The 44120-nt window shown below is 41.2% G+C and carries 30 protein-coding genes and 1 pseudogene (1 of these 31 only partly in view); 25 read left to right on the forward strand and 6 right to left on the reverse strand.

The window, feature by feature from the left end; translation table 11 throughout:
• Positions 1–1386: the 3' portion of an SLBB domain-containing protein gene (locus tag PL9631_RS13770; protein ID WP_083621154.1), read on the forward strand. 150 nt of this gene lie to the left of the window's left edge; only the last 1386 of its 1536 coding nucleotides appear in the window; its start codon lies off the left edge, out of view; it ends in the stop codon at positions 1384–1386.
• 8 nt (positions 1387–1394) lie between these two features.
• A complete protein-coding gene (locus PL9631_RS13775) occupies positions 1395–3659 on the forward strand; it encodes a polysaccharide biosynthesis tyrosine autokinase (protein ID WP_083621155.1) in 2265 nt (754 codons plus the stop codon).
• Positions 3660–3898: 239 nt separating this feature from the next.
• Here the strand turns inward: PL9631_RS13775 and PL9631_RS13780 are convergent, their stop codons facing one another.
• On the reverse strand, positions 3899–5458 hold the full coding sequence (locus PL9631_RS13780) for a DGQHR domain-containing protein (protein WP_083621156.1): 1560 nt from the start codon (positions 5456–5458) through the stop codon (positions 3899–3901).
• 157 nt (positions 5459–5615) lie between these two features.
• On the opposite strand from PL9631_RS13780, the gene PL9631_RS13785 reads away from it, so the two are divergent.
• From PL9631_RS13785 to PL9631_RS13805, 5 genes are all read left to right on the forward strand, one after another.
• Positions 5616–6842, forward strand: coding sequence for a DNA sulfur modification protein DndB (locus tag PL9631_RS13785; RefSeq protein WP_083621158.1), 1227 nt, complete (start codon positions 5616–5618; stop codon positions 6840–6842).
• A 30-nt stretch (positions 6843–6872) separates the two neighbouring features.
• Positions 6873–8450, forward strand: coding sequence for a DNA phosphorothioation system sulfurtransferase DndC (dndC, locus tag PL9631_RS13790; RefSeq protein ID WP_083621160.1), 1578 nt, complete (start codon positions 6873–6875; stop codon positions 8448–8450).
• 147 nt (positions 8451–8597) lie between these two features.
• Positions 8598–10583 (forward strand): DNA sulfur modification protein DndD, encoded by a 1986-nt coding sequence (gene dndD, locus PL9631_RS13795; protein ID WP_083621162.1) that lies wholly within the window; start codon positions 8598–8600, stop codon positions 10581–10583.
• 430 nt (positions 10584–11013) lie between these two features.
• The gene (gene dndE / locus PL9631_RS13800) at positions 11014–11415 is read left to right on the forward strand and encodes a DNA sulfur modification protein DndE (RefSeq protein ID WP_083621164.1); all 402 of its coding nucleotides are present in this window, start codon (positions 11014–11016) and stop codon (positions 11413–11415) included.
• 104 nt (positions 11416–11519) lie between these two features.
• A complete protein-coding gene (locus PL9631_RS13805; protein WP_231516726.1) occupies positions 11520–12044 on the forward strand; it encodes a late competence development ComFB family protein in 525 nt (174 codons plus the stop codon).
• Here PL9631_RS13805 and ftsZ read toward each other — a convergent pair.
• Complete coding sequence (ftsZ, locus tag PL9631_RS13810; RefSeq protein WP_083621165.1) at positions 12041–13318, reverse strand: cell division protein FtsZ; 1278 nt, start codon at positions 13316–13318, stop codon at positions 12041–12043. The two genes, PL9631_RS13805 and ftsZ, sit on opposite strands and share 4 nt — an antisense overlap.
• Before the next feature lie 162 nt (positions 13319–13480).
• Complete coding sequence (locus PL9631_RS13815) at positions 13481–14335, reverse strand: cell division protein FtsQ/DivIB (RefSeq protein ID WP_407947586.1); 855 nt, start codon at positions 14333–14335, stop codon at positions 13481–13483.
• 300 nt (positions 14336–14635) lie between these two features.
• Between PL9631_RS13815 and PL9631_RS13820 the strand changes: the two genes are divergently transcribed.
• Positions 14636–15910, forward strand: coding sequence for an ATP-binding protein (locus PL9631_RS13820; RefSeq protein ID WP_083621169.1), 1275 nt, complete (start codon positions 14636–14638; stop codon positions 15908–15910).
• 469 nt (positions 15911–16379) lie between these two features.
• Positions 16380–21644, forward strand: a complete 5265-nt coding sequence (locus PL9631_RS13825) for an NACHT and WD repeat domain-containing protein (RefSeq protein WP_083621170.1) — start codon at positions 16380–16382, stop codon at positions 21642–21644.
• A gap of 51 nt (positions 21645–21695) precedes the next feature.
• Here the strand turns inward: PL9631_RS13825 and PL9631_RS13830 are convergent, their stop codons facing one another.
• Entirely contained in the window at positions 21696–22400 is a 705-nt protein-coding gene (locus tag PL9631_RS13830) for a GDSL-type esterase/lipase family protein (RefSeq protein WP_083621172.1), read from the reverse strand.
• A 597-nt stretch (positions 22401–22997) separates the two neighbouring features.
• Between PL9631_RS13830 and PL9631_RS13835 the strand changes: the two genes are divergently transcribed.
• The 7 genes and pseudogenes from PL9631_RS13835 (at position 22998) to gloA (ending at position 30253) form a co-directional block, all read left to right on the forward strand.
• Complete coding sequence (locus PL9631_RS13835) at positions 22998–24314, forward strand: homoserine dehydrogenase (RefSeq protein WP_083621175.1); 1317 nt, start codon at positions 22998–23000, stop codon at positions 24312–24314.
• A 234-nt stretch (positions 24315–24548) separates the two neighbouring features.
• The gene (locus tag PL9631_RS13840; protein ID WP_156090567.1) at positions 24549–25910 is read left to right on the forward strand and encodes a folate/biopterin family MFS transporter; all 1362 of its coding nucleotides are present in this window, start codon (positions 24549–24551) and stop codon (positions 25908–25910) included.
• A gap of 10 nt (positions 25911–25920) precedes the next feature.
• Positions 25921–26751 (forward strand): annotated as a pseudogene (locus PL9631_RS13845) (carotenoid oxygenase family protein); the annotation flags it as partial.
• A gap of 47 nt (positions 26752–26798) precedes the next feature.
• On the forward strand, positions 26799–27776 hold the full coding sequence (locus PL9631_RS13850; protein WP_331281266.1) for a carotenoid oxygenase family protein: 978 nt from the start codon (positions 26799–26801) through the stop codon (positions 27774–27776).
• Positions 27777–27881: 105 nt separating this feature from the next.
• Positions 27882–28910 (forward strand): glycosyltransferase, encoded by a 1029-nt coding sequence (locus PL9631_RS13855; protein WP_083621180.1) that lies wholly within the window; start codon positions 27882–27884, stop codon positions 28908–28910.
• Positions 28911–28914: 4 nt separating this feature from the next.
• Positions 28915–29703, forward strand: coding sequence for an ABC transporter permease (locus tag PL9631_RS13860; RefSeq protein WP_083621182.1), 789 nt, complete (start codon positions 28915–28917; stop codon positions 29701–29703).
• Positions 29704–29818: 115 nt separating this feature from the next.
• Entirely contained in the window at positions 29819–30253 is a 435-nt protein-coding gene (gene gloA / locus PL9631_RS13865; RefSeq protein WP_083621184.1) for a lactoylglutathione lyase, read from the forward strand.
• A gap of 85 nt (positions 30254–30338) precedes the next feature.
• On the opposite strand, the gene cspE (PL9631_RS13870) is transcribed toward gloA, so the two are convergent.
• Complete coding sequence (cspE, locus tag PL9631_RS13870; RefSeq protein ID WP_083621186.1) at positions 30339–30548, reverse strand: transcription antiterminator/RNA stability regulator CspE; 210 nt, start codon at positions 30546–30548, stop codon at positions 30339–30341.
• 101 nt (positions 30549–30649) lie between these two features.
• Positions 30650–30859: a transcription antiterminator/RNA stability regulator CspE gene (cspE, locus tag PL9631_RS13875; RefSeq protein WP_083621188.1), complete on the reverse strand. Its 210-nt coding sequence runs from the start codon at positions 30857–30859 to the stop codon at positions 30650–30652.
• 609 nt (positions 30860–31468) lie between these two features.
• Here cspE (PL9631_RS13875) and PL9631_RS13880 point away from each other — a divergent pair.
• The 9 genes from PL9631_RS13880 to htpG all read left to right on the forward strand — a co-directional run bounded on the left by PL9631_RS13880 (position 31469) and on the right by htpG (position 43921).
• Positions 31469–33376: a multicopper oxidase family protein gene (locus PL9631_RS13880; RefSeq protein ID WP_197046370.1), complete on the forward strand. Its 1908-nt coding sequence runs from the start codon at positions 31469–31471 to the stop codon at positions 33374–33376.
• A 213-nt stretch (positions 33377–33589) separates the two neighbouring features.
• The gene (clpB, locus tag PL9631_RS13885; protein WP_083621191.1) at positions 33590–36439 is read left to right on the forward strand and encodes an ATP-dependent chaperone ClpB; all 2850 of its coding nucleotides are present in this window, start codon (positions 33590–33592) and stop codon (positions 36437–36439) included.
• A 94-nt stretch (positions 36440–36533) separates the two neighbouring features.
• Positions 36534–37487, forward strand: coding sequence for a hormogonium polysaccharide biosynthesis glycosyltransferase HpsE (hpsE, locus tag PL9631_RS13890; protein ID WP_083621193.1), 954 nt, complete (start codon positions 36534–36536; stop codon positions 37485–37487).
• Complete coding sequence (gene hpsE, locus PL9631_RS13895) at positions 37484–38416, forward strand: hormogonium polysaccharide biosynthesis glycosyltransferase HpsE (protein ID WP_083621216.1); 933 nt, start codon at positions 37484–37486, stop codon at positions 38414–38416. Before hpsE (PL9631_RS13890) ends, hpsE (PL9631_RS13895) begins: the two co-directional genes overlap by 4 nt.
• A 14-nt stretch (positions 38417–38430) precedes the next feature.
• Positions 38431–39381 carry a glycosyltransferase gene (locus PL9631_RS13900; protein WP_083621194.1) on the forward strand — a complete coding sequence of 317 codons (951 nt, stop codon included), beginning with the start codon at positions 38431–38433 and terminating at the stop codon, positions 39379–39381.
• 30 nt (positions 39382–39411) lie between these two features.
• Positions 39412–40251, forward strand: coding sequence for a sulfotransferase family protein (locus PL9631_RS13905; protein WP_083621196.1), 840 nt, complete (start codon positions 39412–39414; stop codon positions 40249–40251).
• Between the two features lie 26 nt (positions 40252–40277).
• Complete coding sequence (locus PL9631_RS13910) at positions 40278–40892, forward strand: LbetaH domain-containing protein (protein ID WP_083621218.1); 615 nt, start codon at positions 40278–40280, stop codon at positions 40890–40892.
• A gap of 32 nt (positions 40893–40924) precedes the next feature.
• Positions 40925–41821, forward strand: a complete 897-nt coding sequence (locus tag PL9631_RS13915) for a sialate O-acetylesterase (RefSeq protein WP_083621197.1) — start codon at positions 40925–40927, stop codon at positions 41819–41821.
• A gap of 120 nt (positions 41822–41941) precedes the next feature.
• Positions 41942–43921, forward strand: a complete 1980-nt coding sequence (gene htpG, locus PL9631_RS13920) for a molecular chaperone HtpG (RefSeq protein ID WP_083621199.1) — start codon at positions 41942–41944, stop codon at positions 43919–43921.
• Positions 43922–44120 lie beyond the last annotated feature (199 nt).

Here is a 44120-nt window from a genome sequence, read left to right on the forward strand (position 1 = left end):
AGTGATACGGGTTATACCCTGGGCCCTGGAGATTTGCTCCAACTCGATATTTTTAATGTTCCTGAATATAGTGGTAATAATGGTCATCATCAAGTCTCTATTGATGGTTCTGTGAATTTGCCTTTAATTGGTAATATTTCAGTTCAAGGAATGACGGTAGACCAAGTAACGGTATTGATTCAACAGCGCTATGGAGAATATTTGCAACGGCCGATTTTAGCTCTTAAATTAATCGCCGCCCGTCCTCTACAAGTGGCGGTGACGGGAGAAGTGCAACGTCCGGGGTCTTATATTGTTTCCCCGTCAGCGAGTATGACAACCAATAACCCCTTGATGGGAACCCCAGAAATCCCGGGTGCAGGGGGGCGTTTACCCACAATTACCAGGGTATTACAAATGGCGGGGGGAATTACTCCGAGCGCGGATATGCGACAGGTGAAAATTCGGCGCGCGGGTGGAACTGGGGGGGAAAGAATAATGAGTTTGGATTTGTGGGAACTCTTGCAAACCGGGGATTTACGCCAGGATATTACCCTGCGTGACGGCGATACAATTTATATTCCCACCGCTACCGAACACAATGCGGCGGAATCTTCTCAATTAATTACCGCTAATTTTGCCAGTAATAATAATCAACCGATTAATGTGGCGGTGGTGGGTGCGGTGAATCGCCCTGGAACCCATACCCTCGTCTCCGAAGCAATTCCCCGACTTCCCGCCGAACCGGGTCAACCCACGGAGGGTTTAGGGGCGACGAGTGGGGGACTGTTTACGGTGACGAAGGCGCTGAAAATGGCGGGGGGAATTACTCCGGGCGCGGATATCCGTAATATTCAGGTGCGACGTCTGACCCGCACGGGAACCGAACAACAGATTACAGTGGATTTATGGAAACTGCTACAAGAAGGAGATTTAAGCCAGGATGCGATGTTACAACAGGGGGATACTATTGTAGTCCCAACGGCGACGACGGCCGAAACCGAACAAAATGCCGAGGTGGTGGCGGCGAGTTTTTCTCCCGATACCCTGAAAATTAGTCTGGTGGGTGAGGTGGTGTCCCCGGGGGCGAAAAGTTTGACTCCCAATACTTCTTTGAATCAAGCATTGGTGGAAGCGGGGGGATTTAATGAATCTCGGGCTAATAAGAAACAAGTGGAATTAATCCGCATCCATCCCAATGGAACGGTTTCTCGGCGTCAGATTCCGATTAATTTATCGGCGGAGGTGAACGAAGAAACTAACCCAACCCTGAGAAATAATGATGTGATTGTGGTTGGTCGTTCCGGGGGGGCCGCTTTCCGAGAGGGTTTAGGAACTGTGTTAAATTCGTTAAGTCCGATTAACAATTTTTTAGGACTTTTTCGCTTTGTGAATATTTTAAACTAAAAAAAACTATGAAAAACCGAAAATTATCTCAACTCTCTGTTATTAAAAATCAAAGGAAACCCTTACAGTCGCCGGGAGAAACGTTATATTATGATGCTGATTTATACCCCGGATACAATTTAGAAGAAAAAGCGGATTTTTTTAAGATTTTATGGAAACGAGCGCTCGCTGTTTTAGGGGTGACAACCGCCGTCACCGCCGGGGTATATCTCTGGACAATTAATCAAACTCCTGAATATAAAGGGTCATTTCAAATTTTAGTCGAAACTACTCCCGCAAACGATAGTTTACCCTCGGAGTTAGACGCAAATTCAGAAAAAAAATCAGACCTTGATTATTATTCCCAACTGGAAATTTTACAAAGTCCCAAATTAATGTCGGGAATTCTCAAAGGGATTCAAACTCGCTATCCTGAAGTGACTTATGATTCTTTATTTAATAAAAAAACTGGACAAACTTTTTGGGAAAAGGATACCCTTTCTATTAAACCTTTAAAACAGACTCGGATTTTTGAAGTGAGTTATCAAGACTATGAACCGCAAAAAGTTCAATTTGTTTTAGAAAAAATAGCTGAAGGTTACTTGAAATATAGTCTTCCTGAAGATGTACAGTCTCAAGCGCGAGAAGAACAATTAAAATTAATACAGGAACAAGTTGCAACTTTAGAAAAAAGAATCCCGCCGATTAAACAAGGAATTGAGAAACTTCAACAACAATATAATTTTATTGATCCTAAACTGCAAACCGAGTATTTATTTAAACAAAAAAGTGAATTACAATCTCAAAAATTAGAAACCCAATCTCAACTTCTACAACAGCAATCTCAATATCAAGCCTTACAAAAACAGTTGGGACTAAAACCCGAACAGGCTTTATTAGCATCTGCTTTAACTCAATCACCGAACTATCAAGGGTTACTGCAAGAGTTATTAAAATTAGAAACAGAGATAGCAATTGAATCCGCCCGTTTTAAAGGGACAGCACCGCAAATTCAGGCCTTATTAGATCAGCGATCGCAAATAATTCCCTTATTAGAAAAAGAAGCTAAAAATGTATTAGGATCAAATAGCAATCAAGTTGATCCTAATATTATCCGGTTTCAAGATTCGATCCGAATGGGAATGATTCAGCAGTTAGTTTTAGTGGCGAATAATATTGAAATGCTGAAGGTGAGAACTGAAGTTTTAGAAAAAGCTACTCAAGAATTTAATCGATATTCCCAAGTGTTTCCAGGGGTTTTGGGTCGCTATAACGATTTACAACAACAGTTAAAAACAACAACAACTCAACTAACAGAATCAACGAATAAATTTCAAGAAATGAAACTGCAAGTTGTTCCTAAAGTCAAGTCAGAACCTTGGGAATTAATTGCCCCTCCTCGGATTCCAAGTAATATTAATGGAGAATTAGTTACCGTTTCTCCTAATGTTCCTTTAAATCTCGCCCTGGGGGGATTAGCGGGATTATTCTTAGGGGTAATTACGGCTCAAATCCTAGAACGATTGAACAATGTTTATCGCACCACCCACGAAGTTACTGACAGTATTTCCTTACCTTTATTGGGAGTAATTCCCGCCAGTAATGAAGCCTTAATTCTTCCGGGTTCGGTTGCACCCCCAATTGATATTTCCGATCTCACCTACCCCGCTTGTAGTCCATTCCAAGAGGCATTCCGAGCCTTAAATACTAATTTACGTCTATTAAACCCGGAAGGTTCTGTGCGGTCTTGTGTGATTACTTCCGCCACTCCATCCGATGGCAAATCAACTATTGCCATGAATTTAGCCCAAGGAGCCGCGGCCATGGGTCAACGGGTTTTATTAGTGGATGCTGACCTGCGTTGTCCCCGGATTCATACTTTATTAGAAATCACGAATCAATTGGGATTAACTAATATTTTAACTCAAAAATTAGAGTTTAAAACTGTGATTAAACAGGTCGCTTCTGAGGCGAATTTATCGGTGTTAACCGCCGGAGAATTTTATCCCGACCCGACTCGGTTATTATCCTCAAAACCGATGCAGGAGTTAATGAAACAATTGCAGGAATCCTTTGATTTAATTATCTATGATACCGCCCCAATTTTAGGGTTAGCTGATGCGAATTTATTAGCACCCCATACCGATGGGTTAATGATGGTTGTGGGGTTAGGAAAAACTGACCGAGAAGCCTTTAGTTTAGCCCTGCGGGAAATTAGCACCGCCGGGGTTCCCGTCTTAGGAATGGTGGCAAATGGGGATAAACAGGAAACCCATTATTATCGGGATTATTAACAGGGGGTTTGGGTTAGGCTGAATTGGGACTTACGGAAAGAAACCGGGTTTGTGACCTCCCGTGCGTAAGTCCTGAACAGGTTATGGGCTTTAAAGTTGATTAAAAAATCAAGAGTAGTGGTGTGTTACCCCCTACAAGTATTGTCTCCTAGGTGGAGGGTTTTGTCAACCCCCTTTCCAGAAAAGTCGAAATTTTTGGGGCTGGGAAATATTATTATCACCACAAAGACACAGAGGGGTTATAAGATTTCGGGTAAACCGACCTCTTTGGGTTTAACGAATTTACCGTCAAAGCTGACGGCTTTATTTTCAAATGTCCTAGCATCGGCTAGGGCTTTGCGTAACTCGGCGCATTCCATGGGTTGCTGCATTCCTCCTAATAAATAGATGAGTAACTTGGCGGCTAGGTCTTTTCCGGCGACTCTGACCCGGCGTTTATTCGGGTCATATAATATTCCATACCAGAGGGAGTCGGGATATTCCATGCCGCTAAACCCCCCAGACCCATCAAAAGTTTGTAATTTCTCGAAAATCTCTGCTAGGGGTTGTTGTTGATAAAAGACTAATACCCCCAGGGCGGCGGCTACGGCTACTTGTCCCACGGGGCGAAATAATATATTTCCTTCCCCTGGGGGTTTCTCAAAACTAAACCTTCGCAGGTCGGGGGTTTCCCAACGGTCTTCTAAGCGTTGATAGCTGGGTAAGGTTGCCAGGGCATCAAAAAGTTGTTGTAATTCCTGAATACCTGTTTCTAACTCTTGGGTTGTGGGGCGTCGGGGGACTAACCCGGGTTTGGCGGCTTTCCAGTGGGGAAATTTGGGGGTTAAGTAGCGTTGACCCATATCTGTTAGGGCTTGCAGGGTGGTTAATACGGTTGACTTGGAGGCGACGGTGGCACTATCCCAATTAATTCTAGGGTTGCGTCCGGGTTTATCGGCAAATAGAGGATGGGAAACAACAACCTGGCGAGTAACGATAGAAAACCCATCATCTTCGTCTAATAGGGCTAACTGTCCTTTACTGAGTTTAACGGCCATTAAGTTAACGTGGACAAAAATAGACCTAACCCTTTGTCTAGCTTGGGCGCGGGTTTCTCCTTTCACAACGGCGGGAATAAATTCTACGCCGATGGTTTCTTGGGATAGTTGTTGTAACTGTTGGGGGGTGATACCGATTTTTTGGGTTAACTCCTTAACGGTAATAGCATCGCCGATGGGTTTTTTCTGTTTGCTGTAGGGTTGCAAGTGTCCTGTCCGTAGGAGTTGCATTAACCCTTGTATCCCCATCAGGCGATGTTGTCCATCGAGGGCAAAGATGGAGACATCCTCGGACATTTGCAGGAGTCCGAGTTTTCCCTGAGTATCGAGGGGTAAAAAGTCAATGGCGGACTGGGTGGCTTGGCCCTGTTTATCCCATTGGGGGGCTTGGGGGTTATCGACCCAGGAGGGACTGAGGACGACTAACACCGCCGGGAATTTATGGTCTTTGTGGTTGGTCAGGTATTGGGTAAGGGTGGCCTGTCGTGACCAGTCCAGGGGACGTTGCAGGATGTCGTCCACGGTTTCGGTGTCTCTTTCGACGTTGCCTGTGGGGTCTAAATGGGGTTGAAATAGGGGCAGTTGGGAGGCGAAACCGACTTTGGCGGCTATCCATTCTAGGGTGACGGAGGTGATAAAGGTTTCGGTTTGGGCCATATAGGTTTTTTGAACCAGTAAGCTATCTGCTTTTTGTAGATAGGGTTTCAGCAGTTGTGCAATTGCTTTTTGGGATTCGGAATTGAGTTGGGTTTCAGTATCCATTAGAGGTATGTTGCCAAATGAGTCAATAAATGCTATATTACCTAGAAATGGTTTTTAAAAATTTAAGTAAGGTTTTTAAAAACTTATTCCTAGTCCTACTTTACCGGAATAGAGGGGTTTAGGGAATATCTGTAATTTCTGAAAAGAGGAAATAGTCATGACTGAAGAACAGCCACAGAAGCGTTCAAGTGCCGAAATTGTTATGCTTCCAACTCAACAGGATGCTCTAACTCAATCATCAGCTGATTCTGCCACTTGTGGTGCAAGAGTATTTCAATGTCATGTTTATGAACAAGGACAGAGAGTTCATTTAGCTTTTTGTCTCTCTTTTAAGCAACTTCTTGAAATGGCAAAATTTCAAACAGCAGACAAGAAAAAAAATAGATCTAATGCTGAAGATATCACAAATCGCCCTTTAGTTCCAAACCATGTTAATGAAATTGCTAAATACTTACTAGAAACTGATAATTATATTTTACCTTCATTTATTTTTAATTGTAAAACGCCGATCAAAGTTTTTGCGTTTGGTTCAGGGGTAATGCAGTTTGGTTATGCTGTTTTACCAAGCAATGTTGAACTTTATGTTACAGATGGTCAACATCGGATTAAAGCAATTGAAAAAGCAGTTCAAGAAAGACCTGAATTATTGAACGATAGTGCAACGGTATTAGTTGTTCAAGAAGATGATATTGATCAAATTCATCAAGATTTTGCTGATTGTGCTAAAAACAAGCCAATTTCACCTGCATTGCTCACCACATTTGATGTTAGTGATGCTTTATCAAAACTTACCCGTGACATTTCCAAAGATTTAGTCATTTTTGCAGGACGTATCGATAAAATATCTCGAACTGTGAATGAAAAAGATTCAGATTATCTGTTCACGATGAATCAGTTACGACTGGGAATAGCAGAATTTTTGTTTGGTTCATCTCAGAAAAAGACAATTGAATCTTGTAAAAATCAAAACCGACATCAGCTAAAATTATTGTTAGAAAAAGCTCGATATTTCTATACTGAATTTGCTACACATAATGATGGATGGACTTTACTTCTTAAACCTAAATCTGAAGGATTAAACCTTGATTTATCTAAATTACGAAAAGAAAGAATAGATTTTTATAGCGTGGGATTACAATTAATTAGTCGAGTTGGTCATTTGATTTTATTTGAAAACGATTTTACTGAGGAGCAGCGTAATTTGTTAATTAAAACATTAGCTAATTTAGATTATAAAAGGACTACATCTATGTGGATAAATAATTTGCTTATGGATGATGGTAATGGAAAAATGACAATCATCAATAACCAAGCAGCAGTCAATAAAGCATTTAGAATTGCTGTGTCTGAGGTTGAAAATCAAACAGGTCTATTGTTAAAGTAAGCCTAAAATTTTATTTATGGGATGTAAAAAATGACTACAATTCAGGAAATTCTTTTATTAAAACGTACTGTCAATGAGTTTATAGAAGATTTACAAAAATCTACTCAAGAAATCCAAGATTTATACTGCTTGGATCAAATACCTTGGATTATTGGTGTATCTTGGGGAAAAGATAGTACAGCAACATTACAACTAATTTGGAATGCTATCTCAAAACTGCCTATAGAAAAGCGTCAAAAAACAATTTATGTAATTACAACAGATACTTTAGTTGAGAATCCTATTGTTTCTACTTGGGTGCGTAAATGTATTACTCAACTAAAAAAAGCTATTCAAGAGCAAAATATGCCAATGGAAGCTCATTTATTACATCCAGAAGTTTCACATACTTATTGGGTTGGTTTAATTGGTAAAGGTTATCCCGCACCTCGTCTTAAATTTCGATGGTGTACTTCTCGATTAAAAATTGATCCATCTAATCGCTTTATTCGTGATGTTGTAAGAACTAATGGGGAAAGTATTATAGTTCTAGGAACTCGCAAAAGTGAAAGCGTTAGTCGTGGCAAGAGGATGAGAGAACTTGAAGGTCAGCGAGTCCGTGAACGCCTCAGTCCTAATGTTAGTTTGCTCAATTCTTTAGTTTATACGCCGATTGAAGATTGGCGTACTGATGAAGTTTGGATGTATTTAATGCAGTGGGAAAACCCTTGGGGGGGTAATAATCAAGAATTATTCGTTTTATATCGAGGTGCAACCGCAGATAATGAATGTCCCTTAGTTGTGGATACCTCAACCCCTAGCTGTGGTGATTCTAGGTTTGGATGTTGGGTTTGTACTTTGGTTGATAGTGATAAATCATTAACCGCAATGATACAAAATGATCAAGAAAAAGAATGGTTACAACCTCTGATTGATATTCGTTTAGAATTAGATATCCAAAATGATCGAGAGAAACGAGATTTTAGACGACTTGTTGGAAAAGTTCAACTATTTGAACGTAATATTGATGGAGAAATATCCGTCGAACCCATTCCGGGGCCCTATACCAAAAAATGGCGAGAACATTGGTTAAGACGGGTATTAGAAGCGCAACAACAAATTAGACAAACAGCGCCCGAAGAATATCGAGATACAACCTTAATTACCATAGGAGAACTGAGCGAAATCAGGAGAATATGGTTAGAAGAAAAACACGAATTTGATGATAGTGTACCTAAAATCTATCAGGAAGTTATGGGAGAAACCTTTGAAGACCCCCGTTTGGGTGCAGGAAATACCGTCCTCGGTGTAGATGAATGGGAATTATTAGAAGAACTCAGTCAAGGAGATACAATGTATATGGAATTAATGGCAAAACTGATTGATACAGAACGTCAATATAAAACCATGGCAAGACGAAATGGCATTTATGATGATTTAGAAAAGTGTTTAGAAACCAGTTCTCGACCTCAAGAACAAGCTATTAATAACGCTCATTATGAACGCAATTTAAAAGAAGCCGCCAAAACCGGAAATGTTGAACAAGTCAAGCACGCCATAGAAGACAAAAACCCCGAACCTCCACAACAGTTAAGTTGGGGAAGTTTGAAATTTCAAAACCCTACCTAACCCTCGTTCCCAGGCTCCCGCCTGGGAATGACTGATGCAGGCTCCCGCCTGCTATTATTGGAGGCGGAGCCTCCTTAAGAGCATTTCTAGGTAGAACCTAGAAACGAGATAAACGGGATAAAAATTAACCTTTAAACTTTTAATTTTATGATTTTCTTAGAATTAACTTTAGAAAACTTTGGCCCCTATCGAGGCAAACAAGTAATTGATTTACGCCCTAAAATTAATGATAATGTGATTAGTCCCATTGTCTTATTTGGAGGTATGAATGGGGGCGGAAAAACTACCTTAATGGATGCAATGCGGCTCGCCCTTTATGGACAACGCGCCCAATGTTCTACCCGGGGAAGTTTAAGTTATCCTGAATTTCTCAAACAAGCGGTTAATAAACAAACCCTAGCCCATGAAGAAACCAGTGTAGAATTATTATTTGAACATATTGTTAAAAATATGCAAGTCGAGTTTCGGGTTAAACGTCGCTGGACAAAAAACCCGAAAAATGGTAAGGATATTTTAGGCATATTAATTGATGACTGGCCGGACTCCGCTTGGGTAGAAACCTGGGATGAGCGCATCGAAGATTTTTTCCCTATTGGAATTTCTAACTTGTTTTTATTTGATGGGGAACAGGTCAAGGAATTAGCCGATTTAGACAGTCCTCCTAATGTTGTGGTACAAGCTATTCAATCTTTATTAGGATTAGAATTATCTGAACGTTTAGCCGTAGATTTAGATATTTTAGCTAACCGTAAACGCCGACAGTTAGCTGACTCAAAAGATTTAGCTTATTTAGAAGAAATTGAAACTAAATTAAATCAGTACAAATCGGAAAAAGAGGCGGCGGAAATAGCGGTAGAAGAATTAAAAATTAAGGCCGGAATTGCCAAGAAAAAGTTAAATCAAGCTAAGGAAAAGTTTAAACTCGAAGGGGGTAAAATAGCCGGAGAACGGAGTCAACTAGAGAAAAAGTTAGAGGAGGAGAAAGAAAAAGCCCAACAACAACGGCAACGTCTTGGTGAGTTAGCCGGGGAAGGTTTACCCTTAAGTTTAATTCAACCTTTATTAATTCAAGCGCGAAAGCAAGGAAAACAGGAGTTAAACTGGGAAAAAGCCAAGGTAGCCCAGGATTTTATTAAAGATCGAGATCAGCGATTATTCGAATATTTAGAAGAACTTAATATTGCTAAAAAGCAGTTAGAAAGTGTTAAAATCTATCTGGAAACCGATTATCAAAATTTGACCGAAAATCATCATAATCAAGAAAAGATATTTTTAGAAATTGATGAAAAAGTTTTCAGTCAATTAGGAACGTTTTTAGACCATCAACTTCCCAGTCAAATCCAACAATCTCAGGACGTTTTAGAGGCGTTAAGAGTAATTGAAGATACCCTATCTAGTCTGGATAAACAATTGGCTATTGCAGCCCCTCCAGAGGTCTATGAACAACTGTTAGAAACGGTATCCCAAGCCCAAACCGAATACACTAAAATTGAAACTGCGATCGAAGTAGCAGAACAGCACGCTAAAAAATGTTTAACTGAATATGAAAAGGTTAAAAAAGAGCTAGAAAAATATAGTCAAAATACCATTGATCGAAAAAATGCCAATCATATTATTGAGACTATTAGTAAAGTTCAGAACTCTTTAAAAATATTTAAAGAGAAATTAACCCTGAAAAAATTGAATAAACTAGAAGTAGAAGTGACTGAATGTTTCCGCTATTTATTGCACAAATCAGACTTAGTACATCGAGTGGTAATTGCTACGGAAGACTTTAGTTTATCCCTGTACGATCCCCAGGGACAACCTGTAGAGAAACATCGCCTATCTGCGGGAGAAAAACAACTATTAGCGATCGCCTTTTTATGGGGTTTAGCTCGGGTTTCAGGACTCAATTTACCCATCGCCATTGACACCCCCCTGGGTCGTTTAGACTCCTCCCACCGTCAAAACCTAATTGAACGGTATTTTCCCGCAGCTAGTCATCAAGTTATTTTACTCTCAACGGATACAGAAATTGCCCAAAAGGAAGTTAATAGTTTACGAGAACAAGATGCGATCGCCCGTGAATACCTACTCAAATATGATCCCAAACAACGCCAAACCAGGATAGAACTAGGTTATTTCTTTTAACAACAACTTCCATATTTCTTTGTGTCTTCGTGTCTTTGTGGTTAAACTCCAGCGCCAAAAAATATTAATCTTGAAAAAAAATTCATTTTTTGCCTAGGGGGTTGACAAAACCCGCCGTCTGGGGGACAATGCTTGTAGGGGTTTACACGCCCATACGCTTGAATAATTAATCAACACGCTACAAAAGTTGAGTCACTCCCCTAACTCGGTGTGTGGTGAAAACAAGAATATTTGTTAACCCAAACTTAACAAAAGTCTATTTTTCATCAAGATTTTGTAAAGAAGTCTCAACACCAGGGAACACTTTCTCATGTTCCAGGTATAAAATGCTTAGTATATAAATCTAAAATCCGTAGATTCCCATATAAAACCCATATAAAAACGGAATAGGCAATGACAACTCCCACACTGATCACTGATCACTGAACCAATGGAACCCCCCGTAGAACGAATCCGCCTATCCCAAACGGCGAAGGAGCAACTAACCAAACTCAAACGAATTACCAAAATAGAAAACTGGAATATTCTGTGCCGTTGGGCTTTGTGTCGTTCCCTAGCCGAGTCAACCATTCCTTCCCCGGTGCCCATCCCCGCCGATAGCAACGTGGAAATGACATGGCAAGTCTTTGGGGGAGAGATGGGTGATTTATTCACCCTTGCCCTAAAGCAACGTTGCCATAATGACCATTTAGGAATCGACCCAGAAACCCTTGCCACCCAGTTTCGCCTGCACCTGCACCGAGGAATTAGTTACCTAGCAGGTGATCAGAATCTCAAACAGATTGAAGATTTCATCGCCCTCACCCCCGCCCAAAACCCTGTTAACCCATAAACGAAACGGCAGAGCACAGCACGATCATGCTCTCTCCTCAACTTTCTAGGGGAACTCGCCGCGCCGAACAAAATTGTTAAACTAGAAACGAGAGGATAATCTCCGTGATCATACTGAATAAAGAATCTGGAACGGTGAATGCCATGACTATAGATTCTAACCGCAGATATCATAATGTGATGGAAGACTTAGTTGCTGAGGAAGTCAAGCGTCAATTAGCAACCCTGTCTCCTCGACTCTGCCAATACATCAAACGAGTTGAAGTCGAAACCTATGCCCTCAACCGTTTACCGCCGCTTTATGCTTCCTGTCAAGAAGGTTGGATGCAGCAACTCAAAAGGGGAAGGGAAGAATTCCATGCCCCAATTAAAACCGCAGTTCGACAGGCGATCGCAGCCGTTCAACGGGACTTGCTACGACATTCCACCCCATTGTCCCCAGAAGAATCAACCCCAGTGAAGGAGGAGAGTCCCAAACCAGAGGCTGCCCAAATCTTACCCCGTCATGCCGCTGAATCCCCCGTACCACCTCCCCCTGGGCTCGATCGGAAAGTTGTCCACCGTAATCGGGCTTTTGCCGATAATTACTCGCGCAAAGAAGCCTCAATTCGAGATGGCTGGCACGGTTAACGCTTGGGAGGATTGCGACGTCGCAGGAAGTCAGGAATATCTAACCCAGGTTGCCCCGGGCTGGCAGGGGTTGGGGGTTGGTTTGGGCTTGAAGGTGCCGGAATCACGGGAATATTCCCCTGGGGTACGCTGGTCGTCCGGGTAACGGGGATAGCACTTTTGTTTTCTCCTGAGAACCCGGTGGCAATTACCGTGATTTTCACTTCTCCCTGCATCCGTTCATCAATTACCGCCCCAAAAATAATATTGGCATTGGGATCAACCACTTCATAGATGGTTTCGGCTGCTGCATTCACCTCATGTAAGGTTAAATCCGTGCCTCCGGTAATATTAAATACAACCCCCTTGGCTCCATCAATAGAAGATTCCAATAAAGGAGAGGCGATCGCAGCCACAGCAGCCTCCCGAGCCCGGGATTTCCCGGATGCAATCCCAATCCCTAATAGGGCAGACCCGGCATCGGCCATCACTGCCCGAACGTCGGCAAAATCCACGTTTACTAACCCCGGAATCGTAATAATATCCGAAATCCCCTGCACCCCTTGGCGCAAGACATCATCGGCATAACGAAAGGCTTCCTGCACGGGGGTTTGTTCGGCAATCACCTCTAATAATTTATTATTCGGAATCACAATTAAGGTGTCAACCCTCGATTGTAATGCCGCGATTCCCTCATCGGCTTGGGAAATTCGCCGTCTGCCTTCAAAGTGAAAGGGACGAGTCACCACCCCAATAGTTAAAGCTCCCAGTTCCTTCGCCACCTCCGCCACCACAGGAGCCCCACCGGTTCCAGTTCCGCCTCCGAGTCCGGCGGTAATAAAGACTAAATCAGCCCCTTCCAAGGCTTTTTGAATTTCTTCTCGGGATTCTTCAGCCGCTTTTTGACCGATGGCGGGATTTCCACCCGCCCCTAGTCCCTTGGTTAGTTTCTGACCAACTTGTAGACGTTTTTGGGCTTTGGAAAGGGTTAAGGCTTGGGCATCGGTATTCATTGACCAAAACTCGATCCCGGCGACCTGGCTGTCAATCATGCGGTTAACAGCGTTACCGCCACTACCACCCACACCAATCACTTTGATCTTTGCAGCATTGCTCGGAATAATATCACCACTCCAAGAATCTTCACGGGGCATATCTTTAGAATCGTTATTAGGGTTAACTATTAGTTCTTTTCTACGGAATGGATTCGCCGAATCTTCTGTCAACCAGGGATTCGCTTTTTCGACCGCATCAGAATTGCCTTGGGTAGACCCCAGATTATTCTTAACTGTCATTTTAATTTTAAATTAGGGTTAATAGGGTAGCACATGGTTACTGATTACTGATTACTGCAATAGTCAACGTCCCCAACACTTTTAAACACAAACACTATAGGGTAAGTTGGACTAGAAACCAAGTCCTTGAGGAGAGTTATTCCTTCCCAGGTAAACGATCGATTAGTTAGACGGAGATTCCTCCGGGGATAATCGGCTTTTATCGGTGCTTTCCGGTGGAATTTGGAGCAGGGGTTGCTGGGGATTTTTCAGATCAAAATACATCATTTGAGTCCGATCCAATTGGGGGGGAATATTTCTCATCCGATCAATCACCTGTAACTGTTCCGGGAATTTGGACGTATAGGGCCCCAGATGCACCGTGCCAATTTCCGTCTCCAGAATCAGATTATTCGGATCTTCCCAATTAATTTGGGAGATTTTCACCGGACTGCGACCAATGGCTTGATACACTTGGGGCCAGTAGGAACGATACTGATTAAAGTTCCCGATCACCTTCAGGGTAGGAAGTTGTTGGGATTGTTCTAATTCCCGATAGTTTTCCAATGGCATCCAGTCCCCGGTGGCATCTAACCATCCGATGGCATCATTTTCTCCTCTAAGCGCCGGGGCCCCGGCGGGATGGGCGATCGCCACGGGTTTTCGCTCTTGAATATTAACCGTTAAACTGGGGGGGAATAACTGACGGGTGACATGGGCGGAGGCAATTTGACCCCGGGATTCCAGACCCGATGCTAAAACCTGGGGTTGAATTTTCCACAGAGATTGAGGATAGGACAAGGGCAGTAGGGAACGAACCATTTGATCGGACAATAGCTGATTGCCTTCGACTTTGACTTGTTCGGGTTGGCGAATCAACCAGAGGGGTTGGTTAATCAGCCAAAACATCCCCCCAGTCAAGCTACCCAGCGCCAGGGTTTGCCATAACATTTGAACTAACTTTAGGCGACGTTGACGTCGTAACTGCTGGCGTTGACGTCGTAATTGATGGGTTGAAAGAGATTTAATCTGGGTCAGATTGCCCATGGGTAGCTTTGTTTCACCTCACCACTGGTCACCGCCAACAATTTAGCATATTCTGTATCGACCTATTTCTAATTGCTTGGGTGATTTTGCCCTACCTATCCGGTGATTCCCCCCCATCCGGTGATTCCCCCCCATCCGGTGATTCCCCCCATCCTGAAACATGACTCCGGTAGCTAAACTAATATTTTCAGAGTCACCCGTTAAATTGATACAGAGGTTAAGAGTTTAATTGTGATCGAGCTTGACTTAAGCAGATTTTATAAAGCCTGTAACCCCAGTAAGACCATTGATATGGCTAACCCCGAAGATCGAAAGTATTACATCGATTTTTCCTCCGTCCGGGGTAATGATATCATTCGAGAATTGAGTCGCACCATTACTTTGCTATCCCATGATGAACCCACCTGTCAATTATTTAGTGGTCATATAGGTTGTGGGAAATCAACGGAATTATTTCGTCTCAAGGATTTATTAGAACGTCAGGGATATCACGTTGTTTACTTTGAATCCTCCCAAAACCTGGATATGGCGGATGTGGATATTAGTGATGTTTTATTAATGATTGCTCGTCAGGTGAGTGAAAGTTTAGAAGCGGATCAAATTCGTCTCAAACCCGGATATTTTTCTAACTTATTTACCGAAATTTCCGAGTTGATGCAAACGCCCATTCAACTCTCTGCCGAAGCCGAATTATCCGTCGGTATCGCTAGAATCACAGCCAAAACCAAGGATTCTCCCAAACTCCGTTCCCAATTAAGACAATATTTAGAACCTCGTACCAGCAGTATTTTAGATGCCATTAATGATGAAATATTAGCTCGGGCAAATACGGCGTTACAGGCCAAGGGGAAAAAAGGAATTGTCGTGATTGTCGATAACTTAGATCGAATTGATAACTCTCCTAAACCCTGGGGAAGAACTCAACCGGAATATCTATTTGTCGATCGCGGTGAACAACTCAAACGCCTCAATTGTCATGTAGTTTTTACTATTCCCTTAACCCTAATGTTTTCTAATGACTATGATCGGCTCTCCAGTCGATTTGGAGTCAAACCCAAAGTTTTACCTATGGTTCCAGTTTGCCTGCGGGATGGTACAGAAAACCCCTCGGGGATGATGAAATTACAACAAATGGTATTAGCCCGAGCCTTTCCTGATATCCCCCCGGAAGATCGTTTTGAGTTAATATCCACTTTATTTGATAGTCCCGAAACCTTGGAGCGTTTATGTTTAATTAGTGGGGGTCATATTCGACGTTTATTAATGTTGATGTACAGTTGTTTACAACAGGAAGATCCCCCATTTACCCGGGCTTGTTTGGAGCAGGTGATTCAAGAATATCGAGATGATCTTTTAGGTGCAATTACTCAAGAAGAATGGGAATTATTATTACGAGTGGTAAAAACTCAAAAAGTCACCGGGGAAGATGAATGTCAAACCCTACTTCGTAGTATGTTTGTTTTTGAATATCGGGATCAAGAGGGTCGTTGGTTTGGAATTAATCCCGCTTTGACCCAAAGCAGTCAATACAAATTATTGGTCAATTCTATGACAAAAATAGCTTAACTTATGTTCACGGTTTACGACATAATTCAGCTATAACAATCCTGAATAAGTTCTGATAAATTATAGGACTAAAACCCTTACGGTAGGAGCAATTTGTCAATTGACCCTACCGTAAATCAAATTGGATTGCTATAGGTTGATGACTACTTGAGGTTTTTTGTGATCTTAGGTTAATTTATCATCAGAAACAAGCTACATTTGAGGTTGATTTTGGTAAACAAATATACAATATAGTTTTTTTGTTTATATTCTTTTAATTTTTCACTGAATCAGTTATCTTTATATAAAAGATAAGGAAGTTTACAGGACTTAAAAACCCTCCACTCTTTTTAATAGCACTCAAATTTGTTCTAGGATTACACACCCCATGTCCCCAATTTGAAAGCGGGACTTTCAAAGCACAAATATTAATAACAGTGTTTCTGATTTTCCTAATTCAATCCAATTATCATCAGCGTGAGATTTTACCATGGATAAACTTATTGATCCCCAAATTGTAGCCTCGGTCAATGAACGCAGTTTGAACCGATTATTGCGGGCTGTTTCCCTATCCCAAGGCCAATTTTCTCTCGTTTTAGTTAGATGCAATTCCAGTCAACTCAGACAAAAAGTTCTACAGGCCGTACAGCTTGATTCGGAAATTAAAATTGAGCCTCTGGTTTTGTCTCCCTCTACCCAAACCCTCTATACCGATGTATCAGAAAAATTTGATAAAAACTCTCCTGATGCCCTCATGATTTTAGGGTTAGAAACCGTGGAAAATTTGGATATTCTCCTGAGTTCGACCAATCAAGTCCGAGATGAATTTAGAAAACAATTTAATTTTCCGATTATTTTATGGATTACCGATGATATTGCCACCGCCTTAATTCGTTTAGCCCCGGACTTTAAAAGTTGGGCCGCCGCCACGATTAAATTTGAATTAACCACAACCGAATTATTAGATTACTTAAAATTACAGGCTAATACCCTATTTACCCTAGCAGAATTAAAGATCAAAGCCTGGGAACCCAAAACCCAAAAGGTGTTTAAATCGACCGTATCCCGTCGTTTTCCCTCGGATTTTGGCATCGGTTCTAACCGCAGGCGAGAATTAGAACTCCATTGGCAAGATTTACAAAATCGAGGCTATGAATTAGATCCCGCCTTAGAAGCCTGTCGTCAGTTTATTCTGGGTCAAGATGACGATGCCAATGACTGCATCGAAATTGCCCGCCAACACTATCAACAAAGTTTAGCCCTGCTCCAAGACGAGGCGGGTTTACGAGGTTATGGCACCGCCGGGGAAATCCCCGGTCAAATCTCCGATATCGAACCATCCTTGGCGGTGATAGTTGCCCCCACTTCCCGCCCCCTGGTGTTTTGTTTAAGAGAACGTCAGGGAATTGTGTTATTTCATATTGCTTTAACCTATTATATTCAAGCCACTCGAAATCCCAACTTAGTTCAGGTTTTATTAGCAGAAGCTAAACGCTATTTTGAGCAAAGTCAGCAAATTTTTAAACAAGCTGGACGTCCTGATTTACTCGCTGGAGTAATTTCCCATTTTGGTGAAGTATTGCAACGTTTACAATTATGGGAAATGTTACAAGAATTAGCCCTGGGGGGCATAAAAATGCACTTGGTTTATGGAACCTCCAGTCAATTAGCTCAAGATTATGTGTTTATGGCGGAGGTAGCTTTAAAAAGATCGGAATGGCATCGGGCATTAGTATTAGCAAAATTGGCTTTAGCGATTTTACCTTCGGTGAAACCCACGGTGAGTCAAGGACAGTGTTTATTATTATTAGCCCGTTGTTATCAACATCAGGGAGAATGGCAACCCGCCAAACAGAAATTAGAATTAGCCCTAGGTCAAATTGAACCCCAATATAATCCTCAGTTGTATTTAGATATTTTGGGGGAATTACGCAATATTGACTATCAGCAAGGTCAGTATCGTCAAGCCTTTAGAATTAAGAAAAAACAACGGGAAATTGAACATCAATATGGGTTCCGAGCCTTTATTGGAGCAGCCCAACTTCAACCCCCAAAACAAGCGATTAATCCCTCTAGTACCCAAGGAGAAAATATCGTGGCAATTGCCGAAGAAATGATGGCATCCTGTCGCCAACACGACATTCAGAATTTGCTCCATCGCTTGAGTCGGGATGATCACAAATTAATTATTATTCATGGTCGTTCGGGAGTGGGAAAAAGTTCTTTAGTGAATGCGGGTTTAGTTCCAGCTTTAAGAAATACGGCAATTAGTGCCCGGGATTGTTTGCCCGTGGTGATTCAAGGATATATGGATTGGACTCGGGAATTAGAAAGGAGTTTAGCCAGTGCCTTATTAAATTGTGATTCCTTTAAATATCCCGATGAGTCGATTAAAAAACTCTGGTATACAGTAATTGCCCAATCCTCTATTCAAAATTGGAATAATCGAAATCCCAATCAAAGCGAGCCGGATGTCCCCGCGGCTTTTATTCTGAATCCGGCTTCTTTTGTGTTGAAACAACTCACCGAAAATGCAGAAAGAAATTTACTCACGGTTTTGATTTTTGACCAATTTGAAGAATTCTTTTTTGTTTCTAATTGTCATCAAGAAAAGCGCAAAATATTTTATAATTTTCTCAAAATTTGCTTAGATTTACCCTTTGTAAAAATAGTTTTTTCTCTGAGGGAAGATTATCTGCATCATCTTTTAGAATGTGATCAATTACTCAATTTAGATGCCATTAATAATAATATTCTCGATAAAAAAAATCGCTATCATTTGCGTGATTTTACTTTGGCAGAATCTAAAATAGTAATTGAACGGTTAACCCAGGGGGCTAAATTACAATTAGAACCAAGTTTAATTGATACTTTAGTTACGGATTTAGCCGATGAACGTGACCGAATCCGCCCGATTGAATTACAAGTTGTTGGTGATCAAATTCAAGAACAGGGAATTACCACATTAAGGGCTTATAAAAAATTAGGAACTAATCCTAAAAACGAATTAATTAAACATTCCATTGAACAGGTTGTCAAAGATTGTGGCAACCAAAATGAAGATGCCACTTGGGAAGTTTTATTTGCCCTAACGGATGAAAAATTTACCCGTCCGATTAAGACTAAAGCAGAATTAATTGCTGTGGCGATTAAAGCGGGGGGAGTTGGGGGCACTTCGACAGGCTCAGTGGCCGCAGGGGGAGGAAATAGAGGGGAACGGGAGGAGGAGGTGGCGTTTATTGATGTGATTTTGGAATCAGGGTTGCTGTTACGAAGACGGGAAGAACCCGAAGATCGATATCAACTCCTCCATGATTATTTAGTGTTACCAATTCGACAACGTTATGGACTGCAAGAACAACAGCGTCAGCAGGATATTCAGCAACGGTTACACAAAGCCCAATCTGAACAATCGAAGGCGGAAGCAGCCTTAAAAAAAATGAGTCGGGAGCAACTGTTACAGCGCAATCAACAGTTACAACAATTGTTAGGAGTATCGATCCTGGTTGTCATGTTATTGGGTTTTACAACAAAACTTGCCACCTATCAACAAAGACGGGCTGACGGGCAAAAGCAAATCGCCGATTTAGCCACCTTAACGGCATCTTCCGATGCCCTATTTTTCTCCCAATATAAATTCGATGCCCTCCTCGAAGGTTTAAGGGCGGCTCGACAATTTCAACGGTTAAAAGCCATGACCCAAGATCCGTCGGAATTCAAAACCATGGAAACTCGAATTGCGGCTACCTTGCAACAGGCGGTATATGGGACAACTGAACGCAACCGTTTAGAAGGACATCAAGATGTAGTTTGGGATGCTGCCTTTAGTCCCGACGGCAATTATATAGCTTCCGGGAGTGTGGACAAAACCGTGAAATTGTGGAAACCCGACGGCCAAATTCTGCAAACCTTCGTCGGTCATCGGGGAAATGTCACCAGTGTGAGTTTTAGTCCCGATAGTCAGATGATTGCTTCATCTTCTCAAGATGGGACGATTAAACTTTGGCCTGTAAATTCCAGTCTAGCCTGGAAAGAGTCAGTCACCCCCGTCACACTCCAAGGACATCGCCGGGGTGTTTCCTCGGTGACTTTTTCACCCGATGGCCGTTTGATCGCTTCGGTATCTGAGGATCGTCAATTAAAATTATGGAGCCGAGAGGGGACTTTGTTGCAAACAGTCTATCGGGCCTCCGCCCCTTTAACCTGGGTAGCCTTTAGTCCCAATGGTCGGGTTTTGGCGATCGCATCGGCTGATGGGACGGTCAAACTACTAAAATTAGATGGAACCGTTCTCCAAACTTTAGATCACACCGCTAATCATCATCAAACGGTATATAAGGTAATTTTTTCTCCTAACGGTGAACGAATTGCGACGGTGGGACAGGATCAAACCTTGAAATTGTGGACATATCGAGGCAAATTATTAAAAACCTTAAAAGGCGATCAGTCTAAAATCTATGGGGTAAATTTTTCTCCCGATAGTCAACTATTGGCAACTTCTACGGACAACAAAAATATCTATTTATGGACGGTGGAGGGAACTCTATTAAAGCACTGGCAAGGACACGGGGATAAGGTAAGCAGTGTGCAATTTTCCCCCGATGGCAAGACTTTAGTATCCTCAAGCTATGACAAAACAGTAAAACTCTGGAGTTGCGATCTGATTCCCCTCAAAACCTTGACGGGGCATCGGCATCAGGTCTTAGGCGTGAATTTTAGCCCGAATGGTGAGATGTTTGCTTCAGCGAGTCGGGACACAATGGTGAAACTTTGGAGCCGTACAGGAGCACTATTGACGACCTTAACGGGGCATCAAGATCGGGTGACATCCGTGAGTTTTAGTCCCGATGGGGAACTTTTGGCGACTACTGGTTATGACCGAACCGTGAAATTGTGGAAACTGAGTCCTCACCAGGAAAGCTCAGAAAAAATCCAGGGGGGTTTGTTTAAATTGCCCTATGGGATGATTCCTTGGAATCTGCCGAATCCCAAACAGTCTTTACCTTTGATCAAAAAACGGATTTTGGTGGAATCGATTCCACTGGTTCACAGTTGGATCGGTCATGATGATAAGATTCTCAATTTCACCTTTAGTCCAAATGGAGAAAAAATTGCTACGGCGAGTAAGGATAAAACGGTAAAATTATGGAGTCGAAACGGCCAATTATTGCATACTTTAATCGGCCATAGTTTACGGGTTAATAGTGTTACCTTTAGCCCGAATGGGGAAGTGATTGCCACTGCCAGTGATGATGGGACAATTAAACTTTGGGATGCTCAAGGACAGTTGTTCAAGACAATTATGGCGGATCAGGGTTATGTTTTGAGTATTAATTTTAGTCCCGATGGTCAATTGATTGCTTCTGCTGGCTATGATAATACGGTTAAACTTTGGGATAGTCAGGGAAACTATCTGAAAACGCTGTTAAAGGGATCAAGTGATAGTGTCACCAGTGTGGTGTTTAGTCCTGACAGTAAGTTAATTGCTTCGGCGAGTTACGATGGTAAGGTGAAGTTGTGGAGTCCTGATGATGGTACCTTACTGAAAACTTTGGCGGGACATCGGGATAGTGTGATGGCTATTAGTTTTAGTCCTGATGGTCGGGTTTTAGTTTCAGCCAGCCAGGATGATACGTTAATTATGTGGAATCTTGATTTAGATAATTTGACCGATCGTGCTTGTGATTGGGTTCATGATTATCTACGAACTAATCCCAAAGTCCAAACCAGCGATCGCGATCTTTGTAATCAGTAATCAGTGATCAGTGATCAGTTATTAATTCCTACAGTGATAATTTATAACTGATTACTGATAAGTGTTTACCGATTCCCAGTGGAGGATATCATGTAAAAGGGCTTGATATCCTCGCACATTGGGATGAAGACCATCTTGGCTCAGGTGTAGCCGTAACCAACTCTCCCCTCGTTTTAACCAAAGATCAAAGATATCCAGATAGGGAATTTGACGTTGTTCACAGGCTAACTTTGTAGCTTCTTTGTAACGATATTGGTCAGTGTGATTATAATAAAAACAGTTGAGAAATGGCATTTTGCTTTCATCGACGGGCACCATTCCGATAAATACGACGGGACAGACATTCACCGCTTGATCTAATAAGTGTGTCACCTGGGTTTTCCACCGTTCAAATTCCGTAAAACTCCGTCCGTTAGGGCGTCCTAAACGGGGAGAATCATTTAGACCGACGGAAAGAATGATTAATTCCGGTCGGCGATTGAGTGAGTGTCCGCGATGACTCCATTCTTTTTCCAGTCGTTGGGAAACCTGAGCCACACCGTTTCCTCGCATTCCTAAATTATAAAGGGCATGACCTCTATTTCCCGGGGACATCCACTGACGACGTAAACGTTCTACCCACCCACCACCAACCGGATCGCCGAAACCAAAAATTAGACTATCTCCGAGGGCGACAATTCTCATGGGAGAAGCGCAAGCAAAATTAGGCTGCCAACCATGGGATAAATATTGCTGAGAATCGCTAAGGATTTGCATAGGATAGTTATTGATCAGGTCACATTTAAGCCGAGGTCTTAAAATCCACAACTATAAAATTCCAGGTTTTTGATCAGACTTGGCTGAATATCCCGTCTCTACAGTTATTGATTTTATCTTGACTTTAGTGTAGCCTTGGTTGATTTTTTTAAACCGTTACCTATGAACTTTTAATCTATACCATCCTTAGCTAAGTACCTAAACAATAAGAATGGGGGTAGATTAATCGGCTATTCTACTTGAAATTATCTAAAAATTGGTGTACAATTTTGAAATAGTGTGAAAAAAAGAACACAAAATGGCACAACACCTAAAAAGTTGGGAATCCCCCCGCTCCCCAGGGAGAAATAGGAAGGGTAAAGGCGGTTCCGCCAGGGCGCGACAACTGAAAAAACAACGGCAAACCCTGAGAAATAAACTCAATCAGCAAAGCAACGGGAAGGATCAATCGGATTCCTTCCCGATTTTTTTTGACTCAATTGTGTCCGCGCCTGACCGCAGGTATGGCCAGCAGACCTGAGCCTGTCAAATTCATGGAGATTGTCAACCTCTGATGTAAAAATAGGTGTAGCCTTGCGTTAGGGATGGTTTGAAATCGTGGTGTTTAAAATTGGTTTATTAGGACTGGGAACAGTTGGAACCGGAGTTGTGGAAATTCTATCCAACCCGGAGGGTCGTCATCCGTTGTTATCGGAGTTAAGTTTGCATCGGGTGGGGGTGCGATCGCTATCTAAACCCCGGAGTGTCAACATTCCAGAACATATGCTGACAACGGATTTAGAAGCCATTGTGATTGATCCAGCCATTGATATTGTGGTGGAATTAATCGGGGGTTTGGAGCCCGCGCGATCGCTGATTCTCCAAGCAATTGAAAATGGTAAACATATTGTCACCGCCAATAAAGCGGTGATTTCCCGTTATGGGACGGAAATTTTTGATGCGGCGAACAAAAAAGGCGTTTATGTAATGTTAGAAGCCGCCGTCGGGGGCGGAATTCCGGTGATTCAAGCCTTAAAACAATCCTTGGGTGCGAATCGAATTCAGACAGTCACCGGAATTATTAATGGGACGACCAACTATATTTTGACCCGGATGAAAAATGAAGGGGCAGACTTTGCGGAAGTCCTAACCGATGCTCAACAGTTAGGCTATGCAGAAGCTGACCCCACGGCCGATATTGATGGCTTAGATGCGGGGGATAAAATTGCGATTCTGGCATCCTTAGCTTTTGGGGGCAAAATTAAGTTAGAACAGGTTTACTGTGAAGGAATTAGAAAGGTAACGGCGACGGATATCACCTATGCAGAAAAATTGGGATTTGTGATTAAGTTATTAGCGATCGCCGCCCGTAGTCCCCTGGCAACTCCTGAACAGGATTTATTATCAGTTCGAGTTCATCCCACCTTAGTGCCGTTATCCCATCCTTTAGCCAGTATTAATGATGTTTATAATGCGATTTTAGTTGAAGGAGAACCAATTGGACAGGTGATGTTTTTTGGTCGGGGGGCCGGGTCAGGGCCTACGGCAAGTGCTGTAGTTTCTGATAGTTTAAATATTGTGGCGGTGCTGCAAATGCAAGAAGCAGAAGTTATTAATCCAATTATTACCCATGAAATGATGAGTTGTACCCATCAACATTACTGCAAAATTGCGCCAATGACGGATTTAGTCACCCGTTTTTATGTGCGGTTTCTCACAAAAGATTCTCCTGGGGTAATTGGTAAATTAGGAACTTGTTTTGGTCAGCATCATGTCAGTATAGAGTCGATTGTCCAAACGGGATTTCATGAAAATTTAGCGGAAATTGTTGTAGTTACCCATGATGTGATTGAAGGGAATTTTAATCAAGCTTTAAGTGAAATTAAAAGTTTAGATGAAATTGACAGTATTCCCAGCATTTTAAGGGTACTGTAAATTAGTCATCAGTAAACAGTTATCAGTTATCAGTGTAAGAATTATCAGTTATCACTGTAAAATTTATCGGTTATCAGTTGACAGTAAAGAGTTCATGGTTAATATTCCTGGGCTAAAAACAGTTAACGGTTAACTGTTAACTGATGACTGATGACTGATGACTGATTAGGAGTGTAGATCCGTAGGTTATGATAGATATATTCATATTTCTTAATCTTTGTTTACAAAATCCTGATGACTGCAACAAGCATCGCCAAAACCAAGCAATTCTTTAAGAAAACCATATTTTTCGATAACGAGCCAACCCCAGAACTGATCGCCATCTTGCTGGTGTACTTTGTCCAGGGAATTTTAGGACTGGCCCGTTTGGGGGTGAGTTTTTTCCTCAAGGATGAACTCGGAATGAGTCCGGCGGAAGTGTCGGTATTACTAGGAATTGTAGCGATTCCCTGGATTATAAAACCCCTATTTGGCTTTATTTCCGACGGTCTGCCGATTTTCGGTTATCGCCGTCGTCCCTATTTAATCCTATCGGGACTGTTAGGAACATTATCCTGGATTGCCCTAGCCACAATGGTTCACACCCCTTTAGCGGCTACGGGTGCGATCGCTTTGAGTTCCCTTTCCGTGGCCATTGCCGATGTGATTGTCGATTCCTTAGTGGTTGAAAGAGCCCGTCACGAATCGATTCATAATATTGGTTCTCTGCAATCCGCTTCCTGGGGAGCTTCGGCCATAGGGGGATTAATTACCGCCTATTTAGGGGGGTTTTTATTAGAGAAATTTCCCCCGCAAACCATATTTTTAATTACAGCAACTTTTCCCTTAATTACAACAGTTGTAGCGGGATTAATTACAGAAGAATTTCAGGGTCAAGCTTCTAATTGGCAAACGGTTAAATCTCAAATTAAAAATCTGCGTCAAGCCATCACCCAAAAATCAATCTGGTTACCTACGGCTTTTATTTTTGTTTGGCAAGCCACACCCACGGCTGATTCTGCATTTTTCTTTTTTACCACCAATGAATTAGGATTTCAACCGGAATTTCTAGGGCGAGTTCGTTTAGTTACCAGTATTGCTTCCCTACTAGGAATTTGGCTGTTTCAAAGATTTTTTAAGTCTGTACCCTTTCGGACAATCTTTTTTTGGTCAACCATTATTTCCACCCTCTTAGGGATGACAATGTTACTATTAGTCACCCATACGAACCGTACCCTAGGAATTGATGATCATTGGTTTAGTTTAGGGGATAGTTTAATCCTAACCGTGATGGGACAAATTGCCTATATGCCCGTTTTAATATTAGCTGCTCGCCTCTGTCCTCCCGGGGTAGAAGCCACATTATTTGCCCTATTAATGTCAATTTCTAATTTAGCAGGTTTAATTTCCTATCAATTAGGCGGTGTCCTCACCTATTATTTAGGAATTACGGAAACCAATTTTGACCAATTATGGTTACTGGTAATGATTACTAACCTAAGTACCCTATTACCTATTCCCCTAATTCATTGGTTGCCTAATAGTAATGCAGAAATCGAACCGCCAATGGTCAGCATAGAACCCTCAGAACTTGATCAATTAACCGTCAATCCTTAGTTAAGAGACAATGAAAAATACAATTTCTCATCCAGCAAATTCCAAAAAAAATCTATCCTATAGTCCTAAAGATTGGGCAAAAGGATATCTTTCTCAACCGAATGAATACGACTATTGGATTGAAGATATTGAAGGAGAAATTCCGACGGAACTAGAAGGAACTCTCTATCGAAATGGCCCCGGTTTATTAGATATTAATGGGCAACCCTTTCGTCATCCCTTTGATGGTGATGGCATGATTTCTGCAATTCGATTTACTAAAGGTAAAGCTCATTATTGCAATCGATTTGTCAGAACTCCAGAATATTTAGAAGAACAAAAAGCCGGGAAAATTCTCTATCGGGGGGTGTTTGGAACCCAAAAACCCGGGGGATGGTTAGCAAATTTTCTGGATTTAAAAATCAAAAATATTGCTAATACCAGCGTCATTTATTGGGCGGGAAAACTATTAGCATTATGGGAAGCCGCCCGACCCTATCATCTGGATGCGAATACCTTAGAAACTATTGGAATTGATGACTTAGATGGGATTTTAGAACCCAGTGATGCTTTTTCAGCCCATCCTCGAATTGATCCGAATTGTGAGTGGAATGGCGGCGAACCCTGTTTAGTCAATTTTTCGATTAAACCCATGTTGTCAACTACTATTACAATTTATGAAATTTCTCATCAAGGAAAATTACTGAGAAAACAGGTTCATTCTGTTCCGGGATTTGCTTTTATTCACGATTTTGCTATTACTCCTAATTATTGTATTTTCTTTCAAAATCCCGTCCAGTTTAATCCCATTCCCTATTTATTAGGATTGTCAGGGGCGGGAGAATGTATTAACTTTCAACCCGAAAANGACCCTATCATCTGGATGCGAATACCTTAGAAACTATTGGAATTGATGACTTAGATGGGATTTTAGAACCCAGTGATGCTTTTTCAGCCCATCCTCGAATTGATCCGAATTGTGAGTGGAATGGCGGCGAACCCTGTTTAGTCAATTTTTCGATTAAACCCATGTTGTCAACTACTATTACAATTTATGAAATTTCTCATCAAGGAAAATTACTGAGAAAACAGGTTCATTCTGTTCCGGGATTTGCTTTTATTCACGATTTTGCTATTACTCCTAATTATTGTATTTTCTTTCAAAATCCCGTCCAGTTTAATCCCATTCCCTATTTATTAGGATTGTCAGGGGCGGGAGAATGTATTAACTTTCAACCCGAAAAACCGACTAAGATTATTGTCATTCCCAGGGGTGAAAAGGGCAAAATCCAATATTTTGAAATGCCCCTAGGATTTGTCTTTCATCATGCCAATGCCTATGAACAGGAGGATACTCTATTTGTGGATTCTATTTGTTATGAATCCTTACCCCAAGTTCGCCCCAATGAAGATTATCGAGAGACGGATTTTAGTGCATTAGACCCCGGGCAATTATGGCGTTTTTCCTTGGGTTTAACTACGGGAAAAGTAGAACGTCAAAAGATTGAATCTCGCTGTTGTGAATTTCCGGCATTACATCCGAATTATGTCGGTAGACCCTATCGTTATTTATATTTAGGAGCCGCCCACGATGCCGAAGGAAATGCACCCTTACAGGCTATTTTAAAACTAGATCTAAATACAAATCAACGTCAATTATGGAGTGCAGCACCCGCAGGATTTGTCAGTGAGCCTATATTTGTACCGCGTAAAAATGCGATCACCGAAGATGATGGATGGGTGTTAACAGTGGTGTATAATTCTGAAAATCATCGTTCCGAGATTGTAATTTTGGATAGTCGTGATTTGAGCAAAGGTGCGATCGCTCGATTATACTTAAAACATCATATTCCCTACGGTTTACATGGAACCTTTGTGCCCTGTTGAAGTTTAAACTCTGATCACCCTCACCACAAAAGTTAAGAAGGTCGATCCCCTAAATATGTTAGGGTGAGGGTATAACATGAGCAGACTCTTTACCGAGGCAGTCCGATGAAGTTTAGCATCGTGATTACAACCTATAACCGCATAGCTTTACTGAAACGGGCGATTGATTCTGCGTTGAAACAAACCATTCCCTGTGAAGTTGTGATTGCTGATGATTATTCCTCCGATGAAACAGAAAACTATGTTCGCAATTTATCGGCTTCCTTAGTTGAACAGGGAGATTATCGTTTAGTTTATCATCGTAACTCTCGGAATTTAGGACATTCTGCTACGATGAATGCGGGAGTGAGGGCAGCTTCTGGAGACTGGATTAAACCTATAGATGATGATGATTATTTGGCGTTAAATTGCATTGAGGAAATGAACAAAGCCATTGAAATATATCAAAGTAAAGCCTATCAAAATTCATCGTCTCAGGCAGTTATTTGTTCCTGTCAGGCGAGTCAAGTAGACCCCAATGGTGAGGAATTAAATCGCACCCGCTTAACTGGCCCGGGCAGGGCTTATTATATTCCCCAGGAAGATATTCACTATGGAATGTTATTAGAACAAGTGCCCTTTGGAACTCCGGTTCAAGTTGCCTATTCCAAAGAAGCGTTTCTCAAATCGGGGGGCTGGGATTCGAGTTTGGATATTAATTGTGATGATATTGATTCTTGGATTAAAATTGCTCAATTTGGAGATGCAATTTTTCTTAATCAGTGTTTAGCTTTTAGAACTATTTGGCCGGGAGCTTGTAATCAAAAATTATCCCTAAAAAAACGACTCGATACTAATATTTTAATTAAGGAAAAAATCTATCAATTAGTGAATCAAAAATATCAAATTCAACTTCCGAGGCTCGAACATATTCGTGATTATCTAAGACTGCATTGGAGTCTTGTAGCTCTAAAAAGGGCTAAAATTAAAAATGCCGTTTATTTTTCTTCAAAATCTTTATTTTCTCCTCAAGGTTGGAGATTATTAATATCTTCTATTTTAAATCGAAGACAACAATGGTCAAAATTAAAACAGCTATTAAAAGTAGATAAAACCTCAGAACTTGCCGTTAAAAAAATTATTTTAATTGAATAATAGCATGAGAAAAATTTTAAAAATTACCCAAACTTTTCTAACAACTTACTATGCCTACATGGTTGAATATCGAGCCGAATTATTCTTGTGGGCATTGTCTGGCACCTTACCTTTTATTTTAATGGGAATTTGGATTAAAGCCTCCCAAACGGGTAATCTTGAACTGAGTTCTATTGAATTTGCTCGATATTTTTTAGCTACTTTTATTGTTAGACAAGCTAACGTAGTTTGGGTGATTTGGGAGTTTGAAAAAGAAGTAATTCAAGGAAAACTTTCTCCTAGATTATTACAACCTATTGATCCTGTTTGGCATCATTTTCTTAGCCATGTTGCCGAAAGATTTGCCCGTCTTCCCTTTATTATTGGGCTAATTATTTTATTCTTTGCCCTCTATCCTGAATCTTTTTGGATACCCAGTTTAGGACAAACTTTATTATTTTTATTTGTATTAATTCTAGCTTTTTTATTGCGGTTTATTATGCAATATACCTTTGCTCTATTTGCATTCTGGACTGAAAGAGCCAGTGCCATTGAACAAATTTGGTATTTACCCTATCTATTTTTATCGGGAATTATTGCCCCTTTAACCGTCTTTCCTCCCTTGATTCGGGAAATAACATTATGGACTCCCTTTCCCTATCTAATTTATTTTCCGGCTTCTATTATTGTGGGATTTCCGGTTGATATATTTCGCGGTTTATTGATAATGTTCTTTTGGGGAATTCTATTTTTAATCATTAACCGTTGGCTGTGGAAACGGGGGTTAAAACAATATTCAGGAATGGGTGCTTAGTAGTGAGTCCTTTAGGACTCTCTTAGGACTCTGTTTCTAGGAGAAAGCCTTAAAGGGCTTACTACGTTAATATAAATAAAGCTATCTTAAATCAATTCTTAGGAATACATCAACAATGAGACTACTTCACACAATGTTACGAGTGGGAAACCTAGACCGCTCCTTACAATTTTACTGCGATATTTTAGGGATGAAATTGCTGCGTCAAAAAGACTATCCCGGGGGTGAATTTACCTTAGCATTTGTCGGTTATGGGGATGAATCCGAGCAGAGCGTGATTGAGTTAACCTATAACTGGGGGGTAGACCAGTATGAAATCGGTACAGGTTATGGTCATATTGCCCTGGGTGTGGATGATATTTACGGGACTTGCGAACAGATTAGAGCCGCCGGCGGTAAAATTACCCGTGAACCTGGCCCGATGAAGCATGGAAATACCGTGATTGCCTTTGTGGAAGATCCCGATGGTTATAAGATTGAATTAATTCAGTTAGGAACTCAAGGCTCAAATTCGGAAAAAGAAACAGTTGTTACTGCTGTAGGTTCTTAATTTTAACCAATTCTAGCAGTGCGATCGCGCTCTAAAATGGGCGATCGCACCCAGAAATGATCGAAGCAAAAAACGCAATCGAGTCTTATAGGGAAGTTACATTCCCAGCCTGTAAGCCTTTGGGGCCCTGGCTAATCTCAAATTCCACACGCTGACCTTCAGTTAGAATTCTAAAGCCATCGTTTTGAATAGCCGTGTGATGTACAAAGATGTCTTGAGAGCCATCGTCTGGTGTAATGAAACCAAAGCCTTTTGCCTCATTAAACCATTTGACCACACCGGAAGTTTTAGACATATTTTGACCTCTAGGGAATAGCGATTAAGATAACCCTGCGATCGCCAATTTCATAGAGGGATCGCACTAGGGAATTATCTAAGGAAAGACCATGTCAGGTCTTAGATGGCAGTCACATTTACTGCCGAGGGGCCTTTTTGACCCTGTTCGATGTCGAATTCCACACGCTGGCCTTCAGCTAGAGTTTTAAAGCCACTGCCTGCAATAGCCGAGTGGTGTACAAAAATATCCTTAGATCCATCCACGGGGGTGATGAAACCAAAGCCTTTTGACTCGTTGAACCATTTTACCTGACCTGTAATTTTAGCCATGTTTTAACCTCTAGGGAAATAAAATTAACTTCAAACCATTATTCTATAAGAATTTGATTGAAATTTTTGGATATATCTCTTAGTTTAGCTTACTTAAGGATCAAATTCCGACAAATAAAAAACGTTTGACTGATCAAATCATCCGATCCAATTTTCTCCTATGTTGTTCATGAAGATCCCCTACCCCTAATTGATTTTCAGTATTGGCACAATTTTTTGCTGGAGCTTCTGCGATCCGTTCTAAAGTCTTATTGGCGACTCTGCTTAAATTCGGAGGATTATATTAATGATTATTTTTACTTTTTATTGATATCCAATAGTTAACCTTCTTTTGCGACTACAGGGGGAGTAAAGATGCTTGTGGAAAATTTCTGCCAATTTGGCAGCATAGTCCGATTGTAATGGTTTTCAATGATTGTAGGTAACTAGATTTATTTACGTCTACCTACTTCTGGTGATGCACTTCAGATGGGAATCCGCGTTCTATATCCTGAAGGTTCTCTCGGCTTTTTCCTCAGTTATAAAAAAATGTCGACCGCAGGGTGATAGCTAATGACAATTAATTCTTCCGACAATCTTCTCTCCAACACTCCAGGGGCTCCTGTTCCCATGGCACCGCCCCCACCCCCAGGAGGGCCAACTTTACTCGATCCTCTGACGGTTCCCAAATTCACTAATCCCTTGCCGAACTTGCTCGCTCCGGGATTATTTATTGATGCCAGCAATGGCGGAACTCCAGACATTTCCATGAAAGAGGGAACCCATAACTTTGGCTTAGGAACAGGAATCCCCTCAGCGACAACCTGGGGTTATCATGGTTCCTTGGCTTCCACTGGGGATACTGCCAATCTTAATTACCTTGGCCCTACCATTGTGGCGGAGAAGGATCAACCTATCACCGTCAACTGGAAGACTGAACTGCCCCAGAAACATCTGCTGCCCGTTGATCCCACAGTCCATTGGGCTTTTACAGACACTACTAATACCATCAGCACTAACGGTGTTCCCGTAGTAACTCACCTGCATGGTGGACATAGTGAATCGCAATATGACGGTCTTCCCGATGCCTGGTTTACGTCTACCAGAATAGGGGGGCCGCTTGCTATCAACAACGGGAATAATTTTCAACCCTATACCTACAACAACGACCAGGAAGCAGCTACCCTCTGGTATCATGACCACGCCCTTGGCATCACCCGCTTAAATGTCTATGCGGGTTTAGCAGGTTTCTACATCCTGCGGGATAATTATGACACTGGCATTCCTGATAATCCCAAAACCACTGCCATCGAAAACCCACTTCCAGGCAATTACGTCAATTCCGATTACACAGGAGATACCAACCTAGACCCCAATGTTTACTATGAATATCCCCTAGTTATTCAAGACAAGATATTCCAGGCCGATGGTCAGCTATTTTACCCATCTTCTAATGCGGATTTAACGGCAGCAGGCTTAAAACCCATGCTCCCGGCGACAGCACCTAATCCCAGCATTATCCCAGAGTTTGCTTCGGGTAATGTGATTCTGGTTAATGGCCAGGCGTGGCCGGTGATGGATGTGGAGCCTCGTAAATACCGCTTCCGCCTGCTGAATGGCTCCGACTCGCGGTTCTACAACTTTAAACTGCCGGGGAATTTGAAGTTTACCCAAATTGGAACCGATGACGGTCTACTCAATGCTCCCGTGCAACTGAATAACCTGCAACTCGCCCCTGGCCAAAGGGCTGATATCGTGATCGACTTTGCCGGATCTCAGGGAAAACAGCTAATTCTGGATAATGATGCGGGTGGAAAGGGTTCCCGACCCATTCCCAACAATCCGCAAACGACGGGTCAGATTATGGCCTTCAAGGTGGGTAATAAGGTAACAGTTCCTGACGTCCCCTTGCCCGCGACTTTACGGGGAGGTACGGGCCAACCTGCCGCGATCGCCCTACCTAAATCGGTTTCACCGATTGACTCCGATGACCTGGCGTTTCATAACGTCACTGGTGTGACTGATCCCCTCACCGGACTGCCAGTTGCCAAGCAAGTCGGACTCTTTGAGGCTCCGCTCGCTAATACCATTGATCCCTATGGTCGGATCACGCCCATGCTGGGAACGGTTAAAGATGGTGCTCTGATGTGGGAAGAACCGATTACCGAGAAAATACAGTTAGGCCAAACTGAGGTTTGGGAAGTTTACAATACCACTGCTGATGCTCACCCCGTCCACCTGCACCAGATTCCCTTCCAACTGCTTGATCGGCAGAAATTCTCAGCTACCCAAGCCTCGCCCACTGCGCCCCTAACTAACATTAAGTTAAAAGGCAGCCCAACTCCGGCAGCGGCTAACGAAGCAGGCTTATTGGACACCGTTATCGTCAACCCCGGCGAAGTGGTTCGGATTGCCGCCAAATTCGACCTACCAGGAGAGTACGCCTGGCACTGCCACATCCTCTCCCACGAAGATAACGAGATGATGCGACCTTATGAAGTTGTTCCTGTCTCAACCCAGAACTCATTATTAGTTTAAGGAGTTTAGGGGATTTGATGGTTTTAGTTAGGGTAAATGGGGGGATTCTGTCGGCAACTCCCCCATAATTTCTTCCTGAATAATTTTAACGATAGCGACATAATCGCCCTTTCTCCATCAATCCTACATGAATGAACGGGTTGCGCCCAGATATAGTTACAATGGGGGCAGTATATTGATGATTATTTTTACCCCTTATTGATCCCCCCAACGATGCAACCGACCGATCCGACAAAATTTACAGATAAAGCCTGGGAAGCCGTGGTTAAATCCCAGGATGTAGCGCGTCGTTTTCAAAATCAGAATTTAGAAGTTGAACATCTGATCACCGCCCTGCTAGAACAAAATGGACTCGCCACTAGCCTCCTGAGTCGGGCGGGGGTAGATACGGATATTTTTAGCCAACAGTTAGAAGCCTTTACCAAACGTCAACCCAAGGTTGGACGGATTGAACATTTATATTTAGGACAGAGCTTAGATCTGTTATTGGATCAAGCTGAAGTAGACCGTCAAGCCCTACAGGATGGTTTTATCTCCATCGAACACTTAATTCTGGCCTTCTGCGAAGATGACCGTATAGGTCGGAAACTCCTGGCCGGGGAGGCCCCCACCAGCCAACGGCCCGGACGTCCTGGTTATGATCGTCCAGGGCGTTCTCCTTCTATTCGTCCGAAATTAGAGGAAGCAATTAAGGCAATTCGGGGTAGTTCTAAAGTGGAAACCCAAAGCCCAGAAACCAGTTATGAAGCCTTAAAAAAATATGGTAAAGACTTAACAGAACTGGCTAAAGCCGGAAAACTTGATCCGGTAATTGGCCGGGATGAAGAAGTGCGTCGGGTGGTCAGTTGTTTATCTCGCAGAACTAAAAATAATCCGGTGTTAATTGGGGAACCAGGAGTAGGAAAAACCGCGATCGCCGAAGGTTTAGCCCAACGAATTGTTAACGGAGATGTGCCAGAATCCTTAAAAAATCGCCAGTTAATTTCCTTAGATATGGGAAGTTTAATTGCTGGAGCAAAATATCGGGGAGAATTTGAAGAAAGACTGCGATCGGTATTAAGAGAAGTCACCCATTCCGAGGGACAAATTGTATTATTTATTGATGAATTGCATACGGTGGTTGGAGCAGGTTCCAGCGGCGGTTCATCGGGAATGGATGCTAGTAATTTACTCAAACCCATGTTAGCCCGGGGAGAATTGCGTTGTATTGGCGCTTCCACTGTGGACGAATATCGCAAACATATTGAAAAAGATCCTGCCCTAGAAAGACGGTTTCAACAGGTTTATGTCGATCAACCTTCTCCTGAAGATACGATATCAATTTTAAGAGGACTAAAAGACCGTTATGAACGCCATCATGGGGTAAAAATTACTGATAGTGCCTTGGTGGCGGCGGCAATGTTATCAAGTCGTTATATTAGCGATCGCTTTCTACCCGATAAAGCCATTGATGTTGTTGATGAAGCCGCCGCTCAATTGAAGATGGAAATAACTTCAAAACCCGTTGAATTAGAACAAATTGATCGGCGGGTAATGCAGTTAGAAATGGAAAAATTATCCATAGAAGGGGAAAGTTTAGGAACCGGAGAAAGTAACCGTCGAAATGATGGCGGGGTAGCGATTCGTTTAGGCAGAATTAAGGAAGAAATTGAGAGTTTAAAAACCAAACAGGAAAAACTTGCTTCCCAATGGCAAGGGGAAAAACAACTCTTAGATAGTATTAATAAACTCAAGGAAGATGAAGAAGAATTAAGGGTACAAATTGAACAGGCGGAACGGGCCTATGATTTAAACAAAGCCGCCCAATTAAAGTATGGTCAATTGGAAGTTTTACATCAGGAACGGGAAGGCAAAGAAGCGGAATTAGTTAAGTTACAATCCGAGGGTTCTTCGATGTTGCGTGAGGAGGTCACGGAGGCCGATATCGCAGGGATTATTGCTAAATGGACGGGGATACCTGTTAACCGTTTATTAGAGTCAGAACGGCAAAAATTATTGCGCTTAGAGAGTCATTTACATCAACGGGTAATCGGACAACAGGAGGCAGTGGCGGCCGTTTCTGCTGCTATTAGAAGGGCGCGGGCGGGGATGAAAGATCCCGGTCGTCCGATTGGATCTTTCCTGTTTATGGGGCCAACGGGGGTGGGAAAAACCGAGTTAGCGAAGGCGTTAGCAGAATTTTTATTTGATAGCGAGGAGTCTATTATTCGGATTGATATGTCTGAATATATGGAAAAACACGCGGTTTCTCGGTTAGTTGGGGCGCCTCCGGGCTATGTGGGGTATGACGAGGGGGGTCAACTATCGGAAGCGGTGCGACGTCATCCCTATTCGGTGATTTTATTTGATGAGGTGGAAAAAGCCCATCCCGATGTGTTTAATATTTTATTACAAGTATTAGATGATGGCCGAATTACCGACTCCCAAGGAAGGACGGTGGATTTTAGAAATACCGTTATTGTGATGACCAGTAATATTGGGGGGGAACATATTTTAGATGTGGCGGGGGATGAGTCCCGTTATGGGGAAATGGAGAAGCGGGTTATGACGGCTTTGCGATCGCATTTTCGCCCAGAATTTTTAAATCGGGTGGATGATATTATCCTATTCCATCCGTTAAGTAAAGGGGAATTACGGTATATTGTGGCGATTCAAGTTAAGCGGATTCAAAGGTTATTAGCAGATCAAAAAATATCAATTGAATTATCGCCAGCAACCCTAGATTATTTAGCGGATATTGGTTATGATCCGGTCTATGGAGCTAGACCCTTAAAACGGGCGATTCAACGGGAAGTAGAAAACCATATTGCCAATTTATTGTTAGAACAGAAATTCGTCACGGAAGATACAATTTATGTGGATTATGAAGATGAAAAATTAGTCTTTAATCATCAACCTTTAATTCCTAAAGCTAAAGAAGAACCGTTAATTATGAATGTTCAACCGATGAGAAAAACAATATCTGATCCGTTGGAAATGGATGTTCAGCCCGTGATATTAACCACTTCTAAAACAGCAGAGGGGGATGATATTATTACGGTTGAAACCGTGAAAGATGAATAGATTTTGATTTAACTTTAGGGACGTTCGATCCAACGTCTCCTAAAATTTGAATCAGCTATAATAAAAACAAGAAATTTTAATCCTTGTGACACCTATGGTTGATATTAGTATTGCGATTCCTACCTATAATGGGGCGACCCGTTTACCTGCGGTTTTGGAGAAATTGCAATCGCAAACCGGAACAGAACAAATCAACTGGGAAATTTTAATTGTTGATAATAATAGTACGGATAATACCGCAGAATTAGTTAAAAATTATCAAGAAAATTGGTTAGATATTGTTCCTTTAAAATACTGTTTAGAAACACAACAAGGGGCAGCTTTCGCTCGAAAACGAGCCATTAAAGAGTCGGAATCTTTATTGATTGGCTTCTTAGATGATGATACCTTACCCGCTTTAGATTGGGTGGAAAAAGCCTATCAATTTGCTCAGAAACACCCCAAGGCTGGCGCATTTGGAAGTCAAATTCATGGGGTTTATGAAGTAGAAACTCCTCCTAATTTTAATCGCATTTCCAGTTTTTTTGCCATTACAGAACGGGGGGAAGCACCCCATTTATATGAACCCAAAATGAAGATGTTACCGCCTTCTGCGGGGTTGGTAGTGCGTCGTCAAGTTTGGTTAGAAACTGTACCAGAAGAAACCTTTTTAAGTGGACGTTCTAGTCAATCTATATTGAATAGTGAAGATTTAGAAGCGATTATGTATATTCAAAATGCTGGCTGGGAAATTTGGTATAATTCGGAAATGCACCTCTATCATCAAATTCCTAAACAACGGTTAGAACCGGATTATTTATTATTTTTGATGCGAAGTACGGGGTTAGCACGGCATCATATTCGGATGTTACGGTTAAAACCTTGGCAACGGCCGTTATTATTTCCTCTGGGGTTAGGAAATGATATGAGAAAGGCGATTGCTTACTATCTGAAACATCGAAAAGAATTAAAAAACGATGTGGTTACAGCTTGTGAAATGGAGTTTTTAAACAGTAGTGTGATTAGTCCGTTTTATTTGTGGAAAATATCTTATCTAAAAAAATTATGACCGATTTTACTGTTGTTATTCCCACCTATAATGGAGCCAGTCGGGTTCCTGATGTGTTAGAGAAATTGCAATTACAAACCGGAACAGAAAATATCACTTGGGAAATTATTGTTGTTGATAATAATAGTAATGATCAAACGGCTGATGTAGTTCAGAACATTATTGCATCTTGGCAGGAAGTTTTTCCGCTCCGGTATGTGTTTGAAGCGAAACAAGGTATTGCTTTTGCCCGACAAAAAGGAATAGAAGAAAGTCAAGGAGAATTAATTGGGTTTCTCGATGATGATAATTTCCCTAATTCTGATTGGGTTTTACAAGCCTATTTATTTGGTCAAGAACATCCTAAAGCGGGAAGTTATGGGGGGCAAATTCATGGTATTTATGAAGTTAAACCACCGGAAAATTTTAAACGTATTGAACATTTATTATTAGCTATTCGAGAAAGCGGAGATCAACCTTTTTTATTTTGTCCAGAACAATTAAAATTACCATCAGGTGCGGGGTTAGTTATTCGTCGAGAGGCTTGGTTTAATCATTTTATTCCTGAGTTAGTTGATACAGGTCGAGGGGATAATGATTATGAAATATCGATTCATTTTTATAATCAAGGTTGGGAAATTTGGTATAATCATAAGATGAACATAAACCATTATATTCCTCGTGAACGGTTAGAAAGAAAATATTTATTAAGTTTAGCAGATCGCTATGGGTTATCTACCTTTAAGTTTCGAGCAATGCTAGTCAAAAATCGGCAGAAACCCATAATTGCTGTGAAAGTATTTTTAGGAAGTATGAAACGAGTGATTCAACATTTGTTAAAATATAAACATCATGTTAATACCGATTTAGTAACAGCCTGTGAATTAAGATTCTTTTGGAAAAGTGCTATAAGTCCTTTTTATACTTTCTTTGAGCCATTATTTAATTGACAAAAAATAATATTATGACTTTAATTTCTGTGATCATTCCTGTTTACAATGGAGAAAAAACGATCAAAGAGACTATTTTATCTGTTCTTAATCAAACCTTTAAAGATTGGGAATTAATCATAATTAATGACGGTTCTACTGATTCCACAATGGAAATCATTGCTCAAATACAAAACAGTAGAATTCGAGTATTTAATTGTGAGAATGCCGGTTTAGCTAAAAGTAGAAACCGAGGTATTGATCATGCTCAAGGAGAATTTATTAGCTTTTTAGATTCAGATGATCTCTGGACAACTGATAAGTTAGAAACGCAGTTTCAAGCATTAAAAAAACATCCAGAGGCTGCTGTTGCCTATAGTTGGACAGACTATATCGATCAGTCAAACCAATTTTTGCATTCTGGTAGACATATTACCAAACATGGTAACGTTTATTCTGAACTGTTAGTCTGTAACTTTTTAGAAAATGGATCAAATGCTTTAATTAGAAAACAAGTATTTGCTCACGTCGGTCAGTTTGACACATCCTTAACAGCCGGGGAAGATTGGGATATGTGGTTCAGACTTGCAGCCGTTTATCCATTTGTTGGCGTTCCTGCTGTACAAGTCTTATATCGAGTATCTGCTACTTCTATGTCGGCTAAAATTAAAAACCAGGAAAAAGAGTGTTTAAAAGTCCTTAAAAACGCATTTCAAAAAGTACCTGAATTGTCTCCCTCTCTTAAAAAAAAGAGTTTGGCTAATCTCTATAAATATTTAATGTGTAAATCAATAGAAGGAGAACCCAATCAAGCTAAAGGTCGTCATACTTTGGGTTTATTATGGAATTATATCCGGTATGAACCCGAATTACGCTCTAACTTCAAATTAATTCTAGTAATAGGGGCAAAAAGTATGGTAATGTCAACTTTTCCGCTCCCACAATCTCAAGTTTTATTTCAACGTTTAAAAGCATGGGCTAATTAGTTAAAAACAACTCTAATTCACACTATATTTATGAAACCTCTAGTTTTTTTAATTGGATGTTCTCGCTCAGGAACCACCCTTTTACAAAGTTTGTTAGCCATACATCCAGATATTGCATCATTTCCTGAAACTCATATTTTTCAGTATCTATTTGCCAACTCTTATGAACCCCGCCGCCATGCGTTAGGGTTAAGTTCACGCCACTTAAAACCTAAAATGGAAAAATTTATTAAAGAAGAACTAGGGCGTCCCGAACTCTTGAAATATTTACCGCATCCTCTTTTTAAAAAATTATATGCTGAGAAATTTATAAAAATTTTAGAAATATTAGCCGATGAAGAAGGTAAAAAAATTGTTTTAGAAAAAACGCCAGATCATATTTATTGCTTGGAAAAAATTGAAAAATATTTTCCTCAAGCTAAATTCATACATTTACTAAGAAATGGAGCCGATGTTGTCGCGTCCTTATATGAAGTCACCCACGAATATCCTCAATCTTGGGGAGGGGCAAGAAATATTGATCAATGTTTAACCAACTGGATAAATGCCGTTCAAATCAGTCAAAAGTACGTTTCTAAACCTAACCATCACTTAGTCCGTTATGAAAATTTAATTCAAGCCCCTAAAGAAACTCTCCAAGAAATCTGCACCGCTATTAAGATTAATTTTGATCAGAATATGATTGATAATTATGGTATTTCAGCCAAAATACTAAGTTCAGATAGCGTAGGAAGGTCAGTAAATTGTCAAGGAATTATTGGCAATAGTTCAAATAAATTCACACGAATTTTTAATCTGGAGCAACAGGAATATATTTTAAATCGTTTATCTATTATTGATTTAGATAATTTAGCTAATAAAAAATCTTGATTCAACTAGAAATTTTAAATAAATATATGGAAAATAAAACAATTTATTCTTTAGAAAAGATAAAAGAAACAATCAAAAATTTATTAATTATTTCCACAGCTTTTATCCCTAATCAACATTGGCGTGAATCATTTTTTATCGGATTAGCTAACTTCCTACCTCGGAGTGTTTATAGTAATCGAAAAGTTCGGTGGCGACTTTTAAAACTTGCGGGGGTTCAGATCACAGGGCCCGTTGAAATTGCCGATCAGATTGAAATTAAACAAATTGGTAGAGCGTCTCAAATTAGCATTGGTCAAGGAACTTATATCAACAGTGGAGTTCGTTTTTCAACCTCAGAAGATGCACCGATTACGATCGGAGAGCGTGTTTTAATCGGCCCCCGATGTAGCTTTGAAACAGCTAGTCATTCCCTAAATTTATCAGAAGGAAAACAAAGAAGCCGATTCACCAAACCGATTATGATTGAAAATGATGTTTGGATTGCTACAGGTGTGATTGTTTTACCGGGAGTTCGGATTGGAGAAGGGAGCGTTGTGGCGGCTGGAGCCGTAGTAACCACGGATGTTCCTCCTTATACTTTAGTCGGTGGAGTTCCTGCCAGAGTAATTAAACAATTAACACTTCCCGATGGTTCATAATCGTCAATTTTGTTCAAGATTAATCAAATTTTATGAAATTTAAAAAAAATATTATTATTAATTTAATTTTGTTTTTTTATCTCATTTTAAACGGCAAAAATTGTGCTAATGCTACTTTATTTAAAATTAAACTATTGATTTTAGGTGGGCAGTCTAATATGGTCGGCTATGGATCAAATATGAATAGTTTACCCCTCAATTTAAAAGAAACTCAAACTGCAATTTGGTATGATAAAAACAATAAATGGACAAAATTAGAAGCTCCCACAGAACCCTTACCCTTTAGTGGTGGGATTCCTCAAAACATCGGTTTTGGATCGGAAATCTCCCTAGCACATGAATTATCTGATCAACTAAAACAGCCAATTGCTATTCTTAAATATGCTCGCAATAGTACCAGTTTAACTGAAGACTGGAAACCTGGAAGCACACTGTATAATAATATGATCCAACGAGTTAAAACATCAATTGATGATTTTAACTTGTCTCAATCTAATCTTCCCATTGCCGTCTTAGAAATTTCCGGTTTCTTTTGGCTGCAAGGAGAAGCCGATGCAAAATATCTAATCTCAGCCAATCAATATCAAGAGAATTTAATTAATTTTATTCAAAATATTCGCCGAGATCTAAATAGTTCCAATCTTCCCATTATTATTGGTAAAATTCCAATTGAAAACAATCAAAAAACCACCTTTGGTGTTAATGGTTTTTTTCCCTACGCTGAAACCGTTAGACAAGCTCAGTCTAATGTTACCCAGATTTTACCTAATACAACAACCGTTGAAACCATTGATCTCCCTAGAACTGAAGATAACTTACACCTAAACTCACCAGGTTTAATAAATTTAGGAGAACGTTTTGCCCAACAATGGTTAACTCTCCACCACTCTCGAAACCATCCCGAAATATCTCCCTCAACCCTTCAATAATATTTAAGAATACGGAAATCCGAATCAACCTTGGGGCGGTGATCCATCCCTAGTAAGGGAACGGCGATCGCACACAATCATAACATCACCATTTTATAGATACCTTAACCTGAAATCACTATGACCGTACTCGAACAGGGAACCATTACAATCCATACTGAGAATATCTTCCCGATTATCAAAAAATCCCTCTACACCGACCACGAAGTCTTCCTGCGAGAACTGGTTTCCAACGCCGTTGACGCCATCGCTAAACTGAATATGGTGTCTCGGTCTGGGGAATACTCTGGGGATGCGGGCGAACCCGAAATCACCATCACCCTCGATAAAGAGAACAAAACCCTCTCCATTACCGATAATGGCATCGGGATGACGGCCGAGGAAGTCAAAAAATATATTAACCAAGTCGCCTTTTCCAGCGCCGAAGAATTCATCGAAAAATATCAGGCCAACTCCGACCAATCCATCATTGGCCATTTTGGTTTAGGGTTTTACTCCTCCTTCATGGTTGCCCGCCAAGTGGAAATCGATACCCTCTCCTACCGGGAAGGCTCCCAAGCGGTGCACTGGACGTGCGATGGTTCTCCGGTCTTTAAACTGGAAGACTCCGCCCGCACCCAACGGGGAACCACCATCACCCTGACCCTGATGGATGAGGAAACCGAATATACCGAACCCTCCCGCATCCGTCAACTGATTAAAACCTATTGTGATTTTATGCCCGTCCCGATTAAATTGGACGGCGAAATCATTAACCGCCAAAAAGCACCCTGGCGGGAATCTCCTAATAATTTAACCGACGAAGATTATTTAGAACTCTATCGCTATCTCTATCCCTTCCAAGAAGAACCCCTGCTATGGGTACATCTGAATACTGATTATCCTTTTATTGTGAATGGAATTCTGTATTTTCCCAAACTAAAACCCGATGTGGATGTCACCCAGGGCAATATTAAACTATTCTGTAATCAGGTCTTTGTCAGTGACCACTGCGAAGATATTATCCCTAAATTCCTGATGCCTTTACGGGGGGTGATTGATAGTACGGATATTCCGTTAAATATTTCCCGCAGCGCCCTACAAAGTAATCGCACCGTCCGTAAAATTGCCGATTATGTGGCGAAAAAAGTCGCTGACCGTCTCAAAGAATTATATCGGGATAACCGCAAAGAATATATCCGTTGTTGGCAAGATATTGGTACTTTTGTTAAGTTTGGTTCCCTCAACGATGATAAGTTTAAAAAACAAGTTGAGGATATTCTGATTTGTCGTACCACCTATACCCCAGAATCTGTTAATAACGAAGAAAAAGCTGTTGATGTCCAGGTGCAAACTGAAGGCGGCGATGTGTGGCAAGATGTTGCTTCCCAAACCCCTGAAAATACCGACGAAAAAGGTCGTTACTATACTACCTTAAGCGAATATCTCGAACGCAATAAAGAACGCCATGAAAATCGGGTATTTTATTGTACCGATGAAACAACTCAAGCCACTTATATTCAGTTACATACCAGTCAAGGATTAGAAGTTTTATTCTTCGATTCCTTTATTGATAGTCATTTTATTAGTTTCCTAGAACGGGAACACACCGATGTTAAGTTTTCCCGGGTGGATGCGGAACTGGATGACAATTTAATTGCTAAGGATAATAGTGCTGAAATTGTTGATCCGAAAACCAATAAAACCCGCAGCGAAATCATTAAAGACCTGTTTACCGCCGCTTTAAACAAGCCTAAATTAACGATTCGGACGGAATCCTTGAAATCCGAGAATACACCGCCCGCCATGGTTTTATTACCGGAATTTATGCGACGGTTACAGGATATGACCGCCCTGATGCAGCAACAAAAAGTTGAATTTCCAGAGGAACATATTCTGTTAATTAATACCGCCCATCCGTTGATTCAGAATTTAATCAATTTGAGTCAAGGGGCGATTATTCAAGAGGGGGGAGAGTCGCCTTCGACGGAATTAGCAAATATGATTTGTCATCATGTCTATGATTTAGCCTTAATTGCTCAAAAAGGCTTTGATGCGGAAGGAATGAAAGACTTTGTAGAACGTTCTAACCAAGTATTAACACGCTTAACCACAAATTAGGTTGATATCTGCTTAAATCCCTGTTGAAACTAGCCCTAAGCTGTTTCAGTTCATACTAACAATATACACAGTCAAAGCCCCTCGAGCCATTCGGTGGGGCTTTTCCTTTGAGCGGACTAAATCTGTTAGGACTTACGCAGAATACCCAATTATACACCATCTGTAGGGGCGAACGGCCGTTCGCCCCTACTAGATATGG

The organism is Planktothrix paucivesiculata PCC 9631 (genome assembly GCF_900009265.2).
In the GTDB taxonomy this organism is placed as follows: domain Bacteria; phylum Cyanobacteriota; class Cyanobacteriia; order Cyanobacteriales; family Microcoleaceae; genus Planktothrix; species Planktothrix paucivesiculata.

Excerpts from the sequence above, each read along its gene's own strand:
- PL9631_RS13775 (WP_083621155.1), top strand. The coding sequence starts at position 1,395 with ATGAAAAACCGAAAATTATCTCAACTCTCTGTTATTAAAAATCAAAGG.
- PL9631_RS13780 (WP_083621156.1), bottom strand. The coding sequence starts at position 5,458 with ATGGATACTGAAACCCAACTCAATTCCGAATCCCAAAAAGCAATTGCA.
- PL9631_RS13785 (WP_083621158.1), top strand. The coding sequence starts at position 5,616 with ATGACTGAAGAACAGCCACAGAAGCGTTCAAGTGCCGAAATTGTTATG.
- dndC (WP_083621160.1), top strand. The coding sequence starts at position 6,873 with ATGACTACAATTCAGGAAATTCTTTTATTAAAACGTACTGTCAATGAG.
- dndD (WP_083621162.1), top strand. The coding sequence starts at position 8,598 with ATGATTTTCTTAGAATTAACTTTAGAAAACTTTGGCCCCTATCGAGGC.
- dndE (WP_083621164.1), top strand. The coding sequence starts at position 11,014 with ATGGAACCCCCCGTAGAACGAATCCGCCTATCCCAAACGGCGAAGGAG.
- ftsZ (WP_083621165.1), bottom strand. The coding sequence starts at position 13,318 with ATGACAGTTAAGAATAATCTGGGGTCTACCCAAGGCAATTCTGATGCG.
- PL9631_RS13820 (WP_083621169.1), top strand. The coding sequence starts at position 14,636 with ATGGCTAACCCCGAAGATCGAAAGTATTACATCGATTTTTCCTCCGTC.
- PL9631_RS13825 (WP_083621170.1), top strand. The coding sequence starts at position 16,380 with ATGGATAAACTTATTGATCCCCAAATTGTAGCCTCGGTCAATGAACGC.
- PL9631_RS13830 (WP_083621172.1), bottom strand. The coding sequence starts at position 22,400 with ATGCAAATCCTTAGCGATTCTCAGCAATATTTATCCCATGGTTGGCAG.
- PL9631_RS13840 (WP_156090567.1), top strand. The coding sequence starts at position 24,549 with ATGACTGCAACAAGCATCGCCAAAACCAAGCAATTCTTTAAGAAAACC.
- PL9631_RS13855 (WP_083621180.1), top strand. The coding sequence starts at position 27,882 with ATGAAGTTTAGCATCGTGATTACAACCTATAACCGCATAGCTTTACTG.
- PL9631_RS13860 (WP_083621182.1), top strand. The coding sequence starts at position 28,915 with ATGAGAAAAATTTTAAAAATTACCCAAACTTTTCTAACAACTTACTAT.
- gloA (WP_083621184.1), top strand. The coding sequence starts at position 29,819 with ATGAGACTACTTCACACAATGTTACGAGTGGGAAACCTAGACCGCTCC.
- cspE (WP_083621186.1), bottom strand. The coding sequence starts at position 30,548 with ATGTCTAAAACTTCCGGTGTGGTCAAATGGTTTAATGAGGCAAAAGGC.
- cspE (WP_083621188.1), bottom strand. The coding sequence starts at position 30,859 with ATGGCTAAAATTACAGGTCAGGTAAAATGGTTCAACGAGTCAAAAGGC.
- PL9631_RS13880 (WP_197046370.1), top strand. The coding sequence starts at position 31,469 with ATGGCACCGCCCCCACCCCCAGGAGGGCCAACTTTACTCGATCCTCTG.
- clpB (WP_083621191.1), top strand. The coding sequence starts at position 33,590 with ATGCAACCGACCGATCCGACAAAATTTACAGATAAAGCCTGGGAAGCC.
- hpsE (WP_083621193.1), top strand. The coding sequence starts at position 36,534 with ATGGTTGATATTAGTATTGCGATTCCTACCTATAATGGGGCGACCCGT.
- hpsE (WP_083621216.1), top strand. The coding sequence starts at position 37,484 with ATGACCGATTTTACTGTTGTTATTCCCACCTATAATGGAGCCAGTCGG.
- PL9631_RS13900 (WP_083621194.1), top strand. The coding sequence starts at position 38,431 with ATGACTTTAATTTCTGTGATCATTCCTGTTTACAATGGAGAAAAAACG.
- PL9631_RS13905 (WP_083621196.1), top strand. The coding sequence starts at position 39,412 with ATGAAACCTCTAGTTTTTTTAATTGGATGTTCTCGCTCAGGAACCACC.
- PL9631_RS13910 (WP_083621218.1), top strand. The coding sequence starts at position 40,278 with ATGGAAAATAAAACAATTTATTCTTTAGAAAAGATAAAAGAAACAATC.
- PL9631_RS13915 (WP_083621197.1), top strand. The coding sequence starts at position 40,925 with ATGAAATTTAAAAAAAATATTATTATTAATTTAATTTTGTTTTTTTAT.
- htpG (WP_083621199.1), top strand. The coding sequence starts at position 41,942 with ATGACCGTACTCGAACAGGGAACCATTACAATCCATACTGAGAATATC.